This is a genomic window from Sphingomonas glaciei (genome assembly GCF_023380025.1).
Classification (GTDB): Bacteria; Pseudomonadota; Alphaproteobacteria; order Sphingomonadales; family Sphingomonadaceae; genus Sphingomicrobium; species Sphingomicrobium glaciei.
On sequence record NZ_CP097253.1, the window covers coordinates 786,811 to 841,185 of the forward strand.

The 54,375-nt window shown below is 67.4% G+C and carries 60 protein-coding genes and 1 tRNA gene (2 of these 61 cut by a window edge); 24 read left to right on the forward strand and 37 right to left on the reverse strand.

The window, feature by feature from the left end; genetic code table 11:
• A protein-coding gene (paaZ, locus tag M1K48_RS03730; protein ID WP_249504527.1) for a phenylacetic acid degradation bifunctional protein PaaZ crosses the window boundary here: on the forward strand, window positions 1-974 show its 3' end. It extends 1,051 nt beyond the left edge of the window; 974 of the gene's 2,025 nt are visible here — the last part of the coding sequence; its start codon lies beyond the left edge, outside the window; the stop codon is at window positions 972-974.
• The gene (locus M1K48_RS03735; RefSeq protein WP_249504528.1) at window positions 974-1,393 is read left to right on the forward strand and encodes a VOC family protein; all 420 of its coding nucleotides are present in this window, start codon (window positions 974-976) and stop codon (window positions 1,391-1,393) included. Before paaZ ends, M1K48_RS03735 begins: the two co-directional genes overlap by 1 nt.
• On the opposite strand, the gene M1K48_RS03740 is transcribed toward M1K48_RS03735, so the two are convergent.
• From M1K48_RS03740 to M1K48_RS03760, 5 genes are read right to left on the reverse strand one after another with little or no spacing between them, the layout of a single operon-like run.
• The gene (locus M1K48_RS03740; RefSeq protein ID WP_249504529.1) at window positions 1,390-1,938 is read right to left on the reverse strand and encodes a F0F1 ATP synthase subunit B family protein; all 549 of its coding nucleotides are present in this window, start codon (window positions 1,936-1,938) and stop codon (window positions 1,390-1,392) included. The two genes, M1K48_RS03735 and M1K48_RS03740, sit on opposite strands and share 4 nt — an antisense overlap.
• The gene (locus M1K48_RS03745; RefSeq protein WP_249504530.1) at window positions 1,931-2,425 is read right to left on the reverse strand and encodes a F0F1 ATP synthase subunit B family protein; all 495 of its coding nucleotides are present in this window, start codon (window positions 2,423-2,425) and stop codon (window positions 1,931-1,933) included. Before M1K48_RS03745 ends, M1K48_RS03740 begins: the two co-directional genes overlap by 8 nt.
• Window positions 2,426-2,453: 28 nt before the next feature.
• Entirely contained in the window at window positions 2,454-2,681 is a 228-nt protein-coding gene (locus M1K48_RS03750) for a F0F1 ATP synthase subunit C (protein ID WP_249504531.1), read from the reverse strand.
• Window positions 2,682-2,705: 24 nt separating this feature from the next.
• Window positions 2,706-3,497, reverse strand: a complete 792-nt coding sequence (locus M1K48_RS03755) for a F0F1 ATP synthase subunit A (RefSeq protein WP_249504532.1) — start codon at window positions 3,495-3,497, stop codon at window positions 2,706-2,708.
• Window positions 3,497-3,829 carry an AtpZ/AtpI family protein gene (locus tag M1K48_RS03760; RefSeq protein WP_249504533.1) on the reverse strand — a complete coding sequence of 111 codons (333 nt, stop codon included), beginning with the start codon at window positions 3,827-3,829 and terminating at the stop codon, window positions 3,497-3,499. The genes M1K48_RS03755 and M1K48_RS03760 overlap by 1 nt, the downstream gene beginning before the upstream one ends.
• 172 nt (window positions 3,830-4,001) lie before the next feature.
• Between M1K48_RS03760 and M1K48_RS03765 the strand changes: the two genes are divergently transcribed.
• On the forward strand, window positions 4,002-4,712 hold the full coding sequence (locus M1K48_RS03765) for a DUF3298 and DUF4163 domain-containing protein (RefSeq protein ID WP_249504534.1): 711 nt from the start codon (window positions 4,002-4,004) through the stop codon (window positions 4,710-4,712).
• Here the strand turns inward: M1K48_RS03765 and M1K48_RS03770 are convergent.
• From M1K48_RS03770 to M1K48_RS03780, 3 genes are read right to left on the reverse strand one after another with little or no spacing between them, the layout of a single operon-like run.
• Window positions 4,694-5,062 carry a YdbL family protein gene (locus M1K48_RS03770; protein ID WP_249504535.1) on the reverse strand — a complete coding sequence of 123 codons (369 nt, stop codon included), beginning with the start codon at window positions 5,060-5,062 and terminating at the stop codon, window positions 4,694-4,696. The genes M1K48_RS03765 and M1K48_RS03770 overlap by 19 nt on opposite strands.
• On the reverse strand, window positions 5,059-5,283 hold the full coding sequence (locus M1K48_RS03775) for a YnbE family lipoprotein (protein ID WP_249504536.1): 225 nt from the start codon (window positions 5,281-5,283) through the stop codon (window positions 5,059-5,061). Before M1K48_RS03775 ends, M1K48_RS03770 begins: the two co-directional genes overlap by 4 nt.
• The gene (locus M1K48_RS03780) at window positions 5,280-8,513 is read right to left on the reverse strand and encodes an intermembrane phospholipid transport protein YdbH family protein (protein ID WP_249504537.1); all 3,234 of its coding nucleotides are present in this window, start codon (window positions 8,511-8,513) and stop codon (window positions 5,280-5,282) included. The genes M1K48_RS03775 and M1K48_RS03780 overlap by 4 nt, the downstream gene beginning before the upstream one ends.
• A gap of 84 nt (window positions 8,514-8,597) precedes the next feature.
• Between M1K48_RS03780 and radC the strand changes: the two genes are divergently transcribed.
• The 6 genes from radC to purB all read left to right on the forward strand — a co-directional run bounded on the left by radC (window position 8,598) and on the right by purB (window position 14,555).
• Window positions 8,598-9,278, forward strand: a complete 681-nt coding sequence (gene radC / locus M1K48_RS03785) for a RadC family protein (RefSeq protein WP_249504538.1) — start codon at window positions 8,598-8,600, stop codon at window positions 9,276-9,278.
• Window positions 9,279-9,345: 67 nt separating this feature from the next.
• Window positions 9,346-9,663 carry a hypothetical protein gene (locus tag M1K48_RS03790; protein WP_249504539.1) on the forward strand — a complete coding sequence of 106 codons (318 nt, stop codon included), beginning with the start codon at window positions 9,346-9,348 and terminating at the stop codon, window positions 9,661-9,663.
• 54 nt (window positions 9,664-9,717) lie between these two features.
• Complete coding sequence (locus tag M1K48_RS03795; protein WP_249504540.1) at window positions 9,718-11,568, forward strand: ABC-F family ATP-binding cassette domain-containing protein; 1,851 nt, start codon at window positions 9,718-9,720, stop codon at window positions 11,566-11,568.
• Window positions 11,569-11,590: 22 nt separating this feature from the next.
• Window positions 11,591-12,727 carry a cation:proton antiporter gene (locus M1K48_RS03800; RefSeq protein WP_249504541.1) on the forward strand — a complete coding sequence of 379 codons (1,137 nt, stop codon included), beginning with the start codon at window positions 11,591-11,593 and terminating at the stop codon, window positions 12,725-12,727.
• The gene (locus M1K48_RS03805) at window positions 12,727-13,188 is read left to right on the forward strand and encodes a cation:proton antiporter (protein ID WP_249504542.1); all 462 of its coding nucleotides are present in this window, start codon (window positions 12,727-12,729) and stop codon (window positions 13,186-13,188) included. The genes M1K48_RS03800 and M1K48_RS03805 overlap by 1 nt, the downstream gene beginning before the upstream one ends.
• 47 nt (window positions 13,189-13,235) lie before the next feature.
• Window positions 13,236-14,555 (forward strand): adenylosuccinate lyase, encoded by a 1,320-nt coding sequence (gene purB / locus M1K48_RS03810; protein ID WP_249504543.1) that lies wholly within the window; start codon window positions 13,236-13,238, stop codon window positions 14,553-14,555.
• Here the strand turns inward: purB and M1K48_RS03815 are convergent.
• The 6 genes from M1K48_RS03815 to fabD form a co-directional block, all read right to left on the reverse strand.
• A complete protein-coding gene (locus M1K48_RS03815) occupies window positions 14,552-15,469 on the reverse strand; it encodes an MBL fold metallo-hydrolase (RefSeq protein WP_249504544.1) in 918 nt (305 codons plus the stop codon). The genes purB and M1K48_RS03815 overlap by 4 nt on opposite strands.
• 50 nt (window positions 15,470-15,519) lie before the next feature.
• Window positions 15,520-16,569 carry a serine hydrolase domain-containing protein gene (locus tag M1K48_RS03820; RefSeq protein WP_249504545.1) on the reverse strand — a complete coding sequence of 350 codons (1,050 nt, stop codon included), beginning with the start codon at window positions 16,567-16,569 and terminating at the stop codon, window positions 15,520-15,522.
• A gap of 36 nt (window positions 16,570-16,605) precedes the next feature.
• Window positions 16,606-17,724, reverse strand: coding sequence for a molecular chaperone DnaJ (gene dnaJ / locus M1K48_RS03825; protein WP_249504546.1), 1,119 nt, complete (start codon window positions 17,722-17,724; stop codon window positions 16,606-16,608).
• Window positions 17,725-17,782: 58 nt separating this feature from the next.
• On the reverse strand, window positions 17,783-19,711 hold the full coding sequence (dnaK, locus tag M1K48_RS03830) for a molecular chaperone DnaK (protein WP_249504547.1): 1,929 nt from the start codon (window positions 19,709-19,711) through the stop codon (window positions 17,783-17,785).
• Window positions 19,712-19,883: 172 nt separating this feature from the next.
• Window positions 19,884-20,624 (reverse strand): 3-oxoacyl-[acyl-carrier-protein] reductase, encoded by a 741-nt coding sequence (gene fabG / locus M1K48_RS03835; protein ID WP_249505167.1) that lies wholly within the window; start codon window positions 20,622-20,624, stop codon window positions 19,884-19,886.
• Window positions 20,624-21,550 carry an ACP S-malonyltransferase gene (fabD, locus tag M1K48_RS03840; protein ID WP_249504548.1) on the reverse strand — a complete coding sequence of 309 codons (927 nt, stop codon included), beginning with the start codon at window positions 21,548-21,550 and terminating at the stop codon, window positions 20,624-20,626. The genes fabG and fabD overlap by 1 nt, the downstream gene beginning before the upstream one ends.
• Before the next feature lie 84 nt (window positions 21,551-21,634).
• Here fabD and M1K48_RS03845 point away from each other — a divergent pair, with 84 nt between their 5' ends.
• Complete coding sequence (locus tag M1K48_RS03845; RefSeq protein WP_249504549.1) at window positions 21,635-22,942, forward strand: APC family permease; 1,308 nt, start codon at window positions 21,635-21,637, stop codon at window positions 22,940-22,942.
• Here the strand turns inward: M1K48_RS03845 and folE are convergent.
• From folE to M1K48_RS03880, 7 genes are all read right to left on the reverse strand, one after another.
• On the reverse strand, window positions 22,939-23,553 hold the full coding sequence (gene folE / locus M1K48_RS03850; RefSeq protein ID WP_249504550.1) for a GTP cyclohydrolase I FolE: 615 nt from the start codon (window positions 23,551-23,553) through the stop codon (window positions 22,939-22,941). The genes M1K48_RS03845 and folE overlap by 4 nt on opposite strands.
• Window positions 23,546-24,868, reverse strand: a complete 1,323-nt coding sequence (locus tag M1K48_RS03855) for an FAD/NAD(P)-binding protein (protein WP_257794165.1) — start codon at window positions 24,866-24,868, stop codon at window positions 23,546-23,548. The genes folE and M1K48_RS03855 overlap by 8 nt, the downstream gene beginning before the upstream one ends.
• The gene (locus tag M1K48_RS03860) at window positions 24,858-25,103 is read right to left on the reverse strand and encodes a DUF6356 family protein (protein ID WP_249504552.1); all 246 of its coding nucleotides are present in this window, start codon (window positions 25,101-25,103) and stop codon (window positions 24,858-24,860) included. Before M1K48_RS03860 ends, M1K48_RS03855 begins: the two co-directional genes overlap by 11 nt.
• 21 nt (window positions 25,104-25,124) lie before the next feature.
• A tRNA-Arg gene (locus M1K48_RS03865) sits at window positions 25,125-25,201 on the reverse strand.
• Between the two features lie 50 nt (window positions 25,202-25,251).
• Entirely contained in the window at window positions 25,252-26,079 is an 828-nt protein-coding gene (locus tag M1K48_RS03870; protein WP_249504553.1) for a carbon-nitrogen hydrolase family protein, read from the reverse strand.
• Window positions 26,076-26,330, reverse strand: a complete 255-nt coding sequence (grxC, locus tag M1K48_RS03875) for a glutaredoxin 3 (RefSeq protein ID WP_249504554.1) — start codon at window positions 26,328-26,330, stop codon at window positions 26,076-26,078. Before grxC ends, M1K48_RS03870 begins: the two co-directional genes overlap by 4 nt.
• Window positions 26,331-26,406: 76 nt before the next feature.
• Entirely contained in the window at window positions 26,407-27,123 is a 717-nt protein-coding gene (locus M1K48_RS03880; protein WP_249504555.1) for a ComF family protein, read from the reverse strand.
• A gap of 43 nt (window positions 27,124-27,166) precedes the next feature.
• On the opposite strand from M1K48_RS03880, the gene M1K48_RS03885 reads away from it, so the two are divergent.
• Both M1K48_RS03885 and M1K48_RS03890 read left to right on the forward strand, forming a co-directional pair.
• Window positions 27,167-27,916, forward strand: coding sequence for an SAM-dependent methyltransferase (locus M1K48_RS03885; RefSeq protein WP_249504556.1), 750 nt, complete (start codon window positions 27,167-27,169; stop codon window positions 27,914-27,916).
• Between the two features lie 86 nt (window positions 27,917-28,002).
• On the forward strand, window positions 28,003-28,197 hold the full coding sequence (locus M1K48_RS03890) for a Flp family type IVb pilin (protein WP_406697109.1): 195 nt from the start codon (window positions 28,003-28,005) through the stop codon (window positions 28,195-28,197).
• An 80-nt stretch (window positions 28,198-28,277) separates the two neighbouring features.
• On the opposite strand, the gene M1K48_RS03895 is transcribed toward M1K48_RS03890, so the two are convergent.
• Together M1K48_RS03895 and cpdR are read right to left on the reverse strand one after the other, a co-directional pair.
• On the reverse strand, window positions 28,278-29,741 hold the full coding sequence (locus M1K48_RS03895) for a M48 family metalloprotease (RefSeq protein ID WP_249504557.1): 1,464 nt from the start codon (window positions 29,739-29,741) through the stop codon (window positions 28,278-28,280).
• Window positions 29,742-29,832: 91 nt separating this feature from the next.
• Window positions 29,833-30,210: a cell cycle two-component system response regulator CpdR gene (gene cpdR / locus M1K48_RS03900; RefSeq protein WP_249504558.1), complete on the reverse strand. Its 378-nt coding sequence runs from the start codon at window positions 30,208-30,210 to the stop codon at window positions 29,833-29,835.
• A gap of 146 nt (window positions 30,211-30,356) precedes the next feature.
• On the opposite strand from cpdR, the gene M1K48_RS03905 reads away from it, so the two are divergent.
• Window positions 30,357-31,220: an N-formylglutamate amidohydrolase gene (locus M1K48_RS03905; RefSeq protein ID WP_249504559.1), complete on the forward strand. Its 864-nt coding sequence runs from the start codon at window positions 30,357-30,359 to the stop codon at window positions 31,218-31,220.
• Window positions 31,221-31,368: 148 nt separating this feature from the next.
• On the opposite strand, the gene M1K48_RS03910 is transcribed toward M1K48_RS03905, so the two are convergent.
• Entirely contained in the window at window positions 31,369-32,166 is a 798-nt protein-coding gene (locus M1K48_RS03910; protein WP_249504560.1) for a SapC family protein, read from the reverse strand.
• 223 nt (window positions 32,167-32,389) lie between these two features.
• Between M1K48_RS03910 and M1K48_RS03915 the strand changes: the two genes are divergently transcribed.
• From M1K48_RS03915 to M1K48_RS03930, 4 genes are all read left to right on the forward strand, one after another.
• Complete coding sequence (locus M1K48_RS03915) at window positions 32,390-32,812, forward strand: hypothetical protein (protein ID WP_249504561.1); 423 nt, start codon at window positions 32,390-32,392, stop codon at window positions 32,810-32,812.
• Window positions 32,813-32,922: 110 nt separating this feature from the next.
• On the forward strand, window positions 32,923-34,419 hold the full coding sequence (locus tag M1K48_RS03920; protein ID WP_249504562.1) for a DEAD/DEAH box helicase: 1,497 nt from the start codon (window positions 32,923-32,925) through the stop codon (window positions 34,417-34,419).
• A gap of 3 nt (window positions 34,420-34,422) precedes the next feature.
• Window positions 34,423-34,770: an arsenate reductase (glutaredoxin) gene (arsC, locus tag M1K48_RS03925; RefSeq protein WP_249504563.1), complete on the forward strand. Its 348-nt coding sequence runs from the start codon at window positions 34,423-34,425 to the stop codon at window positions 34,768-34,770.
• A 118-nt stretch (window positions 34,771-34,888) separates the two neighbouring features.
• Complete coding sequence (locus M1K48_RS03930; RefSeq protein ID WP_249504564.1) at window positions 34,889-35,155, forward strand: hypothetical protein; 267 nt, start codon at window positions 34,889-34,891, stop codon at window positions 35,153-35,155.
• Between the two features lie 184 nt (window positions 35,156-35,339).
• On the opposite strand, the gene M1K48_RS03935 is transcribed toward M1K48_RS03930, so the two are convergent.
• Genes M1K48_RS03935 through M1K48_RS03945 form a run of 3 tightly spaced genes read right to left on the reverse strand, consistent with a single transcriptional unit; the run spans window position 35,340 to window position 37,421 of the window.
• A complete protein-coding gene (locus M1K48_RS03935) occupies window positions 35,340-35,495 on the reverse strand; it encodes a hypothetical protein (protein WP_249504565.1) in 156 nt (51 codons plus the stop codon).
• A 51-nt stretch (window positions 35,496-35,546) separates the two neighbouring features.
• Window positions 35,547-36,692, reverse strand: coding sequence for a tRNA guanosine(34) transglycosylase Tgt (tgt, locus tag M1K48_RS03940; RefSeq protein ID WP_249504566.1), 1,146 nt, complete (start codon window positions 36,690-36,692; stop codon window positions 35,547-35,549).
• Between the two features lie 42 nt (window positions 36,693-36,734).
• Window positions 36,735-37,421, reverse strand: coding sequence for a hypothetical protein (locus M1K48_RS03945; protein WP_249504567.1), 687 nt, complete (start codon window positions 37,419-37,421; stop codon window positions 36,735-36,737).
• A 73-nt stretch (window positions 37,422-37,494) separates the two neighbouring features.
• Here M1K48_RS03945 and M1K48_RS03950 point away from each other — a divergent pair, with 73 nt between their 5' ends.
• Window positions 37,495-38,253, forward strand: a complete 759-nt coding sequence (locus M1K48_RS03950; RefSeq protein WP_249504568.1) for a TSUP family transporter — start codon at window positions 37,495-37,497, stop codon at window positions 38,251-38,253.
• Here M1K48_RS03950 and mscL read toward each other — a convergent pair.
• A complete protein-coding gene (gene mscL / locus M1K48_RS03955; RefSeq protein ID WP_249504569.1) occupies window positions 38,235-38,663 on the reverse strand; it encodes a large conductance mechanosensitive channel protein MscL in 429 nt (142 codons plus the stop codon). The two genes, M1K48_RS03950 and mscL, sit on opposite strands and share 19 nt — an antisense overlap.
• A gap of 109 nt (window positions 38,664-38,772) precedes the next feature.
• Between mscL and M1K48_RS03960 the strand changes: the two genes are divergently transcribed.
• Together M1K48_RS03960 and M1K48_RS03965 are read left to right on the forward strand one after the other, a co-directional pair.
• Window positions 38,773-39,507, forward strand: a complete 735-nt coding sequence (locus M1K48_RS03960) for a fatty acid desaturase (RefSeq protein WP_249504570.1) — start codon at window positions 38,773-38,775, stop codon at window positions 39,505-39,507.
• Window positions 39,508-39,516: 9 nt separating this feature from the next.
• Window positions 39,517-40,740: a glycosyltransferase gene (locus M1K48_RS03965; RefSeq protein WP_249504571.1), complete on the forward strand. Its 1,224-nt coding sequence runs from the start codon at window positions 39,517-39,519 to the stop codon at window positions 40,738-40,740.
• Window positions 40,741-40,743: 3 nt separating this feature from the next.
• On the opposite strand, the gene queA is transcribed toward M1K48_RS03965, so the two are convergent.
• From queA to M1K48_RS04005, 8 genes are all read right to left on the reverse strand, one after another.
• Window positions 40,744-41,775: a tRNA preQ1(34) S-adenosylmethionine ribosyltransferase-isomerase QueA gene (gene queA / locus M1K48_RS03970; RefSeq protein WP_249504572.1), complete on the reverse strand. Its 1,032-nt coding sequence runs from the start codon at window positions 41,773-41,775 to the stop codon at window positions 40,744-40,746.
• A gap of 45 nt (window positions 41,776-41,820) precedes the next feature.
• Complete coding sequence (locus M1K48_RS03975) at window positions 41,821-42,393, reverse strand: peptidylprolyl isomerase (protein WP_249504573.1); 573 nt, start codon at window positions 42,391-42,393, stop codon at window positions 41,821-41,823.
• Window positions 42,390-42,884 carry a pantetheine-phosphate adenylyltransferase gene (gene coaD, locus M1K48_RS03980; protein ID WP_249504574.1) on the reverse strand — a complete coding sequence of 165 codons (495 nt, stop codon included), beginning with the start codon at window positions 42,882-42,884 and terminating at the stop codon, window positions 42,390-42,392. The genes M1K48_RS03975 and coaD overlap by 4 nt, the downstream gene beginning before the upstream one ends.
• Window positions 42,881-43,789 carry a polyprenyl synthetase family protein gene (locus tag M1K48_RS03985; protein WP_249504575.1) on the reverse strand — a complete coding sequence of 303 codons (909 nt, stop codon included), beginning with the start codon at window positions 43,787-43,789 and terminating at the stop codon, window positions 42,881-42,883. The genes coaD and M1K48_RS03985 overlap by 4 nt, the downstream gene beginning before the upstream one ends.
• A complete protein-coding gene (locus M1K48_RS03990; protein WP_249504576.1) occupies window positions 43,786-44,025 on the reverse strand; it encodes an exodeoxyribonuclease VII small subunit in 240 nt (79 codons plus the stop codon). Before M1K48_RS03990 ends, M1K48_RS03985 begins: the two co-directional genes overlap by 4 nt.
• A gap of 48 nt (window positions 44,026-44,073) precedes the next feature.
• Complete coding sequence (locus tag M1K48_RS03995) at window positions 44,074-44,760, reverse strand: DUF1013 domain-containing protein (protein ID WP_249504577.1); 687 nt, start codon at window positions 44,758-44,760, stop codon at window positions 44,074-44,076.
• Window positions 44,761-44,895: 135 nt separating this feature from the next.
• Window positions 44,896-46,299 (reverse strand): hypothetical protein, encoded by a 1,404-nt coding sequence (locus tag M1K48_RS04000; protein ID WP_249504578.1) that lies wholly within the window; start codon window positions 46,297-46,299, stop codon window positions 44,896-44,898.
• A 131-nt stretch (window positions 46,300-46,430) separates the two neighbouring features.
• Entirely contained in the window at window positions 46,431-47,426 is a 996-nt protein-coding gene (locus M1K48_RS04005) for an NAD(P)H-quinone oxidoreductase (protein WP_249504579.1), read from the reverse strand.
• A 125-nt stretch (window positions 47,427-47,551) separates the two neighbouring features.
• Here M1K48_RS04005 and M1K48_RS04010 point away from each other — a divergent pair, with 125 nt between their 5' ends.
• The 3 genes from M1K48_RS04010 to M1K48_RS04020 all read left to right on the forward strand — a co-directional run bounded on the left by M1K48_RS04010 (window position 47,552) and on the right by M1K48_RS04020 (window position 51,771).
• Window positions 47,552-47,746 carry a DUF1192 domain-containing protein gene (locus M1K48_RS04010; protein ID WP_406697118.1) on the forward strand — a complete coding sequence of 65 codons (195 nt, stop codon included), beginning with the start codon at window positions 47,552-47,554 and terminating at the stop codon, window positions 47,744-47,746.
• Window positions 47,747-47,860: 114 nt separating this feature from the next.
• Window positions 47,861-50,257, forward strand: a complete 2,397-nt coding sequence (gene clpA, locus M1K48_RS04015) for an ATP-dependent Clp protease ATP-binding subunit ClpA (protein ID WP_249504581.1) — start codon at window positions 47,861-47,863, stop codon at window positions 50,255-50,257.
• Between the two features lie 188 nt (window positions 50,258-50,445).
• Complete coding sequence (locus M1K48_RS04020; RefSeq protein WP_249504582.1) at window positions 50,446-51,771, forward strand: SLC13 family permease; 1,326 nt, start codon at window positions 50,446-50,448, stop codon at window positions 51,769-51,771.
• A 24-nt stretch (window positions 51,772-51,795) separates the two neighbouring features.
• Here the strand turns inward: M1K48_RS04020 and M1K48_RS04025 are convergent, their stop codons facing one another.
• On the reverse strand, window positions 51,796-52,269 hold the full coding sequence (locus tag M1K48_RS04025) for a hypothetical protein (RefSeq protein WP_249504583.1): 474 nt from the start codon (window positions 52,267-52,269) through the stop codon (window positions 51,796-51,798).
• Between the two features lie 126 nt (window positions 52,270-52,395).
• Here M1K48_RS04025 and M1K48_RS04030 point away from each other — a divergent pair, with 126 nt between their 5' ends.
• Window positions 52,396-54,375: the 5' portion of a S9 family peptidase gene (locus M1K48_RS04030; protein ID WP_249504584.1), read on the forward strand. The gene runs 96 nt beyond the window's last position; only the first 1,980 of its 2,076 coding nucleotides appear in the window; its start codon is at window positions 52,396-52,398; its stop codon lies off the right edge, out of view.

Genomic DNA, 54,375 nt, shown 5'->3' on the forward strand with positions numbered 1-54,375 from the left:
AGGCGGTGGCGGCGATCCTGGCCGGAGGGGCGCGAGTCGCGTCGGGCGATCCCGAAAGCCGCACCGGGCCCGGCGGCGGCGCCTTCATGGCCCCGGTGCTGCTCTGCGCCGACGATCCCTGGGCCTGCGGGGCCGCGCATGACATCGAGCCGTTCGGGCCTGTCGCGACCCTGATGCCCTACACCGACGCGCAGGATGCGGTCCAGCTCGCCAATCGCGGCAAGGGCAGCCTTGCGCTGTCACTGTTCACCCATTCGGGTGAGGTCGCGCGCGACTTTGTGCTGGGCGCCGGCGCCTTCCACGGGCGGATGCTGGTGATCGACCGCACCAACGCCGCCTTCTCGACCGGGCATGGCAGCCCCCTGCCCGTCCTGGTCCACGGTGGGCCGGGCCGAGCCGGCGGCGGCGAGGAAATGGGCGGCATCCGCGGCGTCACCCATTATATGCAGCGTACCGCGCTCCAGGGTTCGCCCGGAATGATCGCCGCGATCACCGCGCAATATATCCCGGGCGGACCCAAGCACGTGCTGGACGCCCATCCCTTCCGCAAGCGGATGAGCGAACTCCATATCGGCGACACCCTGCGCACCGCCAGCCGCACGGTCACGGTCGAGGATATCGAACATTTCGCCCACTTCACCGGCGACACCTTTTACGCCCACATGGACGAGGAAGCGGCCAAGGCCTCGCCCATCTTCGAGGGCCGGGTCGCCCACGGCTACCTGATCCTGAGCTTCGCCGCCGGCCTGTTTGTCGACCCCGCGCCCGGCCCCGTGTTGGCCAACACTGGCCTCGAGAACCTGCGATTTCTGACGCCGCTGTATCCGGGCGATTCGATGCGGGTGGAACTGACCGTCCGCTCCAAGTCGCTGAAGAGCGAGGAGACCGGCGTGGTGCGCTGGGCGGTGGAGATCTTCAACCAGAAGGATGAACTGGTGGCGACCTACGACCTGCTCACTGAGAACGTGCCCTGATGCAGCAGGTGTCGGTCATCACGCTCGGCACCGAGGAACTGGCCCGCTCGCAGGAATTTTATCGGGACGGCTTTGGCTGGACGCCGGTGTTCGCCAACGAGGAGATCGCCTTCTACCAGATGAACGGCTTCGTTCTCGGTACCTGGCTGACCAGCGAGCTGGCCAAAGACAGCCAGCGAGCCGACCTGCATCGCCCCGGTGCCTTCGCCCTCGCCCACAATGTCGGCAGCGAAGCCGAGGTCGAGCAGCTCATCGCGAAGCTAGTCGAGGCAGGCGGGCGGATCCTCCGCCCAGCCGATGCGCCGCCGCACGGCGGTTATCGCGGTTATGTCGCCGATCCCGACGACCATGCGTGGGAGATCGCCTTCAATCCTGCGTGGTCGATCGATGACGAAGGTCGGGTGACCTTCAGCGTTTAGCGGATTCCCGCGATCGCCTGATCGATTAGCGCCTTGTCGCTGGCGCCGTCATGGCGCTCGGCGATGATCTTGGCAGCGGCCTTGCTGGCAGCATCGGCGGCGCTGGCGCGAAGCTGCTGGAGGGCGCTGCGCTCTTCGGCGGCGATCTTGTCCTCGGCCATACGGGTGCGGCGCTCGACCAGCGCGGCGGCGTCGGCCTCGGCCTTGGCGCGGATCGCTTCGGCTTCGTGCTGGGCACGTTCGAGCATCGCCCTGGCGTCACCCTCGGAGGCTGCGGCCTTGGCTTCGTAATCGGCCTTGATCTGCTCGGCCTCGGCACGCAGCGCTGCCGCTTCGTCGAGCTGGGCGCGGATCCCGGCGATCTTGCCGTCCAGCGCCTTGTTGATCGCGGCCGGGACCTTTTTCCACAGCATGATCGCGATCACGACCAGCATCGCCAGGCCGACCAGCATGGTCGCGTCGAAGCCTAGGGCCTTGGGATCGACCACATGCTCGACACCGGCTTCGACTTCGGTCGCCGCAAGGGCGTTGGCGGCATTAGCCACGGACAAGCTCCTGCTGCACGGCGGCGCGCGCCGTGCCTTCATCAATGGTCAGGGCGGACACGCGTGCGACCATCGCCGCAGTGGCTTCCGCAGCAACCGACTCGATCTCGGCCTGTGCCGAAGAGCGCGCTTCGGCGATCCGCCGCGAGGCTTCCTCGATCCGGGTCTGGGCAGCAGCGTCGGCTGCCTTGACCCGGGCTTCGGTCGCCTGCGCCGCAGCGGCCTTGGCTTCCGCGGCGACCCGCGCCGCGTCGGCCCGGCTGCGGTCGAGCGCAGCACGATTCTCCGCTTCCAGACGATCCGCGGTTTCGCGGGCGCTGGCGGCGGTGGCGAGGTCGGCCGCGATCTGCGCATCGCGCTTATCGACGGTGCCCTGGATCTTCGGGACCATCCCGAGACCCACGATCAGGAAGAGCGCGCCAAAGGTAATCGCCAGCCAGAACAGCTGCGATGCGTAGATTTCGGCGATCTGATCGAATTGAGGCATCTGGCCGTCCTTGCCCTTGGTTTCCTGCTTACGCCTTGAGGTAAAGCAGGATGGCGATGAGGAACGACAGCAGACCGAGAAGTTCGGCGGCGGCGAAGCCGATGAAGAGGCGGCCCTGCTGGCTGTCGGCAGCCGCCGGGTTGCGCAGCGCGCTCTCAAGGAACGAGCCGAAGACGTTGCCCACGCCGAGGGCAGCCATGCCGGCGCCGATGGCAGCGAGACCAGCACCGATCAGGGCTGCAGATTGAGCGTCCATGTTCTAAACTCCCTCTTATATTTTCTAGTGAAGATTGACTGCGTCGTTGAGATACAGTGACGTCAGAAGCGCGAAGACATAGGCCTGGATCGCGGCGACCAGCAGCTCGAGGCCGCTGATGCCGATCATCAGGGCGAAGCTCGGGATGGCGACCAGCGGGGTCAGTAGCGGGCTCGACAGGTTGACGCCCTGGATCACGAAGCCGGCGAGCACCTTCAAGAGCACGTGGCCGGCGGTCATCGCGACGAACAGTCGCAGCGCCAGGCTGAACGGGCGGACCATGAAGGACACGAACTCGACCGGAACCAGGATCGGAAGCATCCACCACGGCGCACCGTGCGGCACGAACAGGCTGAAGAAGTGGAAGCCATGCTTGGCGAAGCCGACCACCAGCACGATGGCGAACGACACGATCGCCAGCACCGCGGTGACGGTCAGGTGGCTGGTGACGGTAAAAGGGTGGACGCCGGGGACCAGGCCGAACGGCAGCAGACCCAGCATGTTGGCGAACAAGATGAAGATGAAAATGGTGAACACGTAGGGCACGAACTTGCGGCCCGCGGGGCCGATGTTCTGGTCCATCATGCTGGTGATGAAACCGGTGACGCCCTCGACCGCGGCCTGCCAGCGGCCCGGAACCAGCGCCCGCTTCATTCCGCCCAGCATGAACAGCCACACGGCGGCCAGCGTGAACAGCATCCACAGCGAACTGTTCGTGAAGGCGATCGAATGGCCCGCAACGGTCCAGTCCTGGCCGAACAAGGGTTCGACCTGGAACTGATGCATCGGATCGATCTTGCCCGATTCGGCGGCCACTAAAGGTCCCTCTTCGTCTTCGTGTTCGTGTTCGAAATCTTGATGATGCTCCAGAACCCGCTGGCGGTGCCGAGCACCATCAGCGTGATGAAGAGCGTCGGCCACGTTCCCAGCAGCTCGTCGAGGAGCCAGCCGATCAGTGTCCCGCCAAGCAGTCCGCCGATCAGGAGACTAAGCACCTTCTGCCCCATCTGCTCACTAGCATCCGAGGCCGGTGCCTTGCCGGTCCTGACCGCTTCCTTCCGCTGTGCCTCGGCCAGCCTTTCTTCAAGGCGATCGAGACGTGCATCGGCGGGAAGCCTGTCGTCCTGCCCCGGGCCGTCTTCCACCATGCTCAACTCCATCATGTGCGTCGCGAAGCTCCAGGAAAGAGCGGCGCTGCGCGGTTCAGGCAAGGAACATGGCGGCGTCAGAGCCCGCCAAGGCGCGGCCCCTTTAGCAGGGCGTGTGGCAAGGTCAACCGCAAGCCGTGGAGCGCGGCGCGAAACCGGGTTAGATGGGGCCATGCTCAGCCTCCTCCTGCTCGCCGCCGCAGCGCCCGTCACCGTTGCCGAAAAGTCAGTCCTGCTCGATTTTCGCTATGGCTGGTCGGCCGAGGCCGACGCCGTTCCCGCGCTTCGCAGGCGGTTCCGGGCCGATGCCTCCAGCCAGCGACTGCGAGGACTGGCCACCGCGCGGGAGGATCGCAAGGTCCGGCTCGAGATGGGCAATCCGGCGCGCGACTGGTCGCCGCACAGTTTCGAGCGCGAATGGCGGACCCTCGGGCAGACCCCTCGGCTTCTGTCGCTGGAGGGGTCGACCGCCCTCTACAGCGGGGGTGCGCACGGCAATTCGCATACCCAGCGGCTGATCTGGGACCGCAGGCTTGGCCGCGAACTGTCGATCCAGGCCCTGCTCAAGCCAGGGACGAGCTGGCAGGCGGCGATCCACCAGCCCTTTTGCACCTTGCTGTCGCGGGAGCGCCGAAAGCGGCTCGGTCCCGACCAACCAGGCTATGATCCCGGCTGCCCGGCCTACAACGACCTGCCGGTCTCCCTGGTCGATACCGACAGGGACCGGCTGTTCGATCACGTCCGGCTGACCGCCGACCCCTATGTCGCGGGCTCCTATGCCGAAGGCGAATATATGATCGAGCTGCCGATCACGGCGACCATGATCAGCCGCCTCCGGCCCGACTATCGGGCCAGTTTCGAGGCTCAGCCGCCGGTACAGTAATCGGGCACCGGCACGGCCTGTCCCGCAGCGCGCCGCCGCCATTGGCCGTCCGCCAGCATGTAGCTTTCGCCCACCGCGACCCGCGCCAGAAGCGTACAGCCGGCGGTGATCCCGACTTCCTGCGGGCTGACCCCGCGACGCTGCGCCAGGTCGGAATAGAGCGCACGGCGGCGGATGTTGATCGCCTCGGTCTGGGTCCGCGCCTGCGGGCTTGGCTGGACCAAAGTATAGCCGAGATAGCCGTCGAAGCGCTCCCCAACCTGCCCCGCGGACCGCGCGTCGAAGTAAGCGCTCTGCGCCGCAGCCGTTCCGGCGACCGCCACCAGCGCGAGCCCCGCCCAGCGGATCATCGCTGCCCCGTGGTGCCTGGCGTCGTGGTTGCAGGCCGCTGGGGAAAGGCTTCGGGATTCTGGTTGATCAGCGTGTCGACATCGCGCTGCATCCGGACCAGCACTTCTTGGCGGATCGCGACGTTGAGGTTGATCTCGATCGGCTTCTCGGGCGTGCGGACGTTGACGCAGCCGGTCAGTGCGACGCCAAGCGGGACGGCGATCAGAATAAGCCTTCTCATGGGCGGCTACCTTGTTCTTCGACGGGGGTCTGGGTCTGGGTGGAATCTTCCTCGCGGCGGCGGACCTCGGTGACGATGCCGGGGATATTGCCGAGCGGGCGGTCGAGGGTGGTGTCGATCAGGGTTCGCGGATCGCGCAGCGACTTGGCGGTGCCGATCAGCGCGCGGAAAGGCCCACGGATCGAGACGTTGAACTTGAGCGGGATGCGGCCGACGAAGCGGCTGATCAGCTTCTGCGTGCCGTTGGTCCCGGCCAGGCCGACTCCATCGATCACCAGCGTCGTTCCGAACTCGCCCGCGAGGTCGCCGTCCAGGCGAATGATCATCGAGCGGAAGCGCAGGTCGCGCAGGGCGTTGAAGGCGAGGTTGCCGGCGGTCCCGAGGTTCGCCTTGTTGACCGCGCCGCTGTACGACAGGCGCCCGCCCGGAGCGCGGCTGTCGAGCCGGCCCCCGACGATGCGCCCGCCGCTGTCGTCGAAGATCATCGGCAATACGCCGTCGAAGCGGCCCTCGGCCTTGATGTCGTTGAAGCCGAAGCTGTTGACGAACATGTTGGCGTCAAGCCCGCGGACCTCGAAGGTCAGCCGCTTGGGGCTGGGCCGGCCAAGGTTGAGCACGGTTTCGCGCAGGATTAGCTCGCCGCCCATGAACGGCCAGCGCCCGGCCTGGATGCGGACCAGCTGGCCGGGCAGCAGCTGGTAGCTGATGACGCCATTCTCGACCAGGATGCCGGGGTTGATGGTGGCGACGCTGACGGTCTGTCCGGGCGCGGTCTCAAGCCCAAGCAGGTCGGTGAAGCGGATGGTGCCGGCAAGCCCGGTCACGGGACCGAAGGCGGCGGCGAGATCGGTGCCGGTCGTCGAAAATTCGCCGGTCGAGGTGACTTCGCCCGACCCGTTCCAGGCGATCTGCCCCTGCCCCGTCACCGTTCCGTTGACCAGCGCGATGACTCCCTCGGTCAGGCGGGTGATCATCTCCGGCTGGAGGCCATTCTGGGCGAATCGCAGCCCGGGGACATCGAGCGTCGCATTCCCAGTGCCCCGTCCGAGATCGTGCCGGATCGCGACATTGGTCACCAGCGCGCCGGTCGCTGGGTGGCGGAGCGAGCCGCCGGCGCGGATGTCGCTACCCTGCAGCGAGAAGCTGAGGTCGGTCGAGCGCAAGGGGTAGAAGCGCGGCTCGGGCGAGCCGATGTCGCTGGCCGTCGCCGCGCCGTTCACGGTCAGGCGATTGCGATAGTAGAGCCAGCGGCCATCGGCCTCGGTCAGCTTGATCGGCACCCGGCCGATGGTCGCATCGGCGCTGGCGAAGGTGCCGTTGATGCCGCTGCCCTTGAAGGTGCCTTGCAGCCGCCCGGCGTTGAGAAGGACCGGGGCCTCGGGATTGCCGAGGCGGGCCGCCACCGTGGTGAAGTCGAATCCGCGCGATCCGACCAAGGCACCGCGCGCGGCACGGGCGGCGAACGGCGAGGCGCCGAGCCGGCCGTTGAGCGACAGGTCGCGAGTGAAGGCGCGCACCGCAACGTCGCCATCGGGCTGGCGGAACACCACCGCCTGGCCGACCGCGCAGACCGGCAAGCGGGTCTGTCCCAGCGTAAGCGCGCCAAGGCGCAGACTGGCGAAGGACAGCGGCACGCAGCCCTGCCCGAACGCCAGCCGCTGGCCCGGCCCGATCGTGCCGCTGACCGGCACCCGCAGGCCGGTGATCGTTCCTCCCGACAGCGGCCCGTCGAGCAGGGCCACGGTTTCGACCCGCGTGCCCTCGGTGTTGAGCGCCGCAAAGCGCACCGGGTCGAGTGCCAGTCTCGCTCCGCCGGCGGCATAGGGTTGCATGACTAACCGGCCGCTCATCGGACCTCCGGCGCGCGGCATGGAGAGGGCGAGATCGGCGGTCGGGAGGCCCCCACCGGCGGTGCGCACCCGGCCGTCGACGCGCAGCCGATTGGTCGGCCAGTAATAGGTGATCCCGTCGCCACCGCCGCCGACCAGCACCCGCGCGCCCGACGCACTGCGGACGTCTGCGGTCTCGACCCGGACCGCTCCGCCGCCGGTGACATTGACCAGGCGCAGCTTGCCCGAGGCATTCATCGCCCGGGTGGCGCGATCGAAGCCTGCCTGCAGGGCCCGCGCGATCGGCTCCAGGGGCGTCCCCCCGGCCCCGCTGAGCGCCCCGGTCAGAGGGCCGGTCAGGGAAGGATCGAGATCGACCCCGTTCGCGCCGTAATCGGCCACCAGCGTGATCTGGCCGCGCGCGGCATTGAGCAGGTAACTGCCGTCGAGCCGGGTCCGGGCCGCGGTCAGCTGCGCCATCCGAGCACCGGCCGCGCTCAGCTTGACGGTGCCGAGCAACTGGCTCGGCTGCCCGCCAAAGGTCAGGTCGGCATTGAAGCGGTCGAGGCGGTTGACCCCGGCTACCAGCGCCATCGCGCTCATCCGCCCGCTGCCGGTGAAGCGATCGAACCCTTCGGTGAACCGGCTGTCGATGTCGAAGCGGGGCTGCGCGATTGCGATATTGCTGGCCGGGCAGGCGAAGTTGGAGGCGCTCAGCGGACCGCTGACCTGCGGGCGGCGGGCGGCGACCGACACGGCCAGCGCGGCGCGCATGCCGGTGAGCGTGCAGCGCCCCGCATCGAGGCTCGGCGAAGCGGCGGCAAGCCGACCCTTGAAGCCGCCGGTCAGCTTGCCGGCACCTTCGACGGCGATCCCGATCGGCCCATAGGGCGTCGCCATCGCGATCGAGGTGTCGGCCAGGTCGACGCTGATGTCGGGCAGCGAGAACGGCTTGCCCGAAGGCGGCGGAAGCAGCCGGTCGACCTGTCCCCAGCTGACGCGGCGGCCGATAACGCGGCCATTCAGCCGGACCCCCCGCGCCACCACGCGGTAGAATTCGACCTGCCCGTTCCACTTGATCCGCATCTGGATCTGCGCCAGCCGCGCGGTGAGGTCGGGCCGGCGCGGATCGCCGATCACCAGGTTCGAGACCTGCTGGGTGCGAAGCCCGATCCGGTCGAGCTTGAAGCTGGCCTGCACCCCTCGGCGTTCTAGCTCCCGGCTGAGGATATTCGTGGCGATCGGGCGGCGCTGGCTCCACAGCACGATCGCGGCGATCACCAGCAGGACCAGCAGCGCGACCAGCACGATGCCGATGAAGCGAGGCACGGCGCGGCGGCGGCGTCCGGCGATCGGCTCCGCTCCTTCCCCGTCGCTACTGGCCGTCGCTTCGTTCGTCACAGACCCGTTCTAACCTTCCGTGTCGCAGCTCGTTCCGCAAGCGACATGTTGCAAGCGCGGCCGCGAAGGCATAGCCTGTCTCCCATGGGCGACAAGCCGAATGGCGCCGATGGGCATCGCGCGCGCCTTCGGCATCGGCTGCTGGACGGCGGTGGCGACGCCTTGCTCGACCATGAGCTGGTTGAATATCTGCTGACTCTCGCCATTCCCCGACGCGATACCAAGCCTTTGGCAAAGCAGCTGATTTCCTCGTTCGGCGGGCTTGGACCCTTGCTCGAGGCACCGCCCGAGGTGCTTCGCCGTGAGGGCCTGACCGACGGCGTGATCGGCGCGCTGGCGATCGCCCGCGCGACCGCTCTGCGCCTGCTCGAAACTCGCACCGAGGGCCGCCCTCTGCTGTCGAGCTGGGACGCGCTCGGCGACTATCTGCAGGCGGCGATGAGCCACGGGCAAATCGAGGAAGTCCGGGTGCTGTTCCTCAACGCCAAGAACGTGCTGATCGCCAACGAGGCGATGTGGCGCGGATCGGTCGACGAGGCGGCGGTCCATGTCCGCGAGGTGATCGCCCGCGCCATCGCGCTCGGGGCGACCGCGATCATCCTCGTCCACAACCACCCGAGCGGCGATCCCACCCCCAGCCAGCAGGACATCCGCCTGACCCGCGACATCGTCGATGCCGGGCGGCACATGAAGATCACCGTACACGACCATGTCATCGTCGGCGCCCAGGGACGCAGCAGCATGCGGGCCATGGGGCTGATGTAGCGATGTTGCGAAAGCGCCTGAGCACGCCGACATGCGGGGCATAAAAGCACCGCGTGGCCCTCGCCGGTTGGTCGATTACGAGCTTTCGTCACGGGCACCCATTTATGGGTCGCTGATCGTTGCGGTCGGCGCGCTCTTCGCCTTGCCGCCGCAGGTGATTCTGCGGGAGCCGTGGTCACTGATTGGCGCGGCCCTTCTTTCCGGTAGCTGGTTCGCCTTCGCAGGATGGCGCGCCTGGCGCCTGTTACGCGCGACCGCCCTCAAGGGCGATCAAAGCTACGATCGCGACGTCCGGCCGATGCTTTCCAAGGAATATCGGGATAGCGAGAGCGCGACGGCGGCCCGGCGGCGCAAGCGTAATCCGACGTCGGATGGCTCGGCCTAGCCGGCTCGACCACACGCCTTCAGTTCGCCACGAAAAACGTGTAGGCGCGCGCCCATGCTGACTATCAACGGAATCACGGTTCGCCTTGGCGGGCGGACCATCCTCGACCGTGCCACCGCCACGATCCGCCCGAAGAGCCGCGTCGGGCTGATCGGCCGCAACGGCGCCGGCAAGTCGACCCTGATGAAGGTGATGATCGGCCAGCTCGAAGCCGACGACGGAGAGATCGAGATGCCCAAGCGCACTCGCCTCGGCTATATCGCGCAGGAAGCGCCGAGCGGCGATGCCACCCCGTTCGACACCGTCCTTGCCGCCGATACCGAGCGCGCCGCGCTGATGATCGAGGCCGAGGATTACAGCGACATGGACCGCCTCGGCGAGGTGCATGAGCGGCTGCTGGCGATCGACGCCTACGGTGCCCCGTCGCGCGCCGCGCGGATCCTGCTCGGGCTCGGCTTCGATGAGGAAATGCAGGGCCGCCCGCTCGACAGCTTCTCGGGCGGGTGGAAGATGCGCGTGGCGCTCGCCGCCCTGCTCTTCTCCGAACCCGACATCCTGCTGCTCGACGAGCCGTCGAACCACCTCGACCTCGAAGCGACGCTGTGGCTTGAGAATTTCCTCAAGGATTACAGCGGCACTTTGGTCGTCATCAGCCACGAGCGCGACCTCCTCAACAATGTGGTCGACACCATCCTCCACGTCGAGGGCGGCCGGCTTACGCAATATGCCGGCGGCTACGACGATTTCGAGCGGCAGCGGGCCGAGCGCGCGGCGCAGCTCGCCGCGGCCAAGGCCAGCCAGGACGCGCAGCGTGCGCGGCTGCAGGATTATATCGCCCGCAATTCGGCCCGTGCCTCGACCGCCAAACAGGCGCAGAGCCGGGCCAAGATGCTGGCCAAGATGCAGCCGATCGCGGCAATGGCCGACGATCCCTCGCTCAGCTTCGCCTTCCCCAGCCCGACCGAATTGAAGCCGCCGCTGATCACGCTGGAAATGGCGGCGGTCGGCTACAGCGAGACGCCGATCCTGCGGAAGCTCAACCTCAGGATCGATCCCGACGACCGGATCGCGCTGCTCGGCCGCAACGGCAACGGCAAGACCACGCTGGCCCGACTGCTTGCAGCGCAGCTCGCGCCGATGGAGGGCGGAATGACCGCCACCGGCAAGATGCGGGTCGGCTATTTCACCCAATATCAGGTCGAGGAACTGCACGGCGACGAGACCCCCCTGATGCACATGAGCCGCGCCATGGAGGGCCAGTCCCCCGCCGCGGTGCGCGCGCAGCTTGGACGCTTCGGGTTCTCGGGCGACAAGGCGACCACGCTCACCAGCAAGCTGTCGGGCGGCGAGCGGGCGCGGCTGGCGCTGGCGCTGATCACCCGCGAGGCGCCGCACCTGCTGATCCTCGACGAGCCGACCAACCACTTGGACGTCGATGCCCGCGAGGCACTGGTCCAGGCGCTCAACGACTATGACGGCGCGGTCATACTGATCAGCCACGATCGCCACATGGTCGAGCTGACCGCCGACCGGCTGGTGCTGGTCGATGACGGCCGCGCGGTCGATTATGCCGGCAGCATCGAGGATTACATCGACCTGGTGCTCGGGCGTAACCAGCCCAAAGCCGAGGCCAAGCCCAAGGCCCCCAAGGGCGCCAAGGCCCGCGAGGACGCCAAGGCGCTGAAGAAGGCGACCGATGAGGCCGAAAAGGAGAGCCTGCGCCTTGCCGAGCAGCGCTCCGAACTGGACCGCGCCATGTTCAACCCGTCCGGCGCCGATCCCCAGTTCGCGCGCCTGTCGATGAGCGAGCTGTCGCAGCGCCGGGCCAAGGTCGCTGCCGCCCTGGAGGAAGCCGAAGCGCGCTGGATGGCGCTGGCCGAAAAGCTGGAACGCGAAGCGGCCTGACGGGGCACGAACGGGGGGCACGATGAACGCAGTCGAGACGTTCGAACTGGTCCTGCTGCTGCTTGCGGCGGTGGTCGGCCTCCATGCATTTGCCGACAAGCTTCGCTTTCCGCCCTCGGCTGCGCTGCTCGTCGGCGGAGGTCTCCTCGCCTTCATTCCCGGCCTGCCGCAGGTGACGCTCGATCCCGAACTGGCGTTGGTCCTTTTCCTCCCGCCGCTGCTGTTCGATGGCGCTTACTTCACCGCCTACGGACGCTTCCGCGCGCATCTGCCGGGCATCATCTCGCTGGCTGTCGGAGCGGTGGTCTTCACCACCTGCCTCGTCGCGGTTGCGGTGAAGTGGCTGGTGCCGGGCCTGCCCTGGGCTGCCTGCTTCGCGCTTGGCGCCATCGTCTCGCCTCCGGACGCCGTCTCGGCGCGCGCCATACTCCAGCGCGTCCAGCTTCCCCGCCGTTTGCAGGCTCTGCTGGAGGGCGAAAGCCTGCTCAACGACGCGACGGGACTGGTGCTGTTCCGCTTCGCCGTCGCCGCAACGTTGAGCGGTGCGTTCAGCACCGGCGAGGCGATGGCGAGCTTTGCCGTCCTCGCGCTGGGCGGAGCGGCGTTCGGGCTGATATTCGGCCGCCTGGCCGTGCTGCTGCTCAAGACGATCGAGGACCGCACCTTGTTCGTCACGACCACCGCCCTGATCTGCTGGGCGGCCTATCTTGGCGGCGAGGCGCTCCACGTTTCGGGTGTCATCGCCACCGTGGCGGCTGGCCTGGTGGTCGGCTGGTACCAGCATGAGGTGATGCCGGCGCGGGTGCGGATCCAGGGCACCGGCTTCTGGCGGACGATGATCTTCTCGCTCGAGGCACTGGTCTTCATCCTGATCGGCTTCTCGCTCCGCAGCGTGGTCGACCGGGCGGGCGGGTTCGCCGAGGTCACCGCGACCATGGCCGGTCCAGTGCTCGGCATCATCGTCGCAGTGACGGCCGCGCGCTTCCTGTGGGTGTTCGGAAGCGACGCGCTGCTCGCCCTGCTCCGCCGCGCGGGCGTGCGCCGCGCACGGCCGGTGGGGACGCGGCAGGCGGGCGTGCTGGCGTGGACCGGCATGCGAGGCGTCGTCACGCTGGCGGTCGCGCTCACCCTTCCTGACACCATGCCGGCCGCGACCTGATGCTGATCGCCGCCTTCGCCGTGATCCTGGTCACTGTGGTGATCCAGGGCGCGAGCCTCGGCTGGCTGATCCGCCGTCTCGAACCGAAGGACAGCGATCCCGCGCCGCCGATGAGCCTCCCGCAGGCCGAGGCGACGGTCGCCAAGGCCAAGCTTCGCGCGGTCGAGGCCAATGCCTATGACGAGCGTGGCGAACTGATCCATCCCCACCTGCTCGAGCAGCAGCAGGCGCGGGCGCGGGCGACCGAACGCTATGCGAGCGACGCCGACGGCTTCATGGACGGGATCCAGTCGCATTTCGACGTCATGCTGCTAGTCATCGCGGAGGGGCGCCGCGAGCTCCTCGCCCTCCATCGCGCCGGCAAGATCGAGGACGAGGTACTGCACGACCTCGAACGTGACCTCGATCTCGAAGAAGTCAGCATCACCTTCCAGCGCGGCGCCCAGCTCGACCTTCGCTGAGGCCCACGCGTTGCGGCGACGGCCCTCCCCTGCTAGCGGGCGCGGCCATGGTTCCACGCTATTCCCGCCCCGCCATGACCGCCATCTGGACGGCTGAAAACCGCTTTCGCATCTGGTGGGACATCGAAGTCTTCGCCGCGGAGGCGATGGGCGAGATCGGGATGATCCCGCAGGAGGACGCCGCCAGGATCCTCGCCGCGCGCGACCGGATCGAGCCGATCGACGTGCCGGCGATCGACGCGATCGAGGCGGTCACCAAGCATGACGTCATCGCCTTCCTGACATGGGCCGGCGACAAGCTGGGCGACGAGCGCCGTTGGCTGCACCAGGGGATGACCAGCAGCGACGTGCTGGACACTGCGCTCAACGTCCAACTGACGCAGGCCGCCGACATTCTGATCGAGGACCTGAAGCAATTGCTGGCGGTGCTCGAACGGCGCGCTTTCGAGCATAAGCTGACGCCCACTATCGGCCGCAGCCACGGCATTCACGCCGAGCCGGTCACCTTTGGCCTCAAGCTAGCACAAGCCCACGCCGAGTTCGCCCGCAACCTGAAGCGTCTCGAGGCAGCACGCGAAGAGATCGCCACCTGCGCCATCTCTGGCGCGGTGGGCACCTTCGCCAATATCGATCCCCGGGTCGAGGAGCATGTCGCCAGGCGGCTTGGCCTGACCCCGGAGCCGACCTCGACCCAGGTCATTCCGCGCGACCGCCACGCCATGTTCTTTGCGGTGCTTGGCGTGATCGCCTCGAGCATCGAGCGGCTCGCGACCGAGGTCCGCCACCTGCAGCGGACCGAAGTGCTGGAGGCGGAGGAATATTTCTCGCCTGGCCAGAAGGGCTCCAGCGCGATGCCGCACAAGCGCAATCCGGTGCTGACCGAAAACCTCACGGGCCTCTCGCGGGTGGTCCGCAGCGCCGTCCTGCCGGCGATGGAGAATGTCGCGCTGTGGCATGAGCGGGACATCTCGCACTCCAGCGTCGAGCGCTTTATCGGCCCGGACGCGACCATCACCCTCGACTTCGCGCTGGCGCGGCTGACGGGCGTCATCGACAAGCTTCTGATCTACCCCGAGCGGATGCAGAAGAACCTCGACCGGATGGGCGGGCTGGTCCACTCGCAGCGTGTGCTGCTGGCGCTGACCCAGGCAGGGCTCAGCCGCGAGGACGCCTATGCCAAGGTCCAGCGCAACGCGATGATGGTGTGGGAGTCGGACGGCGCCCTGTCGCTGCTCGACCTGCTGAAGGCCGACCCCGAGGTCACCGCCGTTCTGCCGCCCGAAAAGCTCGAGGAGAGCTTCGACCTCGGCTACCATTTCCGCCAGGTCGACACGATCTTCGAGCGGGTGTTCGGTCCCTCCGCCTAGCGCCGGCGGGCCGGCTGCAGCTTCGGCTTCAGCTCGTCGTACATCGTTTCGACGAAACGATCGGGCTTGATGAAGCCGGTGGTCGAAACCTTGCCGTCGTAAGCCGCCGTCGGGCGCGAGGCGACGACCTGCGCCTTGGTCCGGCCCGCCCTTATCACCGCCGCGACCTTGGCGCGGATGTCGACCAGCATGGCGTGATAGGCCTGCAGATCCTCGCGGGTCGCGACCGGACCGTGGCCAGGGATGACCTTGCCGCCCGGTTTGACGATGCCGAGAGCGGTCTTGGCCGCTGCGATCATCCCGTCGATCGAGCCGCCGCTTTCGCGGTCGATGAAGGGATAGGTCGCCTTGAAGAAGAAGGTGTCGCCCATGTGGAGCACGTTGGCGCCGGTCCAGTAGACCAGCGCGTCGCCGTCGGTATGCGCATTGTCGACATGCACGATGCGGATGTCGTCACCGTTGAGGTGGAAGGTCACCCCTTGCGCGAAGGTCACGACTGGGAGCCCGGCCTTGGGCGTCGCCTTCAGCGTCTGGTTCATCTGCTTGGAAAAGGTGTCGACGCTCATCCGGCGGCGTACATTGTCATGCGCGACGATGACGGCGCCGGCACGGCCAAACGCCTCGTTCCCGCCCGTGTGGTCACCATGCCAGTGGGTGTTGATGACGAAGCGGATCGGGTCAGCATCGACCGACTTCACCGCCGCGTCGATTTTGGGCACCAGCGGCGCGAACTGGTCGTCGATGATGACGTTGCCGTCCTCGCCATAGCTGAGGCCGATGTTGCCCCCCGCACCGAACAGCACCGCTACGCCGGGGGCGATGCGCTCGACCTTCACCTCGACCTTGGAATAATCCTGCTGGGCAGTGGCCGGGCTGGCAATCGTGGCGAGTAGAATGAGGCTCAAGCGGCGCATGATGGTCTCCCTAAGCGCCGAGCCTAGCCGACGGAGATCATGCTGCAAGCTTAGCCTTCCGGCGGTATCAGCAGTTCCTCGGCAAGCTTTCCAATCACAGATTGCTCGAGATCGCCGTTGTTGAGGATCACGACCGTTCGATCTGCCGCGATGTCGTGCGCCAGATGGGCGCGGTAGGCCCCGACCTTGCCGGTCTGCCAGGCCGTGTTGCGTCCGCCCAGCACGCGCATCCGTCCGCCAAGCGCGTAATTTTCGTCAGGGACACGGACGCGGGTGAGCTCGACCAGTGATCTGCGGCGAAGCACGCGTCCCGCGAAGACATGATGCGCCAAGGACGCCAAATCCGCCGCCGTCGCATGGACGTTGCCGCTCGCTCCCCCGAACGGAGGCACGAGGCCGAGCTTCAATGCGCCATTGGCAGCGTAGGCCTGAGCGACACCGGGGGCCGTGGGATGAGCGGTGTCGATGAACCCTGCCTGGGTCAGCCTGGCCGGACGCAGGACCTCGTTGGCGATGATCGCCTCGAAGGGCCGGCCCGTCACCCGCTCGATTGCGGCGTGAACTAGGACCCAGTTGAAGAAGGAATAGTCGAAGCGCTCGCCCGGCGCGAAGGCCAGCATGCCGGACGCGAAGCGTCGGACGATCTCTGCCGATCCGGCGGTCGATGCGCGAAACGAAGGATCAGCCGCGGCGGCGCGCCCGACAAGATCGGGAATACCGCTGTTATTGGCGAGGAGATTGTCGAGCGGGACAGCGGCGAAGGCCTTGCCAAGTTCCGGAAGGTACCGCCCGATCGGCGCGCGCAGCGACATCCGGCCCCGCTCCGCCAGCCTAAGGACCGCGATAGCCGTCAGCCACTTGGTGATCGATCCGATGCGGAACGAAGTCGAAGGTTCGATCGGCAGGCCCTTCTCGCGGTCGGCAAGGCCGGCCATGAAGACATCGTGGAGGCGTCCGCCACGGGCCTGCGCAACGATCCCGCTGAAACGGTGCGCACTCGCGAAACGACGAAGCCTACTAGTCGTCGCAGGTGACCCGCGAAGCGGCGAGGTCAGGGACAGCGCGGCCCCGCCGGCCAACACCATTCGACGCGAAAACATGGAAACCCCCGACTGAACGCAACTAGTGTGCGTTTCCTATCCCAGCGCGTCCTTGATGCGAGAAAAGAAACTCTTCGCATTGGGACATTCCTCGCCGGTCTCGGTTTCCCGGAATTGGCACAGGATTTCCTTCTGCTTGGCGGTCAGGCGGGTCGGGGTCTCGACCAGGATGCAAGCGACCATGTCGCCCCTGCCGCGGCCGCTGAGGACCGCCATGCCCTTGCCGCGCAGGCGCAAGGTCTCGCCCGACTGGATGCCGGCGGGGATCTTCACCTCGATCTTCTCGCCGTCGATGCCGGGGACGTGGATCGATCCGCCCAGCGCCGCGGTGGTGAAGCTGACCGGGCAGTCGGCGACAAGGGTGGTGCCCTCGCGGCTGTAGATGGCGTGCCGCTTGAGGTGCACGAACAAGTAGAGGTCGCCGTTGGGTGCGCCGCGCACGCCCGCTTCGCCTTCGCCCGCCACCCGGATGCGGGTGCCCTCGTCGACACCGGCCGGAACCTGGATGGTCAGCGTACGACGCTTGAGGGTACGGCCCTCGCCCTGGCAGACCGGACAGGGATCGGCGATCGTCACGCCGTGGCCGTGGCAGGTCGGGCAGCTGCGCTCGACCACGAAGAAGCCCTGCTGGGCACGGACCTTGCCAGCCCCGCCGCAGGTGTTGCAGCGCTCGGGCACCGCCGTCCCGCGCGCGCCATCGCCTTCGCACGGCTCGCACGGCGCCATCGTCTCGATGTCGATGGTCGCCGACTTGCCGCCGAAGCTTTCCTCCAGCGTCAGCTCGAGGTCGTAGCGCAGGTCCGCGCCGCGCGCCGCATTTTGCCGGCCGCCGCCGCGCGGATCCATGAACTCGCCGAAGATCGACGAGAAGATATCGGAGAAGTCGGCGCTACCGCCGCCGAACCCCCCGGCCCCGGCCCCGCCATTCTGGAAGGCGGCGTGGCCGAAACGGTCATAGGCCGCGCGCTTCTGCGGGTCCTTGAGGCAGTCGTAAGCCTCGTTCAATTGCTTGAACTTGGCGGTGCGCTCCGGACAGCCGCCATGGCGATCGGGATGGCACTCCATCGCGGCCTTGCGAAACGCGGCCTTGATGGCCTTTTCATCGGCGCCGCGCTGGACGCCGAGCAATTCATAATAATCTACATGGATGGTCATGACGCAACCTCAAGCCGTCGTCCCTGCCGAGGCGCGCCCAGCAGGGACGACGTAATCATCACGCCTTCTTGTCTTCGTCGACTTCGGAATATTCCGCGTCGACCACTTCCTCGTCCGAAGCCTGGGCGTTCTCCGCCGTGTCGGCCTGGGTCTGGTTCGCACCCCCGCCCTGCTGGCTTTCGTAGATCGCCTGGCCAAGCTTCATCGCCGACTGGGTCAGCGCATTGGCCTTGGTCGTCATCGCGTCGGAATCGCCGCTTTCGATCGCCGTCTTGGTCTCGGCGATGGCGGTCTCGATCTCGGTCTTCACCTCGGCGCTGACCTTGTCGCCATGCTCGGCAAGCTGCTTCTCGGTCGAGTGGACCAGGCTTTCGGCCTGGTTCTTCGCCTCGGCCGCGGCACGCCGCTTCTTGTCGTCCTCGGCGAACTGCTCGGCCTGCTTGACCATGTTGTCGATGTCAGCGTCCGACAGGCCACCCGAGGCCTGGATGCGGATCTGCTGTTCCTTGCCGGTGCCCTTGTCCTTGGCGGACACGTTGACGATGCCGTTGGCGTCGATGTCGAAAGTGACCTCGATCTGCGGCACGCCGCGCGGCGCCGGGGGAATGCCGACCAGGTCGAACTGCCCGAGGACCTTGTTGTCCGCGGCCATCTCGCGCTCACCCTGGAAGACCCGGATGGTGACAGCATTCTGATTGTCGTCGGCGGTCGAGAAGACCTGGCTCTTCTTGGTCGGGATGGTCGTGTTGCGATCGATCATCCGGGTGAAGACGCCGCCCAGCGTCTCGATGCCAAGCGACAGTGGGGTCACGTCGAGCAGCAGCACGTCCTTGACGTCGCCCTGTAGCACGCCGGCCTGGATCGCGGCGCCGATGGCGACGACCTCGTCCGGGTTGACGCCGGTGTGCGGCTCCTTGCCGAAGAACTCCTTCACGACCTCACGGACGCGCGGCATGCGGGTCATGCCGCCGACAAGTACGACCTCGTCGATTGCCGAGGCGTCGAGCCCGGCATCCTTGAGCGCCTTCTTGCAGGGCTCGAGGGTGCGGTTGATGAGGTCGGCGACCAGCTTCTCGAGATCGGAACGGGTGATCGTCTCGACGAGGTGAAGCGGAGTGGTCTGGCCACCTTCCATGCGGGCGGTGATGAAGGGCTGGTTGATCTCGGTCGTCTGGGCCGACGACAGCTCGATCTTGGCCTTTTCCGCGGCTTCCTTGAGGCGCTGGAGGGCGAGACGATCCTTGCGGAGATCGATGCCTTCCTTGGCCTGGAACTTGGCCGCCAGATGCTCGACGATCTTGGCGTCGAAGTCTTCGCCGCCGAGGAAGGTGTCGCCGTTGGTCGACTTCACCTCGAACACCCCGTCGCCGATTTCCAGCACCGACACGTCGAACGTGCCGCCGCCAAGATCGTAGACCGCGATGGTCTTGCCGTCGTTCTTCTCAAGCCCGTAGGCGAGCGCCGCGGCGGTTGGCTCGTTGATGATGCGCAGGACTTCAAGGCCGGCGATCTGGCCGGCGTCCTTGGTCGCCTGGCGCTGCGCGTCGTTAAAGTAGGCGGGAACGGTGATCACCGCCTGGGTGACCGTCTCGCCGAGATAGGCCTCGGCCGATTCCTTCATCTTCTGAAGGGTGAAAGCGCTGATCTGCGACGGGCTGTAATCCTGCCCACCGGCATTGACCCACGCGTCGCCGTTCGAACCCTTGACGATCTTGTAGGGGACCAGCTCGGTGTCCTTCTTGGTCACCGGATCGTCGAAGCGGCGGCCGATCAGGCGCTTCACCGCAAAGATCGTATTATCGGGATTGGTCACCGACTGACGCTTGGCCGGCTGGCCGATCAGACGCTCCCCATCCTTGGTGAAGGCGACCACCGACGGAGTGGTGCGCGCGCCCTCGGCGTTCTCGATGACCTTGGGCTTGCCGCCCTCCATCACCGCAACGCAGCTGTTGGTCGTGCCGAGATCGATCCCGATCACTTTCGCCATATTATTCTACCCTTTCAGTCGCCCCCGGACGCCCATTCGAAGGCACGTCCGTGTCATTGTTCTGGCGGCGATATAGGAATGGTCGAAACGGCGACAAGGAGTTGGTGTTGCAGAGATGCAATACGGCTATGGGATTAGCATCGCCGCCCGGGAACCATTCGGGCGCGGACTCTCAAACCATCGCCATCCCGCCATTCACGTGCAGTGTCTGGCCGGTGACGTAGCCGGCCTCGCGGCTGGCAAGATACACCACCGCGGCCGCGACGTCCTCGCCTTTGCCCATCGCCCCCGACGGGATCTTGGACAGGATAGCGGCCCGCTGCGCCTCGTTGAGCGCCTCGGTCATAGCCGAGGTAATGAAGCCGGGCGCCACGCAATTGACGGTGATGTTACGGCTGGCGAGTTCCTGCGCCGCCGCCTTGCTCATGCCGACCAGCCCGGCCTTGGAGGCGACGTAATTGACCTGACCCGGATTGCCGGTCTGGCCGACCACCGAGGTCACGCTCACGATGCGCCCGAAGCGGGCCTTCATCATCGGCTTGGCCGCCGCGCGCATCAGGCGGAAGGCGGCCTCGAGATTGATCGCAATGACGCTCTCGAATTCCTCGTCCTTCATCCGCATCAGCAGGTTGTCGCGGGTCACCCCGGCATTGTTGACCAAGATGTCGAGCTTGCCGCCGAGCGCCTCGACCGCCTGCGGGACGAGTGCGTCGACCGCCGCGCCGTCCGACAGGTTGCACGGCAGCGCGACATGGTCCCCGCCGAGGCCCGCGCGAAAGGCTTCGAGCTTGTCGGCATTGGACCCGCTGACCGCCAGCCGGGCGCCCTGCGCGCTAAGCGCCTTGGCAATGGCGCTGCCAAGGCCGCCCGAGGCGCCGGTGACGAGCGCGGTCATTCCGGTGAGATCAAACATCATGCAATCTCCTTGGCCAGCGCTTCGATGTCTTCGAACGTCACTAGGCTAATGATCCGTGCGTGGGGCGCGATCCGCTTGACCATGGGTCCAAGCACCTTGCCGCCGATCTCGACGAATTCGACCACGCCGGCCGCGCTCATTTCCTGGATGCTCTCGCGCCAACGGACCATGCCGGTGACCTGCTCGACCAACAGTTCGCGGATGCGGTCAGGGTCGCTGATCGGGGCGGCGATGACGTTGGCGTAAACCGGAACGGCCGGCGCCTTGATGTCGGTCCCGCCCAGTGCGTCGGCCATGGCGTCCGCGGCGGGCTGCATCAGCGGACAGTGGAAGGGCGCCGATACCGGCAGCAGCACCGCGCGCTTGGCGCCATGATCCTTGGCGATCGCGATTGCCCTCTCAATCGCGCTGCGATGGCCGGAGATGACGACTTGTGACGGGTCATTGTCGTTGGCAACGGTGCACACCTCGCCCTGCGCGGCGGCGTTAGCGATCGCCTGCGCCTTGTCGAGATCGGCGCCGAGCAGGGCGGCCATCGCCCCGACGCCCACCGGCACCGCCGCCTGCATCGCCTGCCCACGCTTCTTCAGCAGCCGGGCGGTGGTGGCGAGGTCGAAGCTGCCGGCGCCGCACAGCGCGCTATATTCGCCGAGGCTGTGTCCGGCGACGAAGTCCGCCTTGGCAGCAAGATCGATCCCGAGCGTCCGCAGCACCGCGATGCTGTGGGCCATGATCGCCGGCTGCGCATTCTCGGTCAGCGTGAGGTCGGCCTCCGGGCCTTCGCGCATCAATCGGAACAGGTTTTGACCCAACGCCTCGTCGACCTCGGCGAAGACGTCCTTCGCAGCGTTGCTCGCACCGGCAAGCGCCGAGCCCATACCGATCGACTGACTGCCCTGCCCCGGAAAGATGAATGCGCGCATGAATGACCCTCTGATTTTCGCGGCGCGGGTTAGGCCGGGAGCGGCCAATTGCCAAGCGTGCTCGGCAATGCAACGAGGCGGCGCATGACCGCAATCGTCGAACAACTGCCACCGCCACCTGCGCCTCCCCCACCCTCGCGGCGCCTCGGACCTGTGATGAGCCTGGCGATGGTGGTCGGCACGGTGATCGGATCGGGCATCTACGTCCTGCCCGCGACGGTCGCGCCTTATGGCATCAACATCCTGTTCGCCTTCGCGATCGCCATTCTCGGCACCTGCTGCCTGGCGCTGTCGCTCGCGCGGCTCGCCCGCCGGCTGCCCGGCGGCCCTTATGCCTACATCGCGGCGGCGTTCGGCGACCGCGCGGCCTTTGTCACCTTGTGGAGCTATGTCGTCTCGCAATGGACGGCGGTGGCGGCGGTGGCGATCGCCGCGATGGGCGCGCTGGGGCACGTGTTCCCGCTCATCGCCTCGGGCTGGCCGCTCGCCTTTGCCGCGTGCGGGGCGATCATCGGGATGGTGCTGATCAACCTGCCCGGCGCGCGATCGACCGGCGTGGTGCAGGTTACCGCGACCCTAATCAAGATCGTACCGCTGCTGCTGGTCGCGGTGTTGGTGGTGTTGCGGCTGGTGACCGGCCCTGCCCTCGAACCCCTCGCGCCGGTGCCGCTCAGCCTTGGCGCGACGGTCTCCGCGTGCGCGCTGATGTTGTTCGCTTTCACCGGCTTCGAAGCCGCGGCGGTCACCGCCAATGTGACCGAGGATGCGAACGACGTCGTGCCGGGCGCGACCATTCGCGGGACGGTGCTGGTCGCGCTGCTTTACCTAGTATCCACGGTAGCGGTGCTGTGGCTGTTGCCGAGCACACAGGCGGCCACCTCGCAAGCGCCGTTCGCCGACGCCATCGCGCCTGCCTTCGGCAACATCGCGGGTAATTTCGTGGCGATCGTCGCGGCGATTAGCGCGCTGGGCGCGGGCAATGCGATCATCCTGCTGGCGGTCGAAATATCGCGGGCGATGGCCAATGCAGGCGATCTGCCGCCGTTTTTCGCCCGGACCAACCGGGCGGGCGTCGCGACCGGCTCGCTGGTCGTCGCGGCGAGCGTGGCGATGCTGCTGGTGGTGGCAAGCGTCAGCGACAGCTTCGTCGCGGTGTTCACCTTCGTCGCGCTGGTCTCGGCAGTGTCGGCCCTGGTGCTCTATCTCATCTGCGCGGCCGCGGCGCTCAAGCTGCGGCTGGAAAAGCCTGTGCTGGCCGTGATCGCCATCCTTTACGCCCTGGCGATGTTCGTTGGCGCAGGATTGGAGGCGACGCTGTGGGGCGGAGCGCTGGCGCTGGCCGGCCTGCCGATCCGCTGGCTTAGCCGCCGTTCGAGTGGGCTGCCGGCTTAGCCTCGACCCATCAGCGCCAACACCTCCTTGCGGCTGCGTTCGTCGGATCGGAAGGTGCCCATCATCCGGCTGGTGGTCATGATCACGCCGGGCGTGTTGACGCCGCGCGCGGTCATGCAGGCATGCGTCGCTTCAATTACGACCGCGACGCCCTTGGGCTGAAGGTGCTCGCAGATGCAGTCGGCTACCTCGGCGGTGAGACGCTCCTGGACCTGCAGGCGCCGCGCAAAGCCGTGCAGGACCCGCGCCAGCTTGGAGATACCGACCACCCGCGTGTTGGGAAGGTAGGCGATGTGCGCCTTGCCAATGATCGGCGCCATGTGGTGCTCGCAATGCGACTGGAACGGGATGTCCTTCAGCAGCACGATCTCGTCATAGCCGCCCACTTCCTCGAACGTCCGATAAAGGTGCGCGGCGGGGTCCTCGCCATAGCCGCGGGCATATTCCTTCCACGCCCGGGCCACCCGCGCCGGGGTGTCGAGCAGACCTTCGCGCTCGGGGTCGTCTCCGGCCCAGCGGATCAGGGTGCGGACCGCGTCCGCCACGTCGTCGGGAACGGGGATCTTGGGCGCCGGGGCGACGAGATCGCCGTCGTCGGGGGTGTCAGACATGGATAAGGAGTTCCTTTTGAACGTCCGCTGCGACCGCCTCGGCTTGATGGCGGATATCCGGCACCGCAACGATCTCCCAATACCGGCCTTTGGTCAGCGGGCCGAGCGCCCATAGCTGCTCGCCGGCCCGGCTGTGGTCGTCGACCTCAAGACCCATGGCGAAGTCGTCGGTGCGAACCGCACCCTGGTCGAGGAGGCTGCGCAGCAGCGGGTCGGCGGTCCGGCGGATGTCTCCCAGCGGCCCCGTGCAGTTGAAGGCGACCCCGACCTCACGAACGGTGTCGCGGCCGTCGCGCCGGGCGATCGGCACCCGCAGCGTGCCGCCGTCCGCCTCCATCTTGCCGACCCGGCCCGCGACGATCTCGAGCCGGCCGGCGGCGACCAAAGCGCGCAATTGCTCTGCCACCTGCGGGGCGATGCGGTGGCGATGAACGTCCCACCACGGCCGCGCGTGGCGCATGAAGCGGCGCTGCTCGCCCTCGGGCAAGCGCTGCCAGATCGCGTGGCTGTGCGGGCGCAGGGCATCGACCGCGGCGCGGAAGCCGACCGTGGCAGAGCGGCGGCGCAACCAGCGCCACAGCGACAGCAGGTTGCCCAGCGGGACCTCGTCCAGCGCGACAGGCGCGGGCGCAGACGGCGGGTGAACGTGCCCACGCGGGATTAGTCCCCGCCGCGACAGAGCGGTGATCCGCCCCTCGTGCCCGGCCGCGACCAGGGAGAGGACGGTATCGACCATGGTCAGGCCGGTGCCGAGGATCAGGACGTCCGATCCCTCGGCAGCGACGCGCTCGACCCCGGCATGGGCCGTCTCGCTCCAGGGATTGTTGACGAACAGCTCCGGCGGAAGCCCGGCCGAGCCGGGGAACGGGGTCGGGGGCTGGTTGCCCTGCGCCAGGATCAGCGCCGACGCCGCGATTATCTGTCCGTCGGAGAGGATGACTTCCCATCCCTCGCCCTGTCTGCGCGCATCGACCGCCATCGCGTCGATCGCCTTCACACCCGGCGCCGCGGCAAGCTGCTCGCCGAGGTAGCGGCCGAAGGCTCGCCGCTCGGCGAAGTCCAGCCCCTCCTCGTCGCCGCACCAGCGCGCGAAATGGTTCGGCTGGTCGGGCCAGGCACTCATCTTCGACGTCGTGACGTTGAGAAGATGCACCGGATCGCGCGTGGAATAGGCGACTCCGCGGCCAAGGCGACCCGACCCGTCGACCAGCACGACCGGAATGTCCCGTGCAGCCAGGTGAGCGGCGGTCATGACCCCCGAAAAGCCGCCACCGACGATGAGGACTGGGTGAGCCTCAGCCGGCTCAGATCTCATAATCGGGCCAGGCCTGGGGATCGGGCGCGTCGGCCTTGCGGCGCGTCATATAGTCATGGAGGCCGCTGACCGTGCGGCCCGCGGTTTGCGTGAACAGCGCCGGCACGACGGCGTGGATCAGGCAGGCGACCCCGCCGCCGATCATGCGCAATCCGATCATCACGGCACCGGTGCCGTGCCCGGCCCAGCCCATGCCAAGCGATCGGGGATGGTCGAGGAACAGCCGGCCAATCACATTCGCCTCCCCTGGCGTAGTTGGTGACCCCGACTGGATTCGAACCAGTGGCCTACAGATTAGGAATCTGGCGCTCTATCCTGCTGAGCTACGGGGCCTTGCGCCTCCTCTTAGAGGATGGCGGCAGCCAAGATCAACGCGTTCGGCGTCAGCGCTGCTCGACCGGGGGAATAGAGCGGCGGTGCGACAGAGCGGGAACGCGTTCGCGGACGTCGGCGATCCGGCCGACGTCGATCTCGGCGAAGGCCAGCCCGGGCGCGCCGTCCATCGCCAGCAGCAACTCGCCCCAAGGGTCGGCGACCAGGCTGTGGCCGTAGGTCTCGCGCCCATCCTCGTGGCTGCCGGCCTGCGCCGCCGCGACCACGAACAGCCCGGCCTCGATCGCGCGGGCGCGGAGAAGCACCTCCCAATGCGCCTTGCCGGTCGGCACGGTGAAGGCGGCGGGAACGGCGATGGTCTCGGCGCCTGCCTCGGCGAGGGCCGAGAAGAGCGCCGGAAAGCGGATGTCGTAGCAAATGGTGAGACCGAGCCGCCCGACCGGCGTTCCCTCCACCACCACCGCGGTGCTGCCAGGCGCGTAGCTAACCGATTCCCGCCAGCTTTCACCGGTCGGCAAGTCGACGTCGAACAGGTGAAGCTTGTCGTAGGTCGCCCTCACCTCTCCCCCCGGATCGATCACGAAAGAGCGATTGGCGAGGAGGCCGTCGTCGCGGCGGATGGCAAGGCTGCCGAGATGCACCCAAAGGCCGTCACGGGCAGCGGCGTCGCGCACGGCGGCAAGGACCGGATCGTCTCCTTCGGCAGTGAGGTTGGCGGCCGCCCGCGCCCGGTCACGGTCGAGCAACCCGCTCATCTCGGGCGTGAACAGCATCGCCGCGCCGCCGGCGCTCGCTCCGCGCATCGCCTCGACCAGCGCCGCGCCGTTTCGGGCGGGATCGACTCCGGTCTGCGCCTGTAGCAGCGCGATCCGGCTCATGCCGCCAGCATTGTGTCCAGCCGCCCCTCGCGCTCGAGCGCGAACAGGTCGTCGCAGCCGCCGACGTGCTGCCCGTCGATGAAGATCTGCGGCACGGTCATGCGGCCCGAGCGCTCGATCATCTCGTCCCGCTTGGGTCCGCCGGCATCCAGATTGTAGGTCTCGGCCTCTATCCCCTTGGCGCGCAGCAGCGCCTCGGCGCGCACGCAATAAGGGCAGGTGGTCTTGAGGTACATTTCGACGTTGGCCACGGTGTCATGCTCTCCGGCTAAGGCTGGGACTGTCCCTAGATAGAAGCTCAACCGCCGAGTGCCAGTGTTGGTGCCCTCACTTCAGGACGCGGGCGAAGGCGATGAGGTCGACCGAGCGCGCGCCGCGGCGGCGAAGCAAACGCGCGCAGGCTTCGGCGGTGGCTCCGGTGGTCATCACATCGTCGACGAGGACGAAGGAGCGTCCCTTCACTTCAGCGCCGGGGCGCAGCGCGAAGGCATTTTCGACGGTCTTGCGCCGTTCGGCCGGGTTGAGCCCCTTGAGCTTCGGGGTGGCCCGGACGCGGCGCAGGAGATCGGGGTCGCAAGGACGGCCGAGCGCCCGGGCGATCAGGACCGATTGGTTGAACCCCCTCCCCCACAGGCGCCAGCGATGGAGCGGCACCGGGACCAGCAGCGCCTCGGAGTCGAGTTCCGCCATCGCCCGCTTCATCGTGCTCGCCATGGTCCGCGCCAGGGCGATCTTGCGCCCGTATTTCAGCCGCATCGCGATCGAGCGGGGGATCTCGCCATAGGCCACTCCGGCCCTGGTCCGGTCAAGCGGCCCCCTCGCGTCCTCGCACGACAGGCAGATGCCCTCAGCGCCCGGCGGCAGTGCCAGCCCGCAACGGTCGCAGCCGCCACCGAGAAAGTCGAGCCTGCTCCAGCAGTTCCCGCAGAACAGGTCGACGGCCGGGGTGATCTCGCCGCAACCCGGGCAGCGCGGGGGAAGCGCGAAGTCGAGCAGCCAGCCACCCGCTGTCCGCACCCCGCGCAAGGCCCCGGTCTGGATCATCACACCCCTTGTCCGTCAGCCCGGGCCATCCCACAAGGGGAATATGGCCGACATCCTGTTCGACGAGCCGGCGCGCCGCCAGCGCCGCCAGCGTGCGCTCTCGCGCGATCCGCGCCCGTTCCTGGCCGAGCGGATCATCGACGAATGGCTCGAGCGGTTGGAACCGGTCAGCCGCCGCTTCGGGCGCGTGCTGGTGTCCGGAGTGCCTGCCGCGCTCCACCCCCGGCTGGCGAGCGTCGGCGAGCTGGTCCGCTTCGCCGACGGCATCGACGCGCTGGCCGACGAGGAAGCCACAAGCCTCGACCTGATCCTGGTGATGGGAGAGCTCGACGCGCGCGACGAATTGCCGCTGCTGCTGCGAGTCATCGCTTCCCGCCTCGCGCCCGACGGGTTGCTGGCCGGCGCCATGCCGGGCGGACAGAGCCTCCCGGCCCTGCGCGCCGCCCTTCATGCCGCCGACCGCGAAGGCGGCGCGTTCGCCGCCCGCAGCCACCCCCGGATCGAGCCCGGCGCGCTGGCCGGTCTGCTGGCCGAGGCGGGGCTTGCCGATGCCGTCGTCGACATCGACCGGCTGACCCTGCGGTACCGGTCGTTCGAGCGATTGATTGGCGACCTTCGCGATCATGGCGCCACCAACGTGCTGCTGGCACGGCCCCGGCACGGGCTCGGCAAGTCGCGAAGGGAGGCTGCAAGGGCCGCGTTCGCTGCTCAAGGCGATGGCACCGCCACCACCGAACGGATCGACATGCTCCATTTCGCAGGATGGAGCCGGCCCGATAAAAACCGTGCTTAACCGTAAAGCAAGAACATGCTGTCACTATCTCATTAACCGCGCGACACTAGCACCATCGGCGTGGACGTGGACCAGAGGAGGGTGGCTTGGACGCTATCCGAACGATGTTGCGCAGGTTGCGCGCTGACCAGAGCGGCGCAACGGCGATCGAATATGGATTGATTGCGGCACTGCTAGCAGTCGCCTGCATTACCGGCATGTCGGCGCTTGGCGGCGGCAGTAACGGCATGTGGGGCAAGATCGACGGCTTCGTCGTCAGCGCGACCAACCGCGTAACCTGACGCGGGTCGATCAGCCGCAAGGCCGGTAACGGCCGGTGCCCACGCGGGAGCACCGGACCTGTGTCACGCGTCCGACCCGATCAGCGGCGTTGCCCGAGCACCACCAGCTTGACCTTCTGCCCGGGGGTCAGCCGAGCGTTCGCGGCCAGCCCGTTGAGCGACAGGAAGCGCTCGGTCTGAAAACTGCGATAGGCCATCCGCCCCGCCAGGCTCTGCACCGTGTCGCCGTTGCGCACGGTATAGACGTCGATCACCTTCGGCCGGATCGCCGCGGCTTCCTGCGCGGTCACCCGGCGCAGTGAATTCACCATCGACGTGAACGGCCCGACGCCCTGCCCGCCGCGGGTCAGCATGGTGAAGTCGTAGGCCGTGTTCTGGTCGAACGCATAAGCGAACACGCTGACATCGACGATCCCGTTGGAGGTCTGCGCGCGGCCGACGACATATTCGACCGGAATGCCGTTCACCGTCGTGCGATTCTGGTCGACCAGCTGGATCTGGGTGCGTCCCCCGGTCAGTTCCTGAAGACGCTGCTGGATATAGGCCTGGAGATTGCCCGAGAAGCGCCCGGTCTTGAACTGCGCCTGCCCGCCCGAGCCCTGGATGGAAACGGCGTCCGTCCCGTTCTGCATCAGGTAGCCGGTGGGTACGGTGAAGGCGAGGCGGAGGTCCGGATGCACAAAGGTGCGGCCGTCGATCACGCCCTGCGCGGGATCGTCGTCGACGAACACGCCGTCGAGCTGCGCTAGGAACTGGTCGCGGTTGCGTAGCCCAGACCCGGCGCGGCCGGTCTGGCGCGCCAGTTGCGAGGCCTGGGCGACGCGGTTGTCGCTGTTGGGGTGGGTCGTCGCCCATTCCGGGGTCGAACGATTATCCTTGCCCTGCACCCGCGCTTCGAGCGCGGTGGCGCGGCCCAGCGCGGCCAGCATGCTTGCCGAAGCGGCAGGATCGTAGCCGCCGCGGGCAAGATAGCTGATGCCGAGCCGGTCGGCGTCATATTCCTGGCTGCGGCTGAAGCGCAGGGTGTTGAGCTGCGACCCCTGCTGCGCCAGCTGACCGATGGCGTTGCCAATCCCGCCGCCGATCACCGAACCGATGATCGCCCCGAGGATTCCGCTGACCGCATTGCGCTGCGCCGCCGACTGGCGGGCCTGGGCGTGGTTGGCGGCAACGTGGCCCGTTTCGTGCCCGAGGACGAAGGCAAGCTCGGCCTCGTCGTTCATCAGCCCCATCAGCTGGCGGGTGATGTAGATGTAGCCGCCCGGCACGGCGAAGGCATTCTCCACCGCCGAATTGAGCGTGGTGAAGCGGAACGAGCCCGCATTGACGCCCGAATAGCTGGCGACCCGCCGGCCGACGCCCTCGACATAGGCCGCGCGGGCACCGGTCTCGGCCCCACCGAATTCCTGGATCACGGCCGGATGCTGCTGCTGCGCCTCCTGGACGTAGCGCGCGGCAAGGCCGCGATTGGCGGTCTGGGCGGACAGCGCGACAGGGGCCGATACGACCGCCGCGGCGCTCAGGAGGAAGAGGGTCTTGCGCATGGGATGTTTCCGTACAGGAGGTGGTCTTCGCCATCCTGAACGGAACGGAGCCGGTCCGGTTCCGGCTTCGGAGTCGTCCCAGCGGCGGCGTTCAGAGCCGGCCGTGCTGGTCCTCGGTCTGGAACATGCGATCCACTTCGGCGACCAGATCCTTGAGGTGGAACGGCTTGCTCAGCATCTTCGCCTCGGGTGCGGTGCGCCCGCTCTGCAGCGCGACCGCTGCGAAGCCGGTGATGAACATGACCCGGATCGACGGATCGATCACGCCAGCCTTCTGGGCCAGTTCGATCCCGTCCATCTCAGGCATGACGATGTCGGTCAGCAAGAGATCGAACGATTCGGCCTTGAGCAGCGGCATCGCCTCGGTGCCGCAACCGACCGCTTTCACGCTGTAGCCCACTCGCTCCAGCGCACGCGCGAGATATTCGCGCATCGAACTATCGTCTTCGGCGAGGAGGATCTTGATCATGAGAATGGTCTCTTATGCCCGGAAGCTTTAAGATTTTCTAGGCGGAACGACGCCGAGACGCGCCACGATCGAAGAAAATTGGCGCTGGCCGCTATTCGCCCTATCACCGCCGGCAAGTCCATTGCCTCGTGACGGAGCGTCCAACCTTGATTCCCCGCCCCGCCGAGCCCGGAATTCTCGCTCCCCCGCGCGTCGTCCCCGGCACCGGACGCCTGCCGGTACTGCTGTCGGTGCCGCACGCCGGTCGCGACTATCCCGACTGGCTGATCCGGCTGAGCCGCCGCGGCCGCGACAGCCTGCGCCCGCTGGAGGATCCGCTGGTCGACCGACTGGTGTGGCGAGCCCAGGCACTCGGCATCGCCTGCGTGATTGCCGAGGCGCCCCGCGCGGCGATCGACTGCAACCGGGCCGAGAACGAACTCGATCCGGCGGTCATCAGCCTGCCGCCCGGAACCGGGCACGACGGCCTGCGGGTGCGGTCGGGGCTGGGGCTCGTTCCCGGACGCCTTGCCGGCGCGGGCGAACTGTGGCGGCGGCGGATCGGTCGCAATGAGCTCGAGGCCCGGCTGGAGACGGCATGGCGGCCCTTCCACCGCCTGGTCGCCGAACAGCTCGCCTTCCTCCACCGATCACACGTCGAAGTCCTTCTTCTCGACTGCCACTCAATGCCCTGGCGCCCCGGCCAGGCTGAGCTAGTGATCGGCGACCGCCACGGCACCACCGCCGCCGCGCTCGTCACCGATCTCGCCCGCCGCATCGCCGAGCGCGAAGGTTTCCGCGTCGCCTGCAACGATCCTTATGCCGGCGGCCACGTCGTCGCCGCGCATGGTGCGCCGGCGCGCGGCATCCACGCGATCCAGCTCGAGCTCGACCGTCGCTGCTATCTCGATGCCGCGGGGCGCGAGCCCGGTCCGGGCTTCGACCGCTCGGCCCGGCTGATCGGGGCCCTTGCCGAGGCGCTCGGCTCGGCGCTGCTCGATAGGCAGGCCCCGCCCCTCGCGGCCGAATAAAAAAAAGCCCCCGGCAAGTGCCGAGGGCTCTTAGGTCAAGGGGGAACGCAGCCGGTCCGCGAATGTCACGCTTTCCGGTGCCACCCCAAGGTGGTGGCGACGGCGGGGTTGGGCAAGCCGTGCCGGCCCTCACCCTGCCGCGCTGGGATCACGCCTCGGCGGACTGCAGCGCCGGGCCCGATACGCCGGCCGGGCCCTTGCCCTGCTCGACCTGGCGGGCGAAGATTTCGCGGGTCTGCGACAGGCTGAACAGGTGCGCGAAGAGCAGCGGCAGCAGGCCGTTCTGGTTCATCTTGCGCAGTTCGTCGCCGCGAAGCTCACGCAGCTTTTCCTCGTCGACCATCTGGAAGCCGCGATAGATGAAGGGCTGCTCGACGCCTTCCGGCTGGATGGCGACTTCGCCGTCCATAAGCAGGCCGGCCTTCTTGAGCTCGGCCATGAACAGGCCGGTGCGCTGGCCGGCTTCCTCGAACTGCTCGCAGAACTGCAGGATCGCCTTGGTCGCATCGCTCGGCTGGTCACCGTCGAACAGCGGCTGGCCGTCCTCGAAGTCGCCCACCGCACCCGAGGTCGGGTCGACGCACAGCGACAGCTCGTCAGCTTCGCTGTTGAGGCGGGCGAGGAGGAAGGGGTAGCGGCGCAGATAAGCCGGGAGATAGCCCTGGCGGTCGATCGGCTGGCCTTCGGCGTCGATGAAGGTGTTGACGCCTTCGTTGAGACCCATCAGCGCCAGCGGCACCGGGTCTTCGCCGGCCGAGAAGATGATCGGGTAGTGACGCTGAGCGAGCGCGAACTCGTCGACTGTCAGCGGAATGGCATGGACATTGGCGGCCGCGGGCAGCGCCTGCAGGCCACGTACCTTCATGGTGCCATGCTGCTGGCTGCTGACGGGCTCGAGCTGAGTGTAGAGGAGCGGAAGGCCGGTATTCGGCGCAGCGGAAGCCATTGAACTCTCCTGATATCCTAGGATGGGGATGGCCCGCCAGCCGGCCCCTCTTGAAGACGTTGTGGGCCGCGCTCCTATGCGGGCTTGCCGGTGCTTGCAAGTGTGGCACCACCCTGTGCACAAATGCCACGCAAGTTCAGCCTCGGTTCAACGCCCGGCACCCAGCAGCGATGATCAGTTCCCGGCACCGCTCGCCGCTTCACCACAGGTGTTCCCTCACTTCATGCTGTTGTCCCTTCCCCTCTTCGCCTGGCTTGCCTCCCTTGCCGGAGTGGCGGGAATGCAACCCGTCGCGGTGACCCGGCTGGTGGTGCGCGAGGAAGTGATCTGGCGGGTGCCGGTGATCCGGCCGCGGGCGATGCGTCCGATCCGCTGGGAAGAGAAGAAGGGCCCCAAATGCATCGGCGCGGGCCAGATCGTCGCCGCCGCGCTGGGCGACGAACGGTCGGTCGACTTCCTGCTCAACGACCGCAGCCGCATTCGTGCCCGCATGGACGAGGATTGTCCGACGCTCGATTTCTACGGCAATTTCTACATTCAGCCGGAAGACGAAAAAGTCTGCGCCAAGCGTGACGAGATCCGCAGCCGGATCGGCGGTTCGTGCCGCATCGAACGGTTCCGGCGGATGGTCCCCAAGCCTCTCTGAGGCCCGCTCCCAAGCCGTTTTCTTGACAGGAACGGCAGTTTGGCCCACGGCGCGAAGCGCCATGCCGGCCGTTGATGCTGGGCTGGCCGTTTCTCTTATCCGGATATCTTATGCCTTTTGCCGATCTCGGCCTTTCCGACGACCTGCTGCGCGCCATTGGCGATAGCGGCTATACCGAACCGACCCCGATCCAGGCCGGTGCCATCCCCCCCGTTTTGATGGGCAAGGACCTGGTGGGCATCGCCCAGACCGGGACCGGCAAGACCGCCGCCTTTGTTCTGCCGATGATCGACATCCTTGGCGAAGGCCGCAGCCGCGCCCGCATGCCGCGCAGCCTGATCCTCGAGCCGACCCGCGAACTCGCCGCCCAGGTCGCCGAGAATTTCGAGAAGTACGGCAAGTATCACAAGCTCTCGATGGCGCTGCTGATCGGCGGCGTTCAGATGGGCGACCAGATCAAGGCGCTCGAAAAGGGCGTCGACGTGCTGATCGCGACCCCGGGCCGGCTGATGGACCTGTTCGGCCGCGGCAAGATCCTGCTGACCGGCTGCGACCTGCTGGTGATCGACGAAGCCGACCGCATGCTCGACATGGGCTTCATCCCCGACATCGAGGAAATTTGCACCAAGCTGCCCAAGCAGCGGCAGACCCTCCTGTTCTCGGCCACCATGCCGCCGGTGATCCAGAAGCTCGCGGCCAAGTTCCTGACCGATCCGCGCCGGATCGAGGTGTCGCGCCCGGCCTCGTCCAACCTCAACATCGATGCCCAGCTGGTTGAGACCCGTTCCGACAAGAAGCGCGACGTGCTGCGTGACCTGCTGCGCGCCGAGGACGTGTCGACCGCGATCATCTTCTGCAATCGCAAGACCACGGTGCGCGAGCTGGCGACCAGCCTCAAGCGCTCGAACTTCGCGGTCGGCCAGATCCATGGCGACATGGAGCAGGCCGCCCGAATCGCCGAGCTCGACCGGTTCAAGGCCGGCGAGATCAACATCCTGGTCGCCTCCGACGTCGCCGCCCGCGGGCTCGACATCAAGGGCGTCAGCCACGTCTTCAACTTCGACGTGCCGTGGCAGCCGGACGACTATGTCCATCGCATCGGCCGGACCGGCCGCGCCGGCGCCAAGGGCAAGGCGCTGACCCTCGCCACCCGCGAGGACAGCGAAGCCGTCGCCCAGATCGAGAAGCTGACCGGAACGCCGATTCCTCGAGCCGGAGCGACCTCCGCCCCCGCGGCGAGCGACGAGCCCGACGCCAAGGAGGCGAAGGACGCCAAGCCTGCGCGGGCCCGGCGCTCCAGCACCCGCAAGGATCGCGCCGAGGCCGAGCCTGCAGCGAAGACGGCCAAGGCCCCCAAGGCCGAGGTCGCCCCCGAGGTCGTCACGGCAGTCGCACCGGACCGCGATGAGGAACCGGCCCGCAGTGCTGACAAGCCCGCCAGACCAAGCTCGCGCGATGGTCGCAGCCGCCGCGACGACGAGCGCGAACGTCCGGCGCCGGCCCGCACCCCGGCCCCTGCTCCTGCCGCGCGCCAGCAGGATGCGGCGGACGAGGACGGCTGGAACGGCCCGCTCCCCAGCTTCCTGTCGGTGTCGCTCGGAAGCTAGGGCGTGGACGTCACCGTCTACCACAACTCGGCCTGCGGAACCTCGCGCGGCGTCCTCGCTCTGCTCGAAGAGCGGGGCATCACGCCCATCGTAATCGAATATCTGCAGAACCCGCCCACTCGCGACGAGGTCCGGGCGCTGGCGGACAACGCGGGCGTCCCGCTTCGCGCCCTGCTTCGTGAGAATGCGCCGCCCTATGCGGAGATGGGCCTTGGCGACGAAAGCCTGTCCGACGACGCCCTGCTCGACGCGATCGATCAGCATCCGATCCTGCTCAACCGCCCGATCGTGGTGACGCCGAAGGGAACGGCGCTGTGCCGGCCCAAGGAAAAGCTGCTCGACCTGCTCTGATCATCCTCGGAGACAACCGTTAACGGCGCGGCATCGCCGCCGCGGTCCCTGGCCGCGCCAGGCCGAGCTTCCACTCCCCGCCGCGACCTCTATCTCCTCTTGGACGAAGGAGAAGAGGATGGCCTGGAATATCGCCCGATCGGAGGCGCTGGCCGACCCCGAGGCGGCCCGCCACAAGGTGCTCGGCCGCCTGCAGCGGTTGAGCGAGCTCGACGATGCCGAGCTTCAGGTCGTGAACATCCTGATCGATGCGATCCTGATGGCCGAGGCCTATCGCGGCGCCCGCCACCAGGTCACCTTCCTGCCCGAGATGACCCGCAACGTGGACCATCTTCTCCGCGATCTTGCCATTCTCGACAAGGCTGACGAACTGGCGGCGGTCTGAGCGCCGTCAGTTTCCGTAGAGCGCGCCCAGCAGCCCGATCCGGAACACCGGATACATCGACAGCCACGCGCCGGTCAGGACCGCGAATAGGAACAGCAGCGCCTTCCCCAGTCCTGCCCACCAAGTTCGAACCAGATCCCCGGCCCATCCGCAGGAAAGCGGCCCGCCCCTGCAGGAGGCGACGTCACGGCTGGGCGTTCTTCTCGCGGGCGCGGGTCGCCGCCACGCCGCCGGCGATGAAGCCGAAGATTAGGCCGAGCGCCAGATTATCGAAGACGATCCAGCAGAAGCCCGCCACCAGTAGGAACGCGCCGACCCCGAAACCCGCCTTCTTCTCCATGCCCCTGCCCCTTGCCATCGGGACCAAAGTGCGGGCGAAGTGTCGGGCGGGTCAAGCCCGCGCGGAATGGGCTTTGTGGCGATAGCGCGCGAGGAAATCGCGGGCGTGGCTCGTCAGCCGTCCCTCGCCGATCGCGTCGCGCAGGCCCTGCATCATCCGCTGGTAGAACCACAGGTTATGCTCGGTCATCAGCATCGCGCCGAGGATCTCGCCCGAGCGCACAAGATGGTGGATGTAGGCCCGGCTGTAGCGCGTGCACGCCGGGCACGGGCAGCCGGCTTCGATCGGCTGCTTGTCCTCGGCATGGAAAGCATTGCGGATGTTGAGCGGCCCGTCGGCGGTGAACGCCTGCCCCGTCCGCCCCGAGCGGGTCGGAAGCACGCAGTCGAACATGTCGATCCCGCGGGTCACCGCCTCGACGATGTCGTCGGGCTTGCCGACCCCCATCAGGTAGCGCGGCTTGTCCTCCGGCAACTGGCCCGGCGCGAAGTCGAGGCAACCGAGCATCGCCTCCTGCCCCTCGCCCACCGCCAGCCCGCCGACCGCATAGCCATCGAAGCCGATGTCGATCAGCGCGTCGGCGCTTTCGCGGCGAAGCTTCTCGTCAAGCACGCCCTGCTGGATACCGAAGATGGCGTTGGCCTCGGCGTGCGCTTCGCCGCGATCGAATTCCTCGCGGCTGCGGCGGGCCCAGCGGATCGAGCGGTCCATCGCCTCGCGCTGCTTCTTCTCGGGCACGTCGGGGCGGACCAATTCGTCGAACTGCATCACGATCGATGAGCCGAGCAGGCGCTGGACCTCGATCGAGCGTTGGGGGCTCAAGAGGTGGCGCGAGCCGTCGAGGTGGCTTTTGAAGGTCACCCCCTCTTCCGTCACCTTGTTGAGGTCGCTGAGGCTCATCACCTGGTAGCCGCCGCTGTCGGTCAGAATGGGCCGATCCCAGCCCATGAACGCGTGCAGCCCGCCGAGCCGCGCCACCCGCTCGGCGCCGGGGCGGAGCATCAGGTGATAGGTGTTGCCGAGGATGATGTCGGCCCCGGCCGCGCGCACGCCTTCGGGCTTCACCGCCTTAACGGTGGCGGCGGTGCCGACCGGCATGAAGGCCGGAGTGCGGATCTCGCCGCGTCGCATGGCAATGGTGCCCAGCCGGGCACGGCCGTCGGTGGCGTGGATCGAGAAAGAGAAGCGGGCAGTCATTGCCGCGCCCTAATGTCTGGAGCGCGCAAGGACCAGTGCGGGTCAGCGCGGCAACGAGTCCAGGGGAATGTCGCTGAAGCAATCCTCGCGGCGTACCGGCCAGTGAAGCTGCTTCCGGTCTCGCAGCCGGGATCGCTCCACCACCCGCGCCCACCGCAAGCCGCGGCTGCCGACCACCTCACGAACGATGACGCAATGCGGGGCATGGGGCGGAAGCGGCTTGATGTCGCCGGTACCGATGATCCGTCCATCGCTTGCCTGGTAGACCGGTCGCCAGCAGCCCTTCCCACAGCGCTTGGCAAATTCGAAGGCCCGTTGCGGAGGCTCTGCAACGGCATGCGACCAGGATTGCCAGGTCGCGATCGAGGTCGTCATGGCGAACGCGGCTGCGCCTCCCGCGTAGGCGACGAGAAGCCACTTACGACGTCCTTCGCCCCGTGGGGGGTTCGCGACCAGCAGCCATAGCGATGCTGCCGCGACCGCAATGCTGAGCATCCAGCCGACATCGATCCGAAAGCTCACCAGCGGCTCGCCGATGAGCGCGGCAACGACCCTGTCCGCCGCCCACGGAATGATCGCGAGCGGAAGGACGCCAAGCGCGGTGATCTGCTGCCCGCTGAAGGATGCCCGGCCAGCCGACGCGCGGCGTTCGGCCAGGATGGCGCTCTCGTAGGCCGTGCTGAGCCCGTGTTGGCCAGCGGCGTGAGTGGGAGCCCTCGTGTCGCGCATGCAGGCCTCTATCGCGCGAATTGCTTGAGAAACTTCTTATCGTTCCGGCCCGCCTTGCGGGGTAAGGGCGGGCATGATCGACCTCTGGCTCTACCCCGTCCTGACCGGCGTCGCCCTTGCCGCGGGCTTCATCGACGCCATCGCCGGCGGGGGCGGGCTGATAATGATGCCGGCGCTGCTGGTCAGCGGGGTACCACCGCTCCATGCGCTGGGCACCAACAAGCTACAGTCGATGTGCGGCACCTTTGTCGCGATGCGCAATTATGGCGCCAAGGGGCTAATCGACTGGCGGCTCAACCTGCCGACCGCGCTGATCGTCTTCGCCGGCTCGGCCAGCGGGGCGCTGCTGGTGCAATATATCGATGCGCGCACCCTTGCGCTGGTCATCCCGCTGCTGCTGCTCGCCAATGCGGTCTACATCCTGCTCAGCCCGCGGATGGGCGACGAGGATGCCCACCAGCGGTTGAGCGCGACCGGCTATGCCCCGATCGGCGGCGCGATCGGGCTGTACGACGGCTTCTTCGGGCCCGGCACCGGCAGCTTCTTCACCTCGACCCTCGTCGCGTTGCGCGGCTACGGGCTGACCCGGGCGACGGCGCTGTGCAAATATTTCAACTGGACCAGCAACGTCGCGGCGGTGCTGCTGTTCGCGGTCGGCGGCCAAGTGCTGTGGCTGCTCGGGCTCAGCATGGCGGTGGGCGCGATGGCCGGTGGCTGGCTCGGCAGCCACACCGCCATGCGCTACGGCGCGAAGCTGATCCGGCCGCTTCTAGTCACCGCCAGCGTAGCGATGACCGCGCGGCTGCTGTGGGGCTATTTCAGCGGCGGCTGACGCAGGCTGTCGCGGATTTCGCGCAGCAGCAAAATGTCCTCGGTCGGACCGGCGGCCTCTTCCTCGCGGATCACCTTGGCCGCGGCGCGAACCAGCAGGAAGATGATGAAAGCGAGGATCAGGAAGTTGACTACCGTGGTGATGAACTGGCCGTAGCCGAGCAGCGGCACGCCTGCCTTCTTGAGCGCTTCATAGTCCGTCGGGGAACCGCTGTAGCCAGCCGGAATGTCGCCCAGGCGCACGAAATAGCTGGAGAAGTCGAGCCCGCCCGCGACCGAGCCGACCAGCGGCATGATGATGTCGTCGGTCAGGCTGGTGACGATGGTGCCGAACGCGGCTCCGATGATCACGGCGACGGCGAGGCCAAGGACATTCCCCCTGGCGATGAATGCGCGGAAATCCGTCAACATGGTCCTGGCCCCTTCCAGTTCAGACGTGAGCTTATGGCATTGCCGGCGGGCCTCACACCAGCCCTTTGGCCCGTGGCGCCGAACGCCCGCGCTGCCTATATGCACGGCCATGCTCAGCGACGCACAGCGACGACGGCAGACGCGGATCGGCCTGGCCCTGGCCGGGGCGATCATCCTTGCCTTCGTCGCGCTGCACGTCTGGTCGGTCTTCTTCCTCGATCTGGAAGGCTGGCGCTGGGCGCTCGCGGTCCCGCTGGTGGCGGTGCTGAGCTGGCTCAGCGTCGGGCTGTTCATCATCGCCCATGACGCGATGCACGGCAGCCTCGCCCCCGGCCACAGGAGCGTGAACCTGTTCCTCGGCCGGCTGACCCTGCTGCTCTACGCCGGTTTCTGGATGGACCGCCTCACCCCCAAGCATTTCGACCATCACAAGCATGTCGGGACCGAAGGCGATCCCGATTTCGCCGCCGCTCACCCGACCCGTTTCTGGCCGTGGTACCTGCAGTTCATGGTCCGCTATTTCGGGCTGCGCGAATTCCTGGTGCTGAGCGTCCTGGTGTGGAGCTACGTGCTGATCCTCGGCGCGCCGCTCGGCAATCTGCTGCTGTTCTGGGCGCTGCCTTCAATCCTCTCCTCGCTGCAATTGTTCTACTTCGGCACCTTCCTGCCACACCGACATGAGGATGATCCGTTCGCCGACGAACATCGCGCGCGCAGCAACGATTATGGCGTGGTCGCCTCGCTGCTGACCTGCTTCCACTTCGGCTATCACCGCGAGCATCACCTGAGCCCCGGCACCCCGTGGTGGGCGCTGCCCGCCAAGCGCCGCGAACTCAGCCTCTAGCCTCCTCGCTTGGCGCGGATCGCCTTCATCTGCCCGCCTTTCGCGGCGCATCTGGCGAGCTTTGCCGCGCTGGGCGAGGCGCTGCGAGCACGCGGGCACGAGCCCTTCTTCCTGCTCAATGCCGGCGCGCCCGGCACGACCGGCGACATCCCGCTCCACCACGTTTCCGCCCGTGCAGGCGATCCCGCGGTTGGGCGGGTGCTTGCCGCTGCGGAGAAGCCCGGCGGGCTGGTCGCGACGCTGCGCACCATCGCCGACAGCGCGGCGCTGACCGAGCAGCTGTGCGCTGGCGGGCGCGAGCGGCTGAAGGCGCTCGGGGCCGAGGCGATCGTCGGCGATCAGATCGAGCCCGCTGGTTTTCTCCTTGCGAGGGCGCTCGGCCTGCCGTTTGTCGGCCTGGCCTGCGCCGTCCCGATCGACCCGGCACCGGGCGTTCCCCTGCCCTTCCTCGACTGGCCCTATGAGCCGGACGCCCACGGCAAGCTGCGGCGGACCCGGAGCATCGCCGATGTGCTCAGCCGCCGGCAAAACCAGGTGATCGCCGGCTGGGCCGAGCGCTTCGGGATCGAGCCGGTCGCCAGCCTGCAGGACTGCCTCGGTCCCGTGCAGGTCGCGCAGATGGTGCCCGAAGTGGACCTGCCGCGCCCACGGCCCCTGCCCTTCGTCCCGGTCGGCCCGCTGCGACGGGCGGCGGAATTGGCGAACGCGCCGCTTCCCTTCGCCAGGCCCGACAAGCCGCTGGTGTTCGCCACCATGGGCACCTTGCTCGGCGGCGATCTCAAGCTGTGGCGCGCGCTTGCCAAGGCCTGCCGCGAGGCGGGAACCGCGCTGGTGCTGGCTCATGGCGGGCGGCTGGGCGACGCCGACGCGGCAGGGCTTGCGGTCCACCATGCCGCCGCCTTCCTGCCCTATCGCGCCGTCATGCGGCACGCCGCGCTGGTCATCACCCATGGCGGCAGCAACACGGTGCTCGATGCGCTCGCCTGCGGGGTGCCGCTGCTGGTACGACCGGTCGGCTTCGACCAGCCCGGCAACCTTGCCCGGGTGCGGCACCACCGGCTGGGCGAGGAACTGGCAGGCCTGCGCCGGCCCGGTGCACTGGCCGCACAGATCAGGCGGGTGGTGGGCGACGAGACGATGCACGCCCGCTGCCGCGAGGTCGCCTCGGCCCTCGCCAGGGCGGGCGGTGCCGAGCGTGCGGCAGAAATCGTCGAGGGCGCGCTGCGTCCCTGAGGCTCACCCCTGCGGCAGGAGCAGGCTCGAATCCCCATAGCTGTAGAAACGGTACCCGCTCGCGATCGCATGGCCGTAGGCGCGCTGCATGGTGTCGAGCCCCATCAACGCGCTGACCAGCATGAATAGGGTCGATTTGGGCAGATGGAAATTGGTCATCAGCCCGCCGACCGCCTTCCAACGATAGCCGGGCGTGATGAAGATGGCGGTGTCGCCTTCGAACGGACGGATGGCGCCATCCTCCCCCGCCGCGCTTTCCAGCAGCCGCAAGACGGTGGTCCCGACCGCGATGATCCGCCCCCCAGCGGCGCGGGCCGCATTGAGGCGGTCGGCGGTGGCGGCATCGATCTGGCCCCATTCGGCATGCATCCGGTGCTCGGCGGTGTCCTCCGCCTTGACCGGCAGGAAGGTGCCCGCCCCGACATGCAGCGTCAGCGTCTCGCGGGCTATTCCCGCCACATCGAGCGCGGCGAGCAGGCGCGAGGTGAAGTGGAGCGAGGCAGTCGGCGCCGCCACCGCCCCCTCACGCGCCGCGAACATCGTTTGGTAATCCTGCGCATCGGCCTCATCGATCGGCCGCTTCGACGCGATGTAGGGCGGCAGCGGCATGGTCCCGGCGCGGGTCAGTAGCAGCTCGACCGGCTCCTCGCCGCCGAAGCGGAGCAGCAGTGCGCCGTCGCTGCTCTTCTCCTCGCACACCGCCTCGACCCCGCCGCCGAACTGCACCGTATCGCCGACCCGCACCCTCCGGGCGTTGCGAACGAACGCCCACCAGGCCCGCAGATCGTGGCGCTTGTGCAGCGTCGCGCCAATGCTCGCCTCTCCGCGCCGGCCCTCGAGCTGCGCGGGAATGACCTTTGTGTCGTTGAAGACGAGGACATCGCCGCGCCGGAGCAGGTCGGGCAGGTCGCGGACGGAACGATCTTCCATCCGCTGGCCCTTGACCAGCAGCATCCGCGCAGCATCGCGTGGCCGCGCCGGGCGTAGCGCGATATTTTCCTCGGGAAGGACGAAGTCGAACAGGTCCACTTTCATGGCCCCGCCCCTATCGCGCGGCTTCCCCGCGGGGAAGCCGGCGGACTAGCCGCCCAGCGTGGCGCGGACGATGCGGGTCGGCTCGGCCGGCGGCTCGCCCGGCGCGATTTGGTCGACGAAGTTCATGCCGGAAATCACCCGCCCGAACACGGTGTACTTCCCGTCGAGCGAGATGCGCGGCACGAACATGATGTAGAACTGGCTGTTGGCGCTGTCCGGGCTGGCCGCGCGGGCGGCCGACACGGTGCCACGCAGGTGCGGCAGCGAATTGAACTCGGCCTTGACGTCGGGCAGCGGGCTGCCGCCGGTGCCATCGCCCTTGGGATCGCCGCCCTGCGCCATGAAGCCGGGGATTACGCGGTGAAACAGCAGGCCGTTGTAGAAACCCTGCCGGGTCAGCGTCTTGATCCGCTCTACCGCCTGCGGCGCGGCGTCGGGGCGCAGTTGGACTACCACTGTGCCGCCGCTGGACAGCTCGATCGTCCAGCGGTTCGACAGGTCGGCGGCGACGGCGGCCGGGGCGTTGATCGGCAGCGGCGCGGGGGTGGCGGCGGGCGCCTGGGCCAGTGCCGGCGCGGACAGCAGAGCGAGCAGCGGCAACGCGAAAGTAAGCTTCATTTCTTCCCCTTGTGCCCGATCCGGGCAGCCACGTCGGCGGCCACGGCAGGCGTGACGAACTTGTTGATATCGCCGCCATAACGCGCGATTTCTTTCACCAGCCTTGACGCAATCGGCTGAAGCGACACGTCGGCCATCAGGAAGACCGTCTCGATCCGGTCATTGAGCTGCTGGTTCATGCCGGCCATCTGATATTCGTATTCGAAGTCGGCGACGGCGCGCAGGCCGCGCAGGATCATCGCCGCGCCCTGGCTTTCGGCAAAGTCCATCAGCAGGCTGTCGAACTGGGTGACCGAGACGTGTGGCAACTCAGCCACCTCCCGCTCGACCATCGCGATCCGCTCCTCGACCGTGAACATCGGCTGCTTGGACGGATTGGTCGTGACCCCGATCACCAATTTGTCGCACATCCGCGCCCCGCGCTGAATGATGTCGAGGTGGCCAAGCGTGATCGGGTCGAAGGTCCCCGGATAGACGGCGGTGCGGCTCACCGGTCGCGCTCCACCGCATAGCGGGCGATGGCGCGGAGGAGTTCGGCTTCCTCGCCGTGACCGTGGAGATGCTCGATCGCCTGGGTCACCAGCATATCGGCCTGGAGCCGAGCCCGCTCGGGTCCGAGCAGCGACACGAAGGTCGCCTTTCCGGCGTCGGCATCCTTGTGGAGCTTCTTGCCCGCGGCGCTTTCGTCACCCTCGTGGTCGAGCAGGTCGTCGGCGATCTGGAACGCAAGCCCGACGTTGCGGGCATAGCCACGGTACGGCGCCCGCCCGTCCTCGGCGACGCGGCCCATGATGACCGCCGCCTCCACCGCATATTCGATCAGGGCTCCGGTCTTGAGCTGCTGCAACCGGGTGATCGCGGCCAGGTCGAGGAACTCGCCCTCGGCGGCAAGGTCCATCGCCTGGCCCCCGCCCATTCCGTCGAGACCCGAGGCCTTGGCCAGCTCGACCACCAGTTCGGAGCGGACGAAAGGGTCCTCGTGCGTCGCTTCGTCGGCGAGCAGTTCGAAGGCCAGCGCGTGGAAGCAATCACCGGCGAGCACCGCGGTCGCCTCGTCATACGCCTTGTGCACGGTCGGCTTGCCGCGGCGCAGGTCGTCGTCATCCATGCAGGGAAGGTCGTCGTGGATCAGGCTGTAGACGTGGATCGCCTCGATCGCCGATCCGGCCCGAAGCGCGCGATCTTCGTCGATCCCGAACAGCCGCGCGGCAGCCACCGTCAGCAGCGGGCGGAGCCTTTTGCCGCCGCCGATCCCGGCATGGCGCATCGCCTGGCACAAGCGGTCGCGGCCGTCGCAGCGGTCGGCCAGCGCGTCCTCGAACAGGCGATCGACTCCGGCAGCAATCCGGCGTGCTTCGCCGAGCAGGTCGGTCTCCTCGGCCACGACGTGCATCATTGCGCCTCGAACGGGCGGGTGCCGGCGGGCTGACCGTCGGGCCCCAGCGCGATCGCGTCGATCCGCGCCTGGGCGGACTTCAGCCGCTCCTCGCACAAGCGCTTCAGCCGGTCGCCTTCCTGATAGAGGTCGATCGACTGGTCGAGCGGCGCCTCGCCGCGTTCGAGCAGGCGGACGATGTCCTCGAGCCGCGCCAGGGCGGCTTCGAACGACAGGGTTTCGGGGGTGCTTGCCATGAGGGAGGGATTAGCTTGCCCCTCCCCAGAAGCAAGCCGAAGCATCCCTTACTTGCGGAATGGATCCGCGATGCCGGGTACGATCTCGCCCGGCGCCAGGCCACGCTCGTCGCGCTGGGCGTCGAGGGCGGCGGCTTCGGCGTCGCGGACATGCTGCTCGCGCTCGGCGCGGAGCTGTTCGATCAGGCTGGCGCGGTCGGTGTCGAGACGGCCGTCGTCGACATGCTCGATCCCGGCTGCCTTCTGCGCCTTGGCGACCGCCGCATCCAGTTCGCGCTGCGAGGTCAGGCCTAGGGTGACCGGATCCTTGGGCTGGATGTTGGCGATGTTCCAGTGGCTGCGGTCGCGGATTGCCGCGATCGTGGTGCGGGTGGTGCCGATCAACTTGCCGATCATCCCGTCCGACACTTCCGGATGGTTCTTGATGATCCAGGCGATTCCGTCGGGCTTGTCCTGGCGTTTCGACACCGGGGTGTAGCGCGGGCCCTTGGTGCGGGTGACCTGCTCGGGCGCCTTGAACATCTTGAGGCTGTAGTTGGGATCAGCCTGGCCGCGCTCGATTTCCTCGTGCGTCAGCTCGCCCGAACGGAGCGGATCGCGCCCGGTCAGCTTGGTCGCCGCGGTGTCGTCGGCGATCGCCTGCACCTCGAGGATGTGGAGGCCGCAGAATTCGGCGATCTGCTCAAAGGTCAGGCTGCTGTTGTCGACCAGCCAGGCGGCAGTCGCATGCGGCATGAGCGGGGTTGCCTGGGTTGCCTGCGGGGCTTGGGCCATGACTCGTCTCCGGACACAAAAAGGGCCGCCCCGATGAGGAGCGGCCGCGTATGGTCTCTTCATAGAACGATCGCGCCGCGTCGGCAAGATCGCCGATCAGGGCGCAGGCTTGGTTTTCGAGTCCTTCCAGCTGTCGAACGAGCGCAGCCAGCCCTGCTCGCAGTAACGCGGCGAAACCTGGCCTTGGGCGAACGGTCCGTCGCAGCGAACGTGCCGGTCGGACAGGTCAGCGTGGTAGAACGGCCAGACCTCGAGTTGATGGTTGGGGTCCGCCCGCCACGCCGCCACTTCGCGCTTCCAGCTCGGACCGCCGGCATAGATGTCGATCGGCTGCACGAAGTGCACCGCGCCGACGAACAGCATCAGCCCGAGCAGCAGGCGCGGCGCACGACGTTCGACCTCGTTCGCTCGCGTCGCGAGGCACAGGAAGCACAGGCCGAGCAGCACCAGCGGGATGTAATTGTAACGGGGGCCGGCCAGCGAAAAGAAGGCGGCGTAGGGCGCGCCGGTCAGGATCCCGAAGCCAAGGCTGACGGCCGCCACGCTCATCGCCGCCGCGAACAGCCAGAAGGCGTCGTCGCGGGATTTGAGGGTCGTGACGAAGAGTGTGCTGAACACGCCGACCGACAGCGCGGCAATCAGGTACAGGCCGGGACCGCCCTGGACCAGCCCGACCGCCGCGGCGAAACCGACATGGTCGGCGCCGTTAAGGCCACCGAACGGCAGCGCGATCAGACGGATGAACATGGCGGCGGCAAGGTTGACCGGATCGAACGGTGCCCCGCGCAGCGGCGTCGAATGATAGAAGGACAACAACTGGATCGCAGCGCCCGTCGCAAGGATCGCGAACTGGCGCCAGCGCCGGGAATCGCGGTCGACCACCGCCCGCAGCGCGAACAAGGGCAGGAACACGATCGCCGCCGGCCCGCACAAAGGCGCCAGGAACAGGACTGCGCCTTCGAACCACGCCCGCCGCCTGCCGCTTCCCGCCTGAAGCGTCACGATCAGGCCGACCGCAAGCGCCAGGTGGAACTGGATGTGCATGACGTTGAGGAACACTTCCTCGGTCGTCGGCATCAGCAGCAGGACCGCCAGCGCCACCGCGCGGTGACGGCTGTCCTCCAGCCACGGCGAGCGGCTCCTAAGGACCAGGATGGCAGGCACCAGCTGGCTGGCGAGTCCGGCCAGCATGGTGATGTAAGGCGCCTTTTCGAGCGAGATCGCTCCGCCCCTGATCAGCCCCGCAAGCGCGAGGGTGATGCCGTTCGCGGCGATATTGAGATAGCCACCGAAACTGCGCAGCAACGCCTCGGCCGGGAAATGCCAGGCATAAGCCAGGAAGACGGTCGCTTCTTCGTCCTGGAAGCGGCCTTCGATCCAGCTCAACGGCAGGCGCAGCGCCGCGACTAGGGCGAAGAGGCCAAGGACCAGCAGGGTCTCACGAGTGCGCAGCCCGCGCTTCGCCGGATTCGCAGCGACGATCGGTGACATGAAGCTCATGCCCCAAGCGCTAAATCAAGAAGGTTACCAGCAGGTTCACCGTGATGCAGTTTCGTTAAGGTAACCGCCAAGGCAAGACGGCACGCCGTATGACTAGATTCAGCGTAGCACACGGCTTCCCGCGCTGATTATCAGCCAGCTACCAGAACGATCTTGCCGACATGCTCCCCCGCCTCCATCCGGGCGTGTGCGGTGGCCGCCTGCTCCAGCGGGAAGGTACGGTCCATCACCGGGCGCAGCTGCCCACTCTCCACGAAGGGCCAGATCTCGCGGCGGAGTTCCTCGGCGACCAAGCCCTTGAACCCGACCGGGCGGGGCCGCAGCGTCGAGCCGGTCAGCGTCAGCCGGCGACGCATCACGTCGAGGATGTTGAGTTCGGCCGTCACCCCGCGCTGCGTGGCGATGGAGACGTGCCGGCCGTCATCGGCCAGGCAGGCGATGTTGCGCGGCAGATAGTCGCCGCCGACCATGTCGAGGATGACGTCCGCCCCTGCCCCGCCGGTCAGCCGCTTCACTTCCTCGACGAAATCCTGCGTCTTGTAGTTGATCGCCGCCGCCGCACCGAACTCGCGGGCGGCCGCGCATTTCTCGTCACTTCCGCAGGTCACGATCGCCTTGACGCCGAGCAGTCGGCAGAGCGAAATCGCCATCGTCCCGATCCCGCTTGTGCCGCCGTGGACCAGCACCCAGTCGCCATCGCTGGCAAAGCCGCGCTCGAAGAGGTTGACCCAAACGGTGAACAGGGTCTCGGGCAGCGCCGCCGCCTCGGCCATGCTCAGCCCGTGCGGCACCGGGAGGGAAGTGGCGGCCGGAGCGATTGCATAATCGGCATAGCCGCCGCCAGCGACCAGCGCCGTGACCTGCGTGCCGATGTGGTGGGTCGCGCCATCGCCCGCTGCGACCACCTCGCCGGCGATCTCAAGCCCGGGAATGTCGCTGGCGCCCGGCGGCGGCGGATAGAAGCCGCGGCGCTGGAGGACGTCCGGGCGGTTGACCCCGGCGGCGGCGACCCGGACCAGCAGCTCGCCCGGGCCGGGGCTCGGCACGGGGCGGGTGACCGGCACCAGCACCTCGGGCCCGCCTGGCTGGCTGATCTCGATGGCCGTCATCACGTCCGGAAGGTCCATAGTGCCCACGTTCTGTTAGGGTTTCGCTAAGCCATAGTCGCTGAACGGCCGCGGCAAAGCGAATTCTTGGCGAAGAAGTCACGCGGCGTGTTGACTTGTTGGAGTACGGCTCCGACCTTGTGGACATGGACGATGATCTCTTCTCGTCACGCCCCGAGGATCCGCTGGCGCTGCTTGCCCGCCAGGATCTCGATCCGCTCAGTTTCGACGAGTTGGACGCCCGCATCCTCGCCCTCGAGGCGGAGATCGCGCGGATCCGCTCGCACAAGGATACGGTCACTCTTCACCGTTCTGCGGCCGATGCGCTGTTCAAGCGATAGCGGCCGCCACTTCAGCTTTTTGGCCGCCCTTGCAGCGGCCGCGACGCCTCACAAGATAAGAAGTTAAGAACGCCGGGCGCTTTGTCGCTCCCCGGCCAAGGAGTTCTCACTCAAATGCCCAGTTTCGCCCGCGACCTTGAACAAACCCTCCACAATGCGCTTGGGGAGGCGAGCCGCCGTCGTCACGAATATGCGACGCTTGAGCATCTGCTCATGGCGTTGATCGACGATGGCCATGCCTCCAAGGTGATGACCGCCTGCGGCGTCAATCGCGATGAATTGAAGGCCACCGTCAAGCAGTATCTCGATGGCGAGCTTGGCGCGCTGGTCGCCGACAGCGGCACCGATCCGACCCCGACCAGCGGCTTTCAGCGGGTGGTGCAGCGCGCCATCCTGCACGTCCAGTCGTCCGGCCGCGATGAAGTCACCGGCGCCAACGTGTTGGTTGCGCTCTTCTCCGAACGCGAAAGCTATGCGGTCTACTTCCTTCAGCAGCAGGACATGAGCCGGCTGGATGCGGTGACCTACATCAGCCACGGCGTCGGCAAGGGCGAGAATGCCGAGGGCGCGACACCCGCCACCGGCACCGAAACGCCCGAGACCAAGTCCGACAAGCCCGGCGCCGACAAGAAGGAAAGCGCGCTCAAGCAGTTCACCGTCGACCTCAATGAAAAGGCCAAGAACGGCAAGGTCGATCCCCTGATCGGCCGCATGGCCGAGGTCGACCGGACGGTGCAGATCCTCTGCCGCCGCTCCAAGAACAACCCGCTCTACGTGGGCGATCCGGGCGTCGGCAAGACCGCAATCGCCGAAGGCCTCGCGCGCAAGATCATCGAGGGCGATGTGCCCGAGGTGCTGAAGCCCGCGGTCATCTACTCGCTGGACATGGGCGCGCTGCTGGCCGGCACCCGCTACCGCGGCGATTTCGAGGAACGGCTGAAGTCGGTCGTCTCCGAGCTCGAGAAGCTGCCCGACGCGATCCTGTTCATCGACGAGATCCACACCGTGATCGGTGCTGGCGCGACCAGCGGCGGGGCGATGGACGCGTCCAACCTGCTGAAGCCCGCCTTGTCGGGTGGCTCGATCCGCTGCATCGGCTCGACCACCTACAAGGAGTTCCGCAACCACTTCGAGAAGGACCGGGCGCTGCTCCGGCGCTTCCAGAAGATCGACGTCAACGAACCGACGGTCGAGGACACGATCAAGATCATCGCCGGCCTGCGCTCTTCTTTCGAGGAGCATCACAAGGTCCGCTACACGCCCGACGCCATCAAGTCGGCGGTGGAGCTGTCGGCGCGCTACATCCATGACCGCAAGCTGCCGGACAAGGCGATCGACGTGATCGACGAGGTCGGCGCGATGCAGATGCTGGTGCCGGTGGGCAAGCGCAAGAAGGTGATCACGCCCAAGGAGGTCGAGCAGGTCGTCGCGACCATGGCCCGGATCCCTCCGAAGAGCGTGTCGACCGACGACAAGAAGACGCTCCAGCATCTGGAAGCAGACTTGAAGCGCGTCGTCTTCGGGCAGGATCTAGCGGTCGAGCGACTGGCTTCGGCCATCAAGCTCAGCCGGGCGGGCCTGCGCGATCCCGACAAGCCGATCGGCAACTACCTGTTTTCGGGCCCGACCGGCGTCGGCAAGACCGAGGTGGCGCGCCAGCTTGCCTCGATCCTCGGCATCCCGCTGCAGCGCTTCGACATGTCGGAGTATATGGAGCGCCACTCGGTCAGCCGGCTGATCGGTGCGCCTCCGGGCTATGTCGGTTATGATCAGGGCGGCCTCCTGACCGATGCGGTCGATCAGCAGCCGCACAGCGTGCTCCTGCTCGATGAGATCGAGAAGGCGCATCCGGATCTGTTCAACATCCTGCTGCAGGTGATGGACAACGGTAAGCTGACCGACCACCACGGCAAGACCGTCGACTTCCGCAACACCATCCTGATCATGACCACCAATGCCGGTGCGTCGGACATGGCGCGGGAGAGCATCGGCTTCGGGGCGATGAGCCGCGAGGACGTGCAGGAAGACGCGATCCGCAAGATGTTCACGCCCGAATTCCGCAACCGCCTCGATGCGGTGGTGCCGTTCGGCTACCTGCCCCCGGCGGTGGTCGCCCGCGTCGTGGACAAGTTCATCCTCCAGCTCGAGCTTCAGCTGGCCGACCGCGGTGTCCATATCGAACTGGACGACGAGGCGCGCGAGTGGCTCACGACTAAGGGCTATGACAAGCTCTACGGTGCCCGACCGATGGGCCGGCTGGTGCAGGAGAAGATCAAGCAGCCGCTGGCCGAGGAGCTACTCTTTGGCAAGCTCGTCCACGGCGGCGAGGTGAAGGTCCGGTTGAAGGACAACAATCCGGTGTTCGAGATCACCCCCGCGGCACCGGCCAAGTCGACCAAGCCCAAGGGCGCTAAGGGCCGCCGCGGCCGGACCGCGGAGCAGACGCCGACGCCGGAAGCCGGTGCACAGCCGGAAACCGGCGAGCAGCCGGAGACACCGGCTGCGGAGTAAGTTCGGCTAATTCCAAAAAAAGGAGGTCAGGAGCCGTGCTCCTGGCCTCCTTTCGTTTTCGAGTGCCATGTGCGACCGCACGCCGCACCTTTCTCCGCTGTTCCGCGTTCATGGGATGTGAGCCAGGGGGATCATAGCAACGTGTTCGACCCGGTCGGACGGCAAGCGGCGGGCCACCGTACTGCCGCATGAACACCCTTGTCCCGCTTCTTTCCAATCCCCAGGTCATCACCCTCGCCGTGCTCGTCGCGGTGGTCGCCGCCCTAATCTGGGACAAAGGCCGGTCGGACGTGGTCGCGCTCGCCGGCGCCGCGGTGTTGCTGCTGACAGGCGTTGTCCGGCCGATCCAGGTGCAGAGTGCCTTTGCCAGCCCGGCCATCATCACCCTCGCCTCCTTGTTCGTCATTGCCTACGCGATGGAGATGGCGGGCTTGCTCGACGCGGGCATCCGGTTCCTGATCGCTTTCTGCCGCCGAATTGGCCGGACCGGATTGTGGATCGTCATTGCCGTCTGCGGCGCTGCATCGGCCTTTCTCAACAACACGCCCATCGTGGTGCTCGCCGCGCCAGTGATCCGCGACACCGCCGCGTCGCTCGGCTATTCTGCCAAACGCTTCCTTATCCCCCTGTCCTATGCCGCCATCCTTGGCGGAGGCTGCACCCTGATCGGGACCTCCACCAACCTTCTGGTCAGCGACATGGCGGGCGCGGCGGGGCAGGCACGGTTCGGCATCTTCGAGATCACGCCCGTTGGAGTGACGGTCGCCCTTGCGGGTGGCCTCTACCTCCTGTTCTTCAGCGGCCGGCTGATCGACAGTTCGGAGCGTGACGACGTGCTTGTCGAAGCCCCGACCGGCGGTACCGTGCAAGCCGGAGGGCAGATCGGCGACGCAGCCGCCTTTGCCACGGAGCGGCCACTGCGACCCTTGCGGGCACTGGTGTCCCTGACCGTATTCGTAGCGGTGATCGCCCTTGCCGCGATTGGCGCCGCACCCATCGCGGCCTGCGCCTTCGCGGGCGCGGTGCTCCTAATTCTGCTGCGCATCATCACGGCCGACGAAGCCTATAGCGGTCTGCGACCCGACGTGCTGATGCTGATCGCCGGCATGCTGGTACTGGGTATTGCGCTACGGGTGTCCGGGGTTGCCGAGGTGATGACCGAGTTGCTGGTCGGCAACCTCGAACTGCTGACGCCCCTTCTCGCCCTTATCCTGATCTACGGGGTGGTCCTGTTCGCGACCGAATTGCTGTCGAATGCCACCGTGGCGGTGCTGTTCACACCGATCGCCGTCAGCATGGGCGAGGCATTGCAGGTCAGCCCGAGGCCCTTCCTTGTCGCGGTGATGATGGCCGGCAGCGCCGCCTTTGCGACGCCGTTCGGCTACCAGACCAACGCCCTCGTCTATCAGATGGGACGGTACCGCTACATGGACTTCGTGCGGGTTGGCCTGCCCCTCAACCTCGTCACCTGGGTCGCAGCGATCGTCGCAATCCGGATCTTCTTTCCGTTCTAGACGACCGCGCGCCCGCCGGCCCCGTCAGCTCTTGGCGTCGAGCTCGATCGTCCCGCTGGTGCCCGAGCCCTGCGGCGCGAAGCGCATTAGGAAGGTGGCGCCGTCCTTGGTCTTGCCCTGCAGCGCGCCGGCAGCCATCGCCGCCTCGACCCCCTGCGCCTTGAACTGATCGACGAAATAGGTCGCGACTTGCTCCGGCGTGGCCGGGGCGGTGAAGGTGAAATTGACCTTCCCGGGCTGGTCCTTGCCGGCGTCGAGGTTGAACCCGGTAAGCGTTGCGCCGGGCATCATCTTGACCCCGTCGATGTCGAAATTGGCATTGCTCATCACGCCGGTGGGCAGCTTGATCTCGCCCTTGGCGAACGGCAGGTTGAAGGCGACGCGGCCGTCGGCATCGGCCCTCATCTGCACCGTTTCGTCGCCTTGCGCGGGCTCCCTCACTTCCGCGTCGCAGGCGGCCAGCAGGAGCAACGGAGCGAGCGCGGCAATCTTGAGCATGGAAACCTCCCCTTCAGGTGTGTTGCTCATGTAATACGCAAGGATCGGTCGTCAAGTCAATCGAGGTGCTGGCGCGATTGCATGAAAGGTGTTTGATTGCCGCCGCAAACCGATTGGGGGACGAAAATGACGATCAAGACGCGTGGGATGCTGGTTGCGGCATTGCTGGGGGGCGCGGTGGCGGTTCCGGTCAGCGGGCAGACTCCTGCCCCCGCCCCGGCGCAGATCGCGGCGGTGACGCCCGCTCCGTCCCCCGTCTTCACCGGCGGCGACATGTTCAGCATCAGCTATGCCTCCGACCCGCAGGTGAGCCCCGACGGCAAGCGCACCGCCTACGTCCGGATGAGCGCCGACGTGATGAGCGATCGCTACCGGCCCAGCATCTGGCTGATCGACACCGCGACCGGCCGCCAGGAACCTCTGGTGGCGGGCAACGGCGCGCACCGCAGCCCGCGCTGGTCGCCCGACGGCCGCCGGCTGGCCTATGTCTCGACCTCCGAAGGTCCCGGCGCGCAGCTGTTCGTCAAGTGGATGGACGGCGGTGAAGCCGCACGGATCACCGGGCTGCCCGATGGACCATCCGACATCGCCTGGTCCCCCGACGGCCGCCGCATCGCCTATCTGATGCGGGTGCCCGGCGAAGGGCCGAGCATCGGCAAGGCCCCGCCCAAGCCCGAAGGCGCCAGCTGGGCCGAGCCGCTGCAGGTGATCGACCGCCTGCAATATCGCAACGACGGCTCGGGCAATGTGAAGCCGGGCTTCGACCAGCTGTTCGTGGTCGATGCCGACGGCGGGGCGCCGCGGCGGCTCACTGCGGGCGGATTTCCCCTGAACGGGCCGCTCGCCTGGGCCGGTGACAGCGTTCTTCTCAGCGGCAATCGCGCGCCCGATTGGGAAAGCCAGCCGCAGGAAAGCGAGATCCTGGCGGTCGACGTCGCCACGGGCGCGGTCCGCGAACTCACCCGACGCAAGGGCCCGGACGGGTCGCCCGTCGCCTCCCCCGATGGACGGACCATCGCCTATCTCGGCGCGGACGACGACGGCCAGGCCTACAACCAGACCAAGATTTACCTGATGAACGCCGACGGCTCGGGCATGCGGCGCGTTGCCGCCGGACTCGACCGTTCGATCAATCAGGTCGAATGGTCGGGCAACCAGCTTCTCGTCGGGTATGAGGAGAAAGGCCATTACCGCCTGGCACGGGTGAGCACGGCGGGTGCGGTCACGCCGATGGCGCTCGATCTCGCCTCCCCTGCCGTCGGCCGGCCCTACACCGGCGGCGAATTTAGCGTGGCGCGCGACGGCACGGTCGCCTTTACCAGCGGATCGGCGAGCCGCCCCACCGACATCTCGGTAGCTCGCGGCAACAGCGCCCGCAGGCTGACCGCGCTCAACGACCTGTGGCTGTCGGGCAAGCGCTTGGGCGAAGTCCGCACGCTCGACGCCAGGGCCGCCGACGGGACCCCGGTCCCGGGCTGGATCCTGCTCCCGGCGGGCTATCAGAAAGGGCAGAAAGTCCCGACCATCCTCGAGATCCACGGCGGCCCCTACACCAGCTACGGCCCCTATTTCTCGACCGATTATCAGCTGTTCGCCTCGGCCGGCTATGCGGTGCTGTTCCCTAACGTGCGCGGCTCGACCGGCTATGGCGAGGCCTTCGCCGACGGGATCGAGAAGAGCTACCCGACCCCCAACGAGACCGACCTCATGGCCTCGGTCGACGCCGCCGTCGCCGCTGGCTTCGCCGATCCCGACAACCTATTCATCACCGGCGGGTCGGGCGGCGGGCTGCTCACCGCCTGGATGACCGGCCACACCAACCGCTTCAAGGCGGCCGCGGTGCAGAAGCCGGTGATCAACTGGACCAGCCAGGCGCTGGTCGCCGATGGTGTCGGCTTCTTCGGCCGCTACTGGCTGGGCGCCGAGCCGTGGGAGCAGCCCGAGAAATACTGGCAGCGCTCGCCGCTCAGCCTGGCCGGCAAGGTCAAGACCCCGACCCTGGTGGTGGTCGGCGGCGACGACCTGCGCACCCCCAATGCCGAGGCCGAGCAATGGTATTCGGCGCTTCGGGTGCAGGGCGTGCCAGCCATGCTGGTCAAGGTCCCG

Coding starts and splice junctions, on each gene's coding strand:
- radC (WP_249504538.1), top strand. CDS start 8,598: ATGGGCGACAAGCCGAATGGCGCCGATGGGCATCGCGCGCGCCTTCGG.
- M1K48_RS03945 (WP_249504567.1), bottom strand. CDS start 37,421: ATGCGCGACACGAGGGCTCCCACTCACGCCGCTGGCCAACACGGGCTC.
- M1K48_RS03995 (WP_249504577.1), bottom strand. CDS start 44,760: ATGCCGCATGCGACTGCCGCCTGGCTGGTCGACAACAGCAGCCTGACC.
- M1K48_RS03880 (WP_249504555.1), bottom strand. CDS start 27,123: ATGATCCAGACCGGGGCCTTGCGCGGGGTGCGGACAGCGGGTGGCTGG.
- fabG (WP_249505167.1), bottom strand. CDS start 20,624: ATGTTTGATCTCACCGGAATGACCGCGCTCGTCACCGGCGCCTCGGGC.
- M1K48_RS03815 (WP_249504544.1), bottom strand. CDS start 15,469: ATGCGCCGCTTGAGCCTCATTCTACTCGCCACGATTGCCAGCCCGGCC.
- M1K48_RS03930 (WP_249504564.1), top strand. CDS start 34,889: ATGGCCTGGAATATCGCCCGATCGGAGGCGCTGGCCGACCCCGAGGCG.
- M1K48_RS03765 (WP_249504534.1), top strand. CDS start 4,002: ATGCTCAGCCTCCTCCTGCTCGCCGCCGCAGCGCCCGTCACCGTTGCC.
- M1K48_RS03960 (WP_249504570.1), top strand. CDS start 38,773: ATGCTCAGCGACGCACAGCGACGACGGCAGACGCGGATCGGCCTGGCC.
- M1K48_RS03985 (WP_249504575.1), bottom strand. CDS start 43,789: ATGATGCACGTCGTGGCCGAGGAGACCGACCTGCTCGGCGAAGCACGC.
- purB (WP_249504543.1), top strand. CDS start 13,236: ATGGTTCCACGCTATTCCCGCCCCGCCATGACCGCCATCTGGACGGCT.
- M1K48_RS04005 (WP_249504579.1), bottom strand. CDS start 47,426: ATGGACCTTCCGGACGTGATGACGGCCATCGAGATCAGCCAGCCAGGC.
- M1K48_RS03895 (WP_249504557.1), bottom strand. CDS start 29,741: ATGCGCAAGACCCTCTTCCTCCTGAGCGCCGCGGCGGTCGTATCGGCC.
- M1K48_RS03800 (WP_249504541.1), top strand. CDS start 11,591: ATGAACGCAGTCGAGACGTTCGAACTGGTCCTGCTGCTGCTTGCGGCG.
- M1K48_RS04025 (WP_249504583.1), bottom strand. CDS start 52,269: ATGCTCAAGATTGCCGCGCTCGCTCCGTTGCTCCTGCTGGCCGCCTGC.
- cpdR (WP_249504558.1), bottom strand. CDS start 30,210: ATGATCAAGATCCTCCTCGCCGAAGACGATAGTTCGATGCGCGAATAT.
- M1K48_RS03950 (WP_249504568.1), top strand. CDS start 37,495: ATGATCGACCTCTGGCTCTACCCCGTCCTGACCGGCGTCGCCCTTGCC.
- M1K48_RS03760 (WP_249504533.1), bottom strand. CDS start 3,829: ATGGTGGAAGACGGCCCGGGGCAGGACGACAGGCTTCCCGCCGATGCA.
- M1K48_RS03920 (WP_249504562.1), top strand. CDS start 32,923: ATGCCTTTTGCCGATCTCGGCCTTTCCGACGACCTGCTGCGCGCCATT.
- M1K48_RS03975 (WP_249504573.1), bottom strand. CDS start 42,393: ATGAAGCTTACTTTCGCGTTGCCGCTGCTCGCTCTGCTGTCCGCGCCG.
- M1K48_RS03795 (WP_249504540.1), top strand. CDS start 9,718: ATGCTGACTATCAACGGAATCACGGTTCGCCTTGGCGGGCGGACCATC.
- M1K48_RS03820 (WP_249504545.1), bottom strand. CDS start 16,569: ATGTTTTCGCGTCGAATGGTGTTGGCCGGCGGGGCCGCGCTGTCCCTG.
- mscL (WP_249504569.1), bottom strand. CDS start 38,663: ATGTTGACGGATTTCCGCGCATTCATCGCCAGGGGGAATGTCCTTGGC.
- tgt (WP_249504566.1), bottom strand. CDS start 36,692: ATGACTGCCCGCTTCTCTTTCTCGATCCACGCCACCGACGGCCGTGCC.
- fabD (WP_249504548.1), bottom strand. CDS start 21,550: ATGCGCGCATTCATCTTTCCGGGGCAGGGCAGTCAGTCGATCGGTATG.
- queA (WP_249504572.1), bottom strand. CDS start 41,775: ATGAAAGTGGACCTGTTCGACTTCGTCCTTCCCGAGGAAAATATCGCG.
- dnaJ (WP_249504546.1), bottom strand. CDS start 17,724: ATGACCATCCATGTAGATTATTATGAATTGCTCGGCGTCCAGCGCGGC.
- M1K48_RS03910 (WP_249504560.1), bottom strand. CDS start 32,166: ATGGCTTCCGCTGCGCCGAATACCGGCCTTCCGCTCCTCTACACTCAG.
- folE (WP_249504550.1), bottom strand. CDS start 23,553: ATGTCTGACACCCCCGACGACGGCGATCTCGTCGCCCCGGCGCCCAAG.
- M1K48_RS03935 (WP_249504565.1), bottom strand. CDS start 35,495: ATGGAGAAGAAGGCGGGTTTCGGGGTCGGCGCGTTCCTACTGGTGGCG.
- M1K48_RS03805 (WP_249504542.1), top strand. CDS start 12,727: ATGCTGATCGCCGCCTTCGCCGTGATCCTGGTCACTGTGGTGATCCAG.
- clpA (WP_249504581.1), top strand. CDS start 47,861: ATGCCCAGTTTCGCCCGCGACCTTGAACAAACCCTCCACAATGCGCTT.
- M1K48_RS03735 (WP_249504528.1), top strand. CDS start 974: ATGCAGCAGGTGTCGGTCATCACGCTCGGCACCGAGGAACTGGCCCGC.
- dnaK (WP_249504547.1), bottom strand. CDS start 19,711: ATGGCGAAAGTGATCGGGATCGATCTCGGCACGACCAACAGCTGCGTT.
- M1K48_RS03885 (WP_249504556.1), top strand. CDS start 27,167: ATGGCCGACATCCTGTTCGACGAGCCGGCGCGCCGCCAGCGCCGCCAG.
- M1K48_RS03845 (WP_249504549.1), top strand. CDS start 21,635: ATGACCGCAATCGTCGAACAACTGCCACCGCCACCTGCGCCTCCCCCA.
- M1K48_RS03915 (WP_249504561.1), top strand. CDS start 32,390: ATGCTGTTGTCCCTTCCCCTCTTCGCCTGGCTTGCCTCCCTTGCCGGA.
- M1K48_RS03870 (WP_249504553.1), bottom strand. CDS start 26,079: ATGAGCCGGATCGCGCTGCTACAGGCGCAGACCGGAGTCGATCCCGCC.
- M1K48_RS04000 (WP_249504578.1), bottom strand. CDS start 46,299: ATGAGCTTCATGTCACCGATCGTCGCTGCGAATCCGGCGAAGCGCGGG.
- M1K48_RS03990 (WP_249504576.1), bottom strand. CDS start 44,025: ATGGCAAGCACCCCCGAAACCCTGTCGTTCGAAGCCGCCCTGGCGCGG.
- M1K48_RS03855 (WP_257794165.1), bottom strand. CDS start 24,868: ATGAGATCTGAGCCGGCTGAGGCTCACCCAGTCCTCATCGTCGGTGGC.
- M1K48_RS04020 (WP_249504582.1), top strand. CDS start 50,446: ATGAACACCCTTGTCCCGCTTCTTTCCAATCCCCAGGTCATCACCCTC.
- M1K48_RS03750 (WP_249504531.1), bottom strand. CDS start 2,681: ATGGACGCTCAATCTGCAGCCCTGATCGGTGCTGGTCTCGCTGCCATC.
- M1K48_RS03745 (WP_249504530.1), bottom strand. CDS start 2,425: ATGCCTCAATTCGATCAGATCGCCGAAATCTACGCATCGCAGCTGTTC.
- M1K48_RS03775 (WP_249504536.1), bottom strand. CDS start 5,283: ATGAGAAGGCTTATTCTGATCGCCGTCCCGCTTGGCGTCGCACTGACC.
- M1K48_RS03770 (WP_249504535.1), bottom strand. CDS start 5,062: ATGATCCGCTGGGCGGGGCTCGCGCTGGTGGCGGTCGCCGGAACGGCT.
- M1K48_RS04010 (WP_406697118.1), top strand. CDS start 47,552: ATGGACGATGATCTCTTCTCGTCACGCCCCGAGGATCCGCTGGCGCTG.